At 41.2% G+C, this 57,671-nt stretch carries 51 protein-coding genes (2 of these 51 cut by a window edge); 12 read left to right on the top strand and 39 right to left on the bottom strand.

The annotated features are described in order from the left end of the window. From H3V00_RS02835 to lpxK, 5 genes are all read right to left on the bottom strand, one after another. Window positions 1–112, bottom strand: the start of a protein-coding gene (locus tag H3V00_RS02835) for a CNP1-like family protein (RefSeq protein ID WP_198206485.1). Its footprint begins 419 nt before the window's first position; only the first 112 of its 531 coding nucleotides appear in the window; it begins with the start codon at window positions 110–112; its stop codon lies off the left edge, out of view. A 116-nt stretch (window positions 113–228) separates the two neighbouring features. Further along, on the bottom strand, window positions 229–876 hold the full coding sequence (gene adk / locus H3V00_RS02840; RefSeq protein ID WP_037394928.1) for an adenylate kinase: 648 nt from the start codon (window positions 874–876) through the stop codon (window positions 229–231). Between the two features lie 49 nt (window positions 877–925). Further along, window positions 926–1,693 (bottom strand): 3-deoxy-manno-octulosonate cytidylyltransferase, encoded by a 768-nt coding sequence (gene kdsB, locus H3V00_RS02845; RefSeq protein WP_037476341.1) that lies wholly within the window; start codon window positions 1,691–1,693, stop codon window positions 926–928. After that, a complete protein-coding gene (locus tag H3V00_RS02850) occupies window positions 1,686–1,877 on the bottom strand; it encodes a Trm112 family protein (RefSeq protein WP_025330730.1) in 192 nt (63 codons plus the stop codon). Before H3V00_RS02850 ends, kdsB begins: the two co-directional genes overlap by 8 nt. A gap of 273 nt (window positions 1,878–2,150) precedes the next feature. After that, window positions 2,151–3,188: a tetraacyldisaccharide 4'-kinase gene (gene lpxK, locus H3V00_RS02855; protein ID WP_198206484.1), complete on the bottom strand. Its 1,038-nt coding sequence runs from the start codon at window positions 3,186–3,188 to the stop codon at window positions 2,151–2,153. Between the two features lie 120 nt (window positions 3,189–3,308). Between lpxK and xseA the strand changes: the two genes are divergently transcribed. Then, entirely contained in the window at window positions 3,309–4,661 is a 1,353-nt protein-coding gene (gene xseA / locus H3V00_RS02860; protein WP_198206483.1) for an exodeoxyribonuclease VII large subunit, read from the top strand. 179 nt (window positions 4,662–4,840) lie between these two features. After that, a complete protein-coding gene (locus tag H3V00_RS02865) occupies window positions 4,841–5,710 on the top strand; it encodes a DUF4261 domain-containing protein (protein ID WP_084551945.1) in 870 nt (289 codons plus the stop codon). 205 nt (window positions 5,711–5,915) lie between these two features. Here the strand turns inward: H3V00_RS02865 and H3V00_RS02870 are convergent, their stop codons facing one another. The 8 genes from H3V00_RS02870 to lepA all read right to left on the bottom strand — a co-directional run bounded on the left by H3V00_RS02870 (window position 5,916) and on the right by lepA (window position 13,790). Next, window positions 5,916–6,746, bottom strand: a complete 831-nt coding sequence (locus H3V00_RS02870) for a murein L,D-transpeptidase family protein (protein WP_144363230.1) — start codon at window positions 6,744–6,746, stop codon at window positions 5,916–5,918. Window positions 6,747–6,820: 74 nt separating this feature from the next. Then, a complete protein-coding gene (locus H3V00_RS02875) occupies window positions 6,821–7,684 on the bottom strand; it encodes an ATP-binding protein (protein WP_084551946.1) in 864 nt (287 codons plus the stop codon). A 30-nt stretch (window positions 7,685–7,714) separates the two neighbouring features. After that, a complete protein-coding gene (locus tag H3V00_RS02880; protein ID WP_084551947.1) occupies window positions 7,715–8,275 on the bottom strand; it encodes a class I SAM-dependent methyltransferase in 561 nt (186 codons plus the stop codon). 191 nt (window positions 8,276–8,466) lie between these two features. Further along, window positions 8,467–9,390 carry a GTPase Era gene (gene era / locus H3V00_RS02885; protein ID WP_084551948.1) on the bottom strand — a complete coding sequence of 308 codons (924 nt, stop codon included), beginning with the start codon at window positions 9,388–9,390 and terminating at the stop codon, window positions 8,467–8,469. 228 nt (window positions 9,391–9,618) lie between these two features. Continuing rightward, window positions 9,619–10,137, bottom strand: coding sequence for a DUF2867 domain-containing protein (locus tag H3V00_RS02890; protein WP_084551949.1), 519 nt, complete (start codon window positions 10,135–10,137; stop codon window positions 9,619–9,621). Window positions 10,138–10,199: 62 nt separating this feature from the next. Continuing rightward, entirely contained in the window at window positions 10,200–10,928 is a 729-nt protein-coding gene (rnc, locus tag H3V00_RS02895; protein ID WP_084551950.1) for a ribonuclease III, read from the bottom strand. 78 nt (window positions 10,929–11,006) lie between these two features. Next, complete coding sequence (gene lepB / locus H3V00_RS02900) at window positions 11,007–11,996, bottom strand: signal peptidase I (RefSeq protein ID WP_084551951.1); 990 nt, start codon at window positions 11,994–11,996, stop codon at window positions 11,007–11,009. A 3-nt stretch (window positions 11,997–11,999) separates the two neighbouring features. Next, window positions 12,000–13,790, bottom strand: coding sequence for a translation elongation factor 4 (lepA, locus tag H3V00_RS02905; protein WP_084551952.1), 1,791 nt, complete (start codon window positions 13,788–13,790; stop codon window positions 12,000–12,002). 421 nt (window positions 13,791–14,211) lie between these two features. On the opposite strand from lepA, the gene H3V00_RS02910 reads away from it, so the two are divergent. The 5 genes from H3V00_RS02910 (at window position 14,212) to H3V00_RS11625 (ending at window position 19,532) form a co-directional block, all read left to right on the top strand. Then, on the top strand, window positions 14,212–15,342 hold the full coding sequence (locus tag H3V00_RS02910) for a M14-type cytosolic carboxypeptidase (protein WP_084554133.1): 1,131 nt from the start codon (window positions 14,212–14,214) through the stop codon (window positions 15,340–15,342). A 154-nt stretch (window positions 15,343–15,496) separates the two neighbouring features. Next, window positions 15,497–16,543: a lysozyme inhibitor LprI family protein gene (locus H3V00_RS02915; RefSeq protein WP_198206482.1), complete on the top strand. Its 1,047-nt coding sequence runs from the start codon at window positions 15,497–15,499 to the stop codon at window positions 16,541–16,543. 85 nt (window positions 16,544–16,628) lie between these two features. Further along, window positions 16,629–17,699 carry a DNA polymerase IV gene (gene dinB / locus H3V00_RS02920; RefSeq protein WP_198206481.1) on the top strand — a complete coding sequence of 357 codons (1,071 nt, stop codon included), beginning with the start codon at window positions 16,629–16,631 and terminating at the stop codon, window positions 17,697–17,699. 143 nt (window positions 17,700–17,842) lie between these two features. Beyond that, a complete protein-coding gene (gene icd / locus H3V00_RS02925) occupies window positions 17,843–19,081 on the top strand; it encodes an NADP-dependent isocitrate dehydrogenase (protein WP_084565686.1) in 1,239 nt (412 codons plus the stop codon). 154 nt (window positions 19,082–19,235) lie between these two features. Continuing rightward, window positions 19,236–19,532 carry a CHY zinc finger protein gene (locus H3V00_RS11625; protein ID WP_038648860.1) on the top strand — a complete coding sequence of 99 codons (297 nt, stop codon included), beginning with the start codon at window positions 19,236–19,238 and terminating at the stop codon, window positions 19,530–19,532. 9 nt (window positions 19,533–19,541) lie between these two features. On the opposite strand, the gene H3V00_RS02935 is transcribed toward H3V00_RS11625, so the two are convergent. The 6 genes from H3V00_RS02935 to ettA all read right to left on the bottom strand — a co-directional run bounded on the left by H3V00_RS02935 (window position 19,542) and on the right by ettA (window position 28,346). Then, window positions 19,542–20,315, bottom strand: a complete 774-nt coding sequence (locus H3V00_RS02935; RefSeq protein ID WP_198190088.1) for a toxin-antitoxin system YwqK family antitoxin — start codon at window positions 20,313–20,315, stop codon at window positions 19,542–19,544. 110 nt (window positions 20,316–20,425) lie between these two features. Then, window positions 20,426–21,772, bottom strand: coding sequence for an aldehyde dehydrogenase family protein (locus H3V00_RS02940; RefSeq protein ID WP_198190087.1), 1,347 nt, complete (start codon window positions 21,770–21,772; stop codon window positions 20,426–20,428). A gap of 112 nt (window positions 21,773–21,884) precedes the next feature. Next, window positions 21,885–23,417, bottom strand: a complete 1,533-nt coding sequence (locus tag H3V00_RS02945; RefSeq protein WP_198206473.1) for a peptidylprolyl isomerase — start codon at window positions 23,415–23,417, stop codon at window positions 21,885–21,887. Window positions 23,418–23,570: 153 nt separating this feature from the next. Next, on the bottom strand, window positions 23,571–23,840 hold the full coding sequence (locus H3V00_RS02950) for an HU family DNA-binding protein (RefSeq protein ID WP_025330749.1): 270 nt from the start codon (window positions 23,838–23,840) through the stop codon (window positions 23,571–23,573). A gap of 200 nt (window positions 23,841–24,040) precedes the next feature. Beyond that, window positions 24,041–26,485 carry an endopeptidase La gene (gene lon, locus H3V00_RS02955; protein WP_370570095.1) on the bottom strand — a complete coding sequence of 815 codons (2,445 nt, stop codon included), beginning with the start codon at window positions 26,483–26,485 and terminating at the stop codon, window positions 24,041–24,043. A gap of 193 nt (window positions 26,486–26,678) precedes the next feature. Then, window positions 26,679–28,346, bottom strand: coding sequence for an energy-dependent translational throttle protein EttA (ettA, locus tag H3V00_RS02960; RefSeq protein ID WP_198206471.1), 1,668 nt, complete (start codon window positions 28,344–28,346; stop codon window positions 26,679–26,681). Between the two features lie 148 nt (window positions 28,347–28,494). On the opposite strand from ettA, the gene H3V00_RS02965 reads away from it, so the two are divergent. Then, window positions 28,495–29,139 carry a DedA family protein gene (locus H3V00_RS02965; protein WP_100126367.1) on the top strand — a complete coding sequence of 215 codons (645 nt, stop codon included), beginning with the start codon at window positions 28,495–28,497 and terminating at the stop codon, window positions 29,137–29,139. 40 nt (window positions 29,140–29,179) lie between these two features. After that, window positions 29,180–31,102, top strand: a complete 1,923-nt coding sequence (mutL, locus tag H3V00_RS02970; protein WP_198206469.1) for a DNA mismatch repair endonuclease MutL — start codon at window positions 29,180–29,182, stop codon at window positions 31,100–31,102. Window positions 31,103–31,183: 81 nt separating this feature from the next. Here mutL and H3V00_RS02975 read toward each other — a convergent pair whose 3' ends face one another. The 12 genes from H3V00_RS02975 to ubiA form a co-directional block, all read right to left on the bottom strand. Then, window positions 31,184–32,773, bottom strand: a complete 1,590-nt coding sequence (locus H3V00_RS02975) for a YdgA family protein (RefSeq protein WP_198206467.1) — start codon at window positions 32,771–32,773, stop codon at window positions 31,184–31,186. A 140-nt stretch (window positions 32,774–32,913) separates the two neighbouring features. Continuing rightward, window positions 32,914–33,720, bottom strand: coding sequence for an RNA methyltransferase (locus H3V00_RS02980; protein WP_198206465.1), 807 nt, complete (start codon window positions 33,718–33,720; stop codon window positions 32,914–32,916). Further along, the gene (locus H3V00_RS02985) at window positions 33,717–34,670 is read right to left on the bottom strand and encodes a tRNA-dihydrouridine synthase (protein ID WP_198206463.1); all 954 of its coding nucleotides are present in this window, start codon (window positions 34,668–34,670) and stop codon (window positions 33,717–33,719) included. The genes H3V00_RS02980 and H3V00_RS02985 overlap by 4 nt, the downstream gene beginning before the upstream one ends. A gap of 150 nt (window positions 34,671–34,820) precedes the next feature. Beyond that, window positions 34,821–35,570, bottom strand: coding sequence for a phosphate/phosphite/phosphonate ABC transporter substrate-binding protein (locus H3V00_RS02990; RefSeq protein ID WP_025330757.1), 750 nt, complete (start codon window positions 35,568–35,570; stop codon window positions 34,821–34,823). Next, a complete protein-coding gene (locus H3V00_RS02995) occupies window positions 35,567–36,058 on the bottom strand; it encodes a PAS domain-containing protein (RefSeq protein ID WP_232332590.1) in 492 nt (163 codons plus the stop codon). Before H3V00_RS02995 ends, H3V00_RS02990 begins: the two co-directional genes overlap by 4 nt. A 238-nt stretch (window positions 36,059–36,296) precedes the next feature. Then, window positions 36,297–37,334: a pseudouridine synthase gene (locus H3V00_RS03000; RefSeq protein WP_198206461.1), complete on the bottom strand. Its 1,038-nt coding sequence runs from the start codon at window positions 37,332–37,334 to the stop codon at window positions 36,297–36,299. A 10-nt stretch (window positions 37,335–37,344) separates the two neighbouring features. Beyond that, window positions 37,345–37,935: an SMC-Scp complex subunit ScpB gene (locus H3V00_RS03005; protein ID WP_084585901.1), complete on the bottom strand. Its 591-nt coding sequence runs from the start codon at window positions 37,933–37,935 to the stop codon at window positions 37,345–37,347. Between the two features lie 53 nt (window positions 37,936–37,988). Then, the gene (gene ylqF / locus H3V00_RS03010) at window positions 37,989–38,912 is read right to left on the bottom strand and encodes a ribosome biogenesis GTPase YlqF (RefSeq protein ID WP_174830170.1); all 924 of its coding nucleotides are present in this window, start codon (window positions 38,910–38,912) and stop codon (window positions 37,989–37,991) included. A gap of 90 nt (window positions 38,913–39,002) precedes the next feature. Next, window positions 39,003–39,863, bottom strand: coding sequence for an RNase adapter RapZ (gene rapZ, locus H3V00_RS03015; RefSeq protein WP_198206459.1), 861 nt, complete (start codon window positions 39,861–39,863; stop codon window positions 39,003–39,005). Beyond that, window positions 39,844–40,806, bottom strand: coding sequence for an HPr(Ser) kinase/phosphatase (gene hprK / locus H3V00_RS03020; protein WP_025330762.1), 963 nt, complete (start codon window positions 40,804–40,806; stop codon window positions 39,844–39,846). Before hprK ends, rapZ begins: the two co-directional genes overlap by 20 nt. A 12-nt stretch (window positions 40,807–40,818) precedes the next feature. Next, on the bottom strand, window positions 40,819–41,274 hold the full coding sequence (gene ptsN, locus H3V00_RS03025) for a PTS IIA-like nitrogen regulatory protein PtsN (RefSeq protein ID WP_025330763.1): 456 nt from the start codon (window positions 41,272–41,274) through the stop codon (window positions 40,819–40,821). A 149-nt stretch (window positions 41,275–41,423) separates the two neighbouring features. Continuing rightward, the gene (gene ubiA, locus H3V00_RS03030; protein WP_198206741.1) at window positions 41,424–42,254 is read right to left on the bottom strand and encodes a 4-hydroxybenzoate octaprenyltransferase; all 831 of its coding nucleotides are present in this window, start codon (window positions 42,252–42,254) and stop codon (window positions 41,424–41,426) included. Between the two features lie 255 nt (window positions 42,255–42,509). Between ubiA and H3V00_RS03035 the strand changes: the two genes are divergently transcribed. Both H3V00_RS03035 and H3V00_RS03040 read left to right on the top strand, forming a co-directional pair. After that, window positions 42,510–42,977: a histidine phosphatase family protein gene (locus H3V00_RS03035; protein ID WP_084548413.1), complete on the top strand. Its 468-nt coding sequence runs from the start codon at window positions 42,510–42,512 to the stop codon at window positions 42,975–42,977. A gap of 38 nt (window positions 42,978–43,015) precedes the next feature. Further along, a complete protein-coding gene (locus tag H3V00_RS03040) occupies window positions 43,016–43,372 on the top strand; it encodes a YkvA family protein (protein ID WP_084548412.1) in 357 nt (118 codons plus the stop codon). A gap of 19 nt (window positions 43,373–43,391) precedes the next feature. On the opposite strand, the gene H3V00_RS03045 is transcribed toward H3V00_RS03040, so the two are convergent. The 8 genes from H3V00_RS03045 to H3V00_RS03080 all read right to left on the bottom strand — a co-directional run bounded on the left by H3V00_RS03045 (window position 43,392) and on the right by H3V00_RS03080 (window position 56,675). Further along, entirely contained in the window at window positions 43,392–44,117 is a 726-nt protein-coding gene (locus H3V00_RS03045; protein WP_198206457.1) for a homoserine O-succinyltransferase, read from the bottom strand. A gap of 183 nt (window positions 44,118–44,300) precedes the next feature. Next, window positions 44,301–45,893: a bifunctional aspartate transaminase/aspartate 4-decarboxylase gene (locus H3V00_RS03050; protein ID WP_025330768.1), complete on the bottom strand. Its 1,593-nt coding sequence runs from the start codon at window positions 45,891–45,893 to the stop codon at window positions 44,301–44,303. 30 nt (window positions 45,894–45,923) lie between these two features. Then, window positions 45,924–47,624, bottom strand: a complete 1,701-nt coding sequence (gene aspT / locus H3V00_RS03055) for an aspartate-alanine antiporter (RefSeq protein ID WP_037394997.1) — start codon at window positions 47,622–47,624, stop codon at window positions 45,924–45,926. A gap of 894 nt (window positions 47,625–48,518) precedes the next feature. After that, window positions 48,519–50,075 (bottom strand): patatin-like phospholipase family protein, encoded by a 1,557-nt coding sequence (locus tag H3V00_RS03060; RefSeq protein ID WP_198206455.1) that lies wholly within the window; start codon window positions 50,073–50,075, stop codon window positions 48,519–48,521. 157 nt (window positions 50,076–50,232) lie between these two features. Continuing rightward, on the bottom strand, window positions 50,233–51,711 hold the full coding sequence (locus H3V00_RS03065; RefSeq protein WP_198206453.1) for an efflux transporter outer membrane subunit: 1,479 nt from the start codon (window positions 51,709–51,711) through the stop codon (window positions 50,233–50,235). 31 nt (window positions 51,712–51,742) lie between these two features. Then, window positions 51,743–52,870 (bottom strand): ABC transporter permease, encoded by a 1,128-nt coding sequence (locus H3V00_RS03070; protein WP_084565149.1) that lies wholly within the window; start codon window positions 52,868–52,870, stop codon window positions 51,743–51,745. Beyond that, window positions 52,871–55,675 carry a ribosome-associated ATPase/putative transporter RbbA gene (gene rbbA, locus H3V00_RS03075; protein WP_198206445.1) on the bottom strand — a complete coding sequence of 935 codons (2,805 nt, stop codon included), beginning with the start codon at window positions 55,673–55,675 and terminating at the stop codon, window positions 52,871–52,873. Window position 55,676: 1 nt separating this feature from the next. Next, entirely contained in the window at window positions 55,677–56,675 is a 999-nt protein-coding gene (locus tag H3V00_RS03080) for an HlyD family secretion protein (protein ID WP_198206443.1), read from the bottom strand. A 240-nt stretch (window positions 56,676–56,915) separates the two neighbouring features. Between H3V00_RS03080 and H3V00_RS03085 the strand changes: the two genes are divergently transcribed. Beyond that, on the top strand, window positions 56,916–57,671 hold the 5' portion of the coding sequence (locus H3V00_RS03085; protein WP_084547321.1) for a chorismate mutase. The gene runs 102 nt beyond the window's last position; only the first 756 of its 858 coding nucleotides appear in the window; the start codon lies at window positions 56,916–56,918; the stop codon falls past the right edge of the window.

Below are 57,671 nucleotides of genomic sequence, written 5' to 3' on the forward strand. Positions count from 1 at the left end.
GATTTTCATCAGGCCCAATATAATGCTCGTTATATAAAGTTTCCCTGCGTGCCAGTGCATAAGCACAAACACCAAGAAGTAATACAGTCAATACGGTTTTGGTAACTTTCATACCATGCTCCGAAACCGGATATACAATCCGGCTTTATTCTGAAAAACTGTTTATCATTTGTCATGCAACAAAAAGCTGTCTGTAATCTCATGAGAACAGACAGCCGGATTCTGCCATCAAAGTTTTAAGGCGGCCAGAACCTGAGTTTTTACTGCTTCTACCGGTTGAGTTCCGTCTACACGGATATAGTCCGGTGCATTGGCATCATTCTGTTTACCATAGAAATCAATCAGTACTTCTGTTTGCTCGTGATACACCTGTAAACGTTTTTTAATGGTTTCTTCCTGATCATCATCACGCTGAATCAGTGGTTCACCAGTTTCATCATCAATATTGTTGACTCTTGGCGGATTGTAAACCAGATGATAAGTTCTGCCTGAAGCAAGATGGACACGGCGACCGGACAAGCGTTCAATAATGACATCATCGGGTACGGCAATCTCTACTACAGCATCCAGATGTACACCCGCTTTTTCCATTGCTTCAGCCTGAGCCAGTGTACGCGGGAAACCATCAAATAAGAAACCATTAGCACAATCCGGCTGGGCAATACGCTCTTTTACCAGACCTATAATAATATCGTCACGAACCAGCCCGCCCGCATCCATAATTTTTTTGGCTTCAATGCCCAAAGGTGTGCCGGCTTTTACTGCTGCACGCAGCATGTCTCCGGTAGAAATCTGCGGTATGTTAAACGCAGCAGTAATAAACTGTGCCTGTGTGCCTTTTCCGGCACCCGGTGCACCTAATAATAAAACTTTCATTTCAACTCCTGAATATATCTGTGATTTGATTTAATATTATTACTAATATTTATTTTTTTACTTCTGTCCAGTTCGTGCGTACACGCTCCAGATCGGCAGCTGTATCCACACCCGCAGCCGGAGCATGCGGTGTAATTTGTACCGCAATATTGTAACCATGCCACAGTACGCGCAGCTGCTCAAGTGATTCAGCCTGTTCTAATGGTGATGGAGTCAAATCTGCATATTGGTGCAAAAACTGTACCCGATAACCATAAATGCCAATATGACGATATACCGGAATATCTGCCGGCATGACCTCAGCACCGCTGCGCATTAATTCACGCGGCCATGGAATGGCCGCACGGCTAAAGTACAAGGCATTATTTTTGTTGTTTAACACAACTTTAACACAATTGGCATCTGTAAAATCTGTGTAATCAGTTAATAGATGTGCTGCTGTGGCCATTGGTGCTGAACTTTGCTGTAATTGTTCAGCTACAGCATTAATCAGTTCAGGTTCAATCAAAGGTTCATCACCCTGAACATTTACAACACAGTCTTCTCCAGCGAGATTCAGAATGCCGGCTGCTTCAGCCAGACGAGTTGTACCGCTCTCATGCTCCGGAGCTGTTAAAACAGCTTCAATTCCATGAACCTGACATGCAGTCTGAATATCAGCATGATCTGTTGCCACAACTACTCTTCCGGCTTTGCTGGCAAGTGCACGCTCAGCTACCCTCACTACCATCGGTTTACCATGTATATCAGCTAAAGCCTTATTGGGTAAACGACTGGAGGATAGCCGTGCCGGAATCAGAACAACAAAATTACTCATGTGTCGCCGTACATTCTTCATCAGTTAAATTACGAGCTTCATTTACCAGCATATAGGGAATACCATCTTTTACCGGATAAGCCAGCCGTGATGCTTTACACCACAGTTCCTGCTGCTGTGCATGCCATTGCAGTTTTCCTTTACACTCGGGGCATACCAGTATATCCAGATATTTTTGATTCATTTTTAATCCTTAGTTTCGCAAAGGTGGCAAGCGAAGTTTATGGTTGTTGATTTAGCAGGTTTCCTGAATGCAGTAATACCAGTTAATAATTTATAAATATCGTCTTTGAATGACTTTACCATATATTAAAATGGCAATATAGAGGCTGCTTAATACAGAACCTGAAATCGTAGTCAGTTTGTATCGTCTACCAACGATATACTGACAATTTATTGAAATTCTACCAGCAGCCGGAGTCCATGGCATCTTTTTCATTGCAGAAACGTATTTATTTTATTTAAAACGGTGTAAGTCTAATTTTAACTGAATCAATTCAGCTAACTCCGGGCAGATTTGTGCTGAAAGTGGTAAGACCCAAATATTATATTGCAAAGGTTTTTTCAGTTTGACTGCATCTTTTTCTGTAATAAATATTATTTCTGCATCAGGCCAGTCTTCGGGTTGAATGGTTGCATGATCATTCAGCGCAATGGTTTCTTTCAGATGAATACCCAGTATCTGTAATGCCTGAAAAAAACGTTGCGGTTGTCCGATGGCCGCAATTGCCGCGCATTTTTTTTCTGAAAACTCATGGGCTTTTGCAGTCTGTTGGGGCTGATTTAAACAATAGAAATCGCCATAGTTCAATTGACTGAAACCACACCATTGTGTTTTTATTAAATTTAGTTGCTGTGCCTGCTGAACAGAATTTGTATCACCCTGACTGAATACTACTGCATCTGCTCTCCGTAAGCGCTCAATGGGTTCGCGTAATGGGCCATTAGGTAATATATCCAGTTTTTTTCCGATATCTGCGGCCGGAAATACTATAACTTCCATATCCCGGCAAAGTGCATAATGTTGTAAACCATCATCACTTAATAAAAGCTGCAAATCCGGATATGCATTTAACAATGCTCTGCCGGCAGCTTCACGAGTAGAAGCAACTGCAACCGGTGCCTGAGTTTGCTGAAACAGCATTAATGGTTCATCTCCGGCTTCTGCCGCGGTAGATTGGGCATTCAGAATAACTGTTTCTTTACTTAAACGCCCATAGCCGCGGCTTATGATACCTACCCTTATCTGCCGCTGCTGTAAGGTCTGTACCAGCGCAGCGACTAAAGGTGTTTTACCAACACCGCCAACATGAATGTTACCGATTACCACTACCGGACAAGGCAGTTTTTTAGTCGGCAAAATGCCCGATTTGTACAGCCAGCGCCGTAACAAAGCAATACTTTGAAATAATCGTGCAAGCGGCCACAGTAACAATACCAGCGCTATACGCGGATGCTGCCAGTGCTTTTGTATTAAACCGGCTAACCAACCCATAACTCTGCCTATTAATTACAAAGCTGCACTATACCACGCTGTATGTGCAGAACTGAACTATGATAAAAAAACGCCGTATAATATCTACAGAATAAAACCGCTCTGAATATGGTATCCATTATGTCTGATTTCTTTGCTCCGGCTGCTTTAAGTGTATCTGAACTCAATGCTTATGCCCGTCAATTGCTTGAAGACAATCTGATTGATTTATGGGTTGGCGGTGAAGTTTCTAATCTTACCCGTGCAGCCAGTGGTCATTTCTATTTTTCTTTAAAAGATGCCCGTGCACAAGTCAGATGTGTACTGTTTAAAGGTGTGGCACAGCAGCTAAGCCAGCCCTTACAGGAAGGTGATCATATAGAAGTAGCCGGAAAAATCAGCATTTATGAAGCACGGGGTGAGTTTCAGATTACCATTAATGCAGTGCGCCACAAAGGGTTGGGACAATTATATGAAGCTTATGAGCGGCTGAAACAGCAGTTAACTGCCGAAGGTTTATTTTCAAAGGAACGCAAACGTCCGCTACCTGTTCATCCTAAAGTGGTCGGTGTAGTGACCAGTCTGGCCGCAGCAGCTTTACGCGATGTTGTGACAACCCTGCGCCGGCGCCATAGCGGTATCAGTGTGATTGTTTACCCGACAGCCGTACAGGGTGCAGGGAGTGAACGTCAGATTGCTGCTGCTATTATCAGTGCCAATCAGCAGGCACTGGCTGATGTACTGATAATTTGCCGTGGAGGCGGCAGCATTGAGGATTTGTGGTCTTATAATGAAGAAATCGTCGTACGAACGGTAGCCGACAGCGCAATTCCCACTGTAAGCGGTGTTGGTCATGAAACTGACTTTACCCTGACCGATTTTGCCGCAGATGTTCGCGCCCCGACACCGACAGCAGCTGCCGAACTGGTCAGCCCTGATATGGCGCAATTAAGACATAGTGTTACTCAATGGCAAAAGCGTATACATCAATTACTGGAACAACGTTATTATGATGCTTCACAAAAACTAGACTGGCTTGCTCGTCAGTTAAAGCACCCGCAGCAAAACTGGCAGCAACAGCAGCAGCAACTAAGGGATTTAGCACGTCTGTTACAAATTGATATGCAGCGTCAGATCAGGCAGCATCGGCAAAATCTGATACAGCAACAACGCAGTCTGGAAAATACACGACCGCAAACTATTCATGCACTACAGGCACTTGAATATCGGAAACAACAATTACATCAAATCTGGAAAAATATTTTTATGCGCGCACAACAACGGCTGCAACAGCAGACATCTGTGTTACAGGCAGTCTCTCCTCTACAGATTCTCGCCAGAGGTTATAGCGTGGTCACTAATCAGCGCGGGCAGGTAATACGTGATGCCAACAAATTAAAAACCGGCCAGTATCTTAATATTCGCTTTGCTTGCGGTGAACGAAGCGTACAGGTTGCTCCGCCGAAAATTCAGTCTGATTTATTTGATAATTAAGATATATATTTTCAAATGTATTTCTATTCTATTGCGTAAATTGCTATCACTAAGAATTCGGTGATTAATTGTTTGTTGATTTAAATTCAGATTTTTAATCTAAAAATAAATTATTCTTTGAAATGTTATGTTAAATAAATTTTTGACAGGCAATTAACTTAATAAGAATAGGAATTTAAATGTCACTGTTTGCTCGTTTATTTGGGAAAAAATCTAAAGATACAGTTACTACAGTAGCAGAAAATACAAATAATAAACAATCAATAGGATTAAGTGTTATATTTAAAGGCTCTCTTAATTTTGATAAAGATAAATTATTAGATAAATTAAAATATCTGGATTCTTCAATAACAAATGTCAAATACGAAACCCCTGCAGGAGAGCTTGAACAAGGCGTTTTTGCTTTGATAAGCTGGGGAAAACACGTAGTTAAACTGATCGGATTCAATGCGCCTTTTCCTGCTGATGCATTGGAAACGTGTGTTGCGCCAGCACATTATAGTGAAGATATCAAAAATCAAGTTCGTAAAAATGATAGTCATGTAATTTTGTACTATACAGGACATGATGAAGATGTAATACAACAATACCTGGCTTTATCCCGTCTGGCTGCGTGTTTTGAAGAATTTAATGCATTAGCAGTTATTAATGAAAACGCCCATTCTTCACTCCCTGCAAATGTTTTAAGTAACTTACTTAGTGATGAAGACAGTGCACAGAGTTTATGCGATTGTTTACCGCTATTTTTCTGCGGATTTGTTAAATATATTTTAGAAGACGTTAAAGGTGTCTGGATGCGCACTTACGGTGCTAATGTATTTGGATTGCCTGATTTTGCTGTATTAGCAAATAACCATGATGAAGGTTCTGACTATTTCGATATGTTTGGTAATATTTTATCGTATCTGCGTCAGAGCGGAGCAACTATGAATCCAGGGGATACAATGGAAATTGGTGATAATAAAATGATGTCTTTACGAGTTCCACAGGAGGATGAATACTTTCTGAAAGATACAGGTAATGTTTTGGTTGTAGAGATCGGTAAATAGTTAAATAAGCCTATACATCATTATTGAGCAGAAATTGTCTGTTACTAAACAATAAAAATGACTTCTGATATTAAAAATTTGATATCGGAAGTCATTTTACATTTGGGTAAATTAAAAAATAACTGTTTGTTCAATAAAATATGCAAACACAATCAATATTTATTTTAAATATCAAGATATCAGATAGTTACCTTACTGCTTCTGTTTATTTAATAACATAATGCTTATTGTGCACAGTAATATTAGCTACTCTCCGCTCAGACTGAAAAATATCATAAGCAGGCTTCAATTCGCTCCAGAAAGGCATATAAGCTGACTTTTGAAATTTTTGCATATTTGATGCTGTCATTCTGAATGGAAAAATATGAATGGGTATTCGCTTCTGTCCGCTGTTTATAGCCTGATTAACAACAGCGTAGATTTGTTCTATTCCCTTGTCAGTCATAGCATAGCAACCGATGGACACGCAGTTTCCATGAATCATGATAAAGCTTCCTGTGTATCCATTGGCACGGTCATAGGCATTCGGGTAGCCGATGTTAAAAGCAAGATGATAATTACTATTTGGTTTTAATAGATTTTTCTCAGTTGCGTAAAATCCTTCCGGACTTTTGCCATCCCCTTCGGCTTTTTTAGGTCCCAGACCGCCTGAGTATGTACAGATATCCCATGTCCTGTATAGCTGATAATTGTTATTTTTATGTTTATACCATATTTCCAATATTCCCTCTTGTTTGAATATTCGCAGATAAATTTTATCACCACTAACAGGAGGAGAAACTGCTATAGCCGTATTTTTTACATCTATAGTTTTAATTTTCTGGTCAATAGTATAATTTCTAAAAAATAATGATACACCTGCAACTACGCCCGCGAATCCGATAACAATCATACAGATAGTCATTAATCTTCGAGATAGTGTCTTTACTTGATTTTTTTTATTAGCGAAAAAAGGATAAATAATTAAACCGATGCTTCCGATAAATATCAATATGGGAAGTAATATCATTAATTGTTCGCTAAATAATACAGACATGATTTGCTTCCGTTGAAACTAAGTTACCCAGCAGTTAATCAGAAAACTGAATACAGAACAAACAACTGATTTAGCTATACAATTCTATCCTGTGGGTTTCTTCCTGCCCAGTCGCATACGAACTGCCATGCTACTCTTCCTGAACGGCTGCCACGGCTCTGACTCCAATTTAATGCTGCGCGTCTTGCTGTTTCATCCAGATTCAGACCAGCTTCTTCCAGCCAGTTCTGTACAGCCTGTAAATATGCGTTCTGATCAAATGGGTAAAAGCTTAGCCATAAACCAAAACGATCCGATAAAGATACTTTTTCTTCAACGGCTTCCTGAGGATGAACTTCTCCGCCATTGCCTGTATGAGCCACATTGTCTGCCATATACTCAGGCATTAAATGCCGGCGGTTAGATGTAGCATATACCAGTACATTGTCACATCGCTGGGATAATCCGCCATCAAGGGTAGTTTTTAATGCTTTGTAAGCATCATCACCGTCTTCAAAAGATAAATCATCACAGAACAGAATGTATTTTTCCGGTCTGGCGGTTAGTAAAGAAAGTAAAGCAGGTAATGTTAACAAGTCACTTTTATCAACCTCAACCAGACGCAACCCCTGATCTGCATACTGATGCAGTAACGCCTTAACCAATGATGATTTTCCGGTACCACGTGCTCCTGTCATTAATACATTATTTGCCGGTCTGCCAGCAAGAAACTGTTCTGTATTACGTACCAGTTGTCGGCGCTGCTCATCAACAGCTGCCAGACAGTCCAGAGAAAAGGTATGCGGATTTGGTAAACTTTCCAGAATACCCTTGTTACCTAATTTATGCCAGCGGTAAGCAACTGCCGTCCAATCAGGTTCCTGAGCCAATGGTGGCAAAATGGCATCCAGCCGCTGTAAAACAGTTGCAGCCAGATTGATAAATTCCTTACGTTTCATCTATTTCCCTTCAATTTCTATAGCTATGAATTATGAATGTTTTTGCAATATTAATGCAAAGGGTGCATCATTTATCCGGTTAATAAAAGCATATTTCAACACTGCTATCTGTTGTTGCGGTAAGCTTTGCGCCCATGTTTGTATTGTTTCCGCTTCAATTCTTCCCTCTTCATGACCCGGATATAAAACCGCAGCCAATACACCATTATCGGTAAGAAGGTTTAATCCGCTTTGCATCGCCTTAAGGGTTGTATTGACTTGGGTTGTACAGTTTTTATCTCCGCCAGGTAAGTATCCAAGGTTAAATATGATGGCACTAACCTTACTCTGAATATACTCACTCAGATGTTCATGTCCGGCTTGAATTAACTGTACCCGCTCACTATAACCGGCTTTTACCAGTCTGTTACTGGTAACGTCTAATGCACTAGCCTGTATATCAAAAGCGACTACTTTACCATGGGCACCGACGCATGAGGCCAGAAACAAAGTATCATGCCCGTTACCAGCAGTAGCATCAATGACTGTATCGCCAGCCTGTACAGTCTGCTGAATGTTTTTATGTACAAAATCCAGAATATTGAGAAGCATAAATTAATTTGTGCTGTCTGATACTTAGATAGTCGCCAAAGCTATCCTTAAGATAAATAAGCATTAAGCATATCAGATTATATATTACCAAAATGAACAGGCATACTATGAATAGTAATTTTATTTATCTGTAATGCTGATACTAGGATAAATATGATACATATTAAGTTTAGAAGTGCCAGACTCTTACCTCACATCCCTAATTCACGCAAAAAGCGAATGTCATCAGCCCAGCCGGATTTTACTTTTACCCAAACCTTTAAAAAAACTTTTGTTTCAAACAATTTTTCCATATCCAGTCTGGCTTCAGTAGATATCTTTTTCAGTTTTTCCCCGCCTTTACCAATTAAAATGCCCTTTTGGCTTTCCTTATCCACCAGAACTGCAATATAAATCCGGTAAAGTTCGTCTTCCTCAGTAAACTGTTCTACTTCAACGTTCATGGCGTAGGGTAATTCTTCACCAAGATAACGAAACAGTTTCTCCCGCACAATTTCCATAGCTAGAAATCTTGCCGATTTGTCTGTCACCATATCTTCAGGATAGAGCGGAATACCTATTGGCAGCATGGGCTTGAGAATATGCACAAGCTGAGCCACGCCCAGTCCGTGCTTTGCACTCACCAGAGCAACCTGAGTGAATTTATATGCCTGCTGTACTTCATCAATAAAGTTCTGCAGTACACTTTGGTCTTTTGCCTTAGCCTTATCGACCTTATTAATTACCAGCACTACCGGAATATGTGCAGGTAATTGTTGCAGTACTTCTCTGTCTGCATCCGAAAAGCGCAATGCTTCAATCACAAATACAATAACATCCACACCGGCAACTGCCTCAGTAACATTCTGATTGAGACGGTCATTAAGTGCATTGCGGTGATAAGTCTGAAAACCGGGAGTATCTACAAATATCAGCTGTGCTTCATTATCGGTATAAATACCATTAACTTTATGGCGAGTAGTCTGAGCTTTTTTACTGGTGATACTGATTTTCTGACCAATAAGGTGGTTCATTAATGTGGATTTTCCCACATTAGGCCGGCCAACAATTGCAACAAAACCGCAGCGAAAATTTTCTGACTGAGGAGGATAATTGTAACTGGATACTTCAGACATACATTCTTTCTTAAATGATACAAATAACCATAAAATGGCTGATAATAAGCTGAATTATTTCAAAACAAGTAAAATGAATTCAGCTAAATAACACATTGCAAATACCAATTATAAACTACTAAATTACCTGAATATATACAGTTTTATTCGAACGATTTTAGAGAAATGGAGTCATTCTTACTGAACAAATACTTTATGAATACTAAGTAACGAAAGACCTCAGAGTGATTAAACAATATTTTCAAAAAGTTTATTTACAATAAACGGATGAAGTTTACTAACTGGCATCATATATAACCGTCCCCAGAAATTATGATTTTTTACTGAAGCGATCAGATAAAGCATTTTTTTATCCGGCTGCTGGGTATTATCAGTAATACGCAGGCAAAGACAAACATCTAAATGAGAATCTTTAATCTCTAAAGTAAGTTTATCTGCAGTATTTTCAGTAATAGTAAAGAAATGTGCTGAATTTGTTTCACCGGATTGAATCCTCTCCTCATCAAGATAAGTAAATCCCTCTATAGTACGTATGCCAGCAGGTCTAACTATATTATCTCTGATTTTAAATAATATCCTTAGCCATTCAGGCTGACGTGAAGTCATCATTTTATATGCTTCAAAAGCTGTAATATTTTTATCGATTTCTTTTTTCTGACAATCAAGATAGTCCGGTTTATCCGCAATCAGGCTAACACACTCGGGTAATTCATTCAGTATTTTAGAAATTGACTTTGTTTTTCCCATTATTTCCCCTTTATTGTAAGACAATAAGTAATAACAATATGCCACCTTCAATATATTGTAACTTATTTATTTTTTCTAGGTTTAGCTGCCGGAAACTGCTTTTCTAACCAAACAAGAGCTGTTTGTGCGGTTTGTTGTTCTGCTTCACGCCGGCTGTGTCCGGCTGCTTCAGTCTGAAAGCCGGTTTCTCCTAAATCACATTGCACTACAAATTGTAAATCATGGACATCACCAATCTGATCTACAATCCGATATTTTGGCAATGGCATATGTCGTGCCTGCAAGGCTTCCTGAAGACGTGTTTTTGCATCTTTTCCACTGTTCTGAGGATTAATATTACGGATGCGGTCTGCGTATAAATGTCTTACGACAGTCTCAGCAGTATTAAAATCTGCATCAAAGCTTACTGCGGCAAATAATGCTTCCATTGCATCAGCCAGTATAGATGGCCGCCGGAAGCCACCGCTTTTTAACTCACCAGTACCCAGCAATAAAGCATCTCCGATTTTTAGTTCAGTTGCAATCTGAGCCAGTGTTTCCTGATTAACCAGATTCGCCCTCATTCGTGAAAGCTCACCCTCTGTCAGGCGCGGAAATGCATTAAACAGCATTTTAGCTACAGAATAATTTAAAATTGAATCACCAACAAATTCAAAACGTTCATTATGTAATGCACTGTAACTGCGGTGAGTTAAAGCCTGCAGTAATAAATCAGATTGCTTAAATTGATAGCCAAGCTTTTGTTGTACATATTTCAAAGCATTTTCATGGCGTACATCAGTTTTTCTCATTTAACCGTCTTTGATAATGAATAACCATAATTATATAAACAAAGCGCAAGAAAAAAATCTTGCACCTGATATCAGATATTACTGAATCTTCGTACCGATTCGTTTCAAATCACCCATATTCAGCCATATCAGAAAGGCTTTGCCTACAACAAGCTTATCGTCTACAAATCCCCAGTACCGGCTATCTTCACTATTGTCACGATTGTCACCCATCATAAAATATTTTCCTGCAGGAACGGTACAACTAAACCCACTGCCATCAGCATCATAGTTACACAATTCCCGATCTGGAAAATCAGTATGTACTGCTTGCAGAATAACTGGGGGTTGCTGAGGCATTTTCAGTATCTGAATCGATTTATTACCAAGCTGTTCGGTTACCTGCTGAGCCTGCATATTGATATTTCCATACTGAGGAACCTGTTCGGAATAATTATAAATTTTCTGCTCATCAGTATCAGTGATTACTTTACCGTTGATTGACAGGATTTTATCCTTGTATGTAATAACATCACCCGGCAGACCGATTACCCGTTTAATATAATTTATACGTGTATCTCGGGGGTAATTGAATACAATTACATCACCACGCTCTACTTTGTTTACCGGAATAAGTACATTATTCAGAATTGGCAAACGGATACCGTAAGTAAATTTATTCACCAGAATAAAATCACCGGTAATCAGACCCGGACGCATAGAGCTGGATGGAATCTGAAAAGGCTCAGCTAAAAAAGTGCGCAGAATAAATACCACCAGAATAATCGGAAAAAAACCACTCATGTAATCAGTAAAATGATTGTTATCTACATGCCCCGGATTTTTTTTCTTCAGACTACGATGGATAATCCAGGCTATTCCTGTTAACAATACAAAAATCAGCAGAACTGCGGTAAAACTCATTTTGTACGACAATACACCAAACGCACCAACCAGAATCAGCAAATACCCCCATTGTAATGCTCCGCTCCATTCCCCGTTTTCTTCACGCTTTTTCGAGCTTTTCAAAAATAGAACTATCCCCAGCACCAGAAGGATTGCTGCGCCTATAATCATCGTGTTTGACATTTATTAATCTCCAACCTGTAAAATCGCCAGAAAGGCAGATTGTGGAATTTCTACATTACCTACCTGTTTCATACGTTTTTTACCGGCTTTTTGTTTTTCCAATAATTTTTTCTTACGGGTAATATCGCCGCCATAACATTTGGCCAGCACATTTTTGCGCAGAGCTTTTACGTTTTCACGCGCAATAATTTTACCGCCGATTGCCGCCTGAACAGCAATATCAAACATTTGTCTCGGAATCAGCTCACGCATTTTAGCTACCAGCTCTCTGCCGCGATGAACTGAATTACTGCGATGAACAATCAAACTGAGCGCATCGACTTTTTCACTGTTAACCAGAATATCCAGTTTAACCAGATCTGCAGCCCTGAATTCGAGAAACTCATAATCAAGCGATGCATAGCCGCGTGAAGTTGATTTCAGCTTATCAAAGAAATCCATCACGACTTCATTCATTGGCATTTCATAAGTCAGCATTACCTGCCGGCCCATGTATTGCATATTTCTCTGAACACCGCGTTTCTGATTACACAATGTCATTACCGCACCGACATATTCCTGCGGCAATAATATAGTTGCCGTGATAATAGGTTCATAAATTGCTTCAAGTGTACCGATATCAGGTAATTTAGACGGGTTTTCAATCTCTAAGCGTTCACCGCTTTTCATCAGTATTTCATATACCACTGTTGGTGCAGTGGTAATCAGATCCATATTAAATTCTCGCTCAAGCCTTTCCTGGACAATTTCCAGATGCAGCAGACCAAGAAAACCACAGCGAAAACCGAATCCCAGTGCCTGTGAAACTTCCGGTTCAAATTTCAGTGCAGCATCATTGAGCTGTAATTTTTCCAGAGCTTCACGTAATGCATCGTAATCGTGACTCTCAACAGGGTATAAACCGGCAAACACCTGTGGCTGCACTTCTTTAAAACCGGGTAAAGGTTCGCTGGCCGGCTCCCGCGCCAGGGTAATCGTATCACCTACTTTAGCCGAACCAAGCTCTTTGACACCGGTAATTAAAAAGCCTACATCACCAGCTTTTAATTCCTGCTTCTGCACAGATTTAGGCGTAAATATACCTAATTGTTCTACCTGTGTTTCGGCTCCTGTGGCCATGAAACGAACTTTATCTTTCAGACGTACCGTTCCGTCGACCATGCGTATCAGCATTACTACGCCAACGTAATTATCGAACCATGAATCAATGATTAACGCTTTTAACGGTGCATCATTTTTACCAGTAGGTGCCGGTACTTTTTTTACAATCTCTTCCAGTACATCCTCAATACCGATGCCGCTTTTAGCAGAACAGCGTACAGCATCAATGGCCTCAATTCCGATAATATCTTCTATTTCTTCTATGACCCGTTCAGGTTCTGCTGAAGGTAAATCAATCTTATTCAGAACGGGCAAAACCTCTACCCCCAGGTCAATAGCTGTATAGCAATTGGCTACGGTCTGAGCTTCTACACCCTGTGATGCATCTACCACCAGTAATGCACCTTCACAGGCAGAAAGAGAACGGGATACCTCATAGGAAAAGTCCACATGTCCCGGGGTGTCAATCAGATTAAGCTGATAAATCTGCCCGTCACGGGCTTTATACTGTAAAGCTGCAGTTTGAGCTTTAATTGTAATACCGCGCTCTTTTTCAATATCCATGGAATCGAGTACCTGTGCACTCATTTCCCGATTTTCAAGACCGCCACAATACTGAATAAAACGATCAGCCAGTGTCGACTTCCCATGGTCAATATGGGCGATAATAGAGAAATTGCGTATATTGTTCATGTAAGCCAATAATTCAAATTAATTCAGACAGCAACATTCTGATAAATCAATACCAGAAAACCAGAAAATAACTGCTTATTTTAGCGGAATGTACTGTAGTGCGCCCAAGAATTTATAATAATTCAGAAAAGCTTTTAATTTTCAAACATTAGAGCTTAAAAGCTTTCATTAAATTTATCACTCCGGGCAAAGTGCTAATAAATTAACAGATTTTTAAATATTCACACCTTAAGCAGATATTTTAATGTTCAAATTAAATTTTAAACTCATAAAATAAATTTTAAGCGGTACAGAAATTATTTATTAGCAAAGCGATACTATATTATCCTGCCATAAATTTTGTCTGACAAACATAGAAAGTCACTGCCAGAAAGACTACAATATCTTTAACTCAGTTGTTTATTTCAATGAAAGTAGTTGTATGCTAAAAATCAGCACACAGTTTGATGGTGGTAATATTGAGATTGTCGATGCCAGTGATCCGGCTAATATCCAGCTCAAATTACCTAAAGACAATGCGGCCGAATTTCGGCAATGGTTTTATTTCCGTGTACAGGGTGTTGCCTATCAGAATATTCGCCTGAACTTCATTAATACAACTGAATCCGCTTATCCGGAGGGTTGGGAAGATTATCAGGCAATGTGCTCTTATGATCGCATCAACTGGTTTCGTGTTCCTACAACTTTCGAAAACGACATATTAACTATTTCTCATACTCCGTTATCCAATAGTGTGTACTATGCCTACTTCGAACCTTATTCATATGAACAACATCTGAATTTACTAGGTGACAGCCAGAGCAGCGGTTTATGTCAGATAGAAGATTTAGGCAGCACTATTCAGGGGCGTGATATTAATCTGCTGACAATTGGCAATCAGGTTGCCAGCGATTTGAAAATCTGGGTGATTGCGCGTCAGCATCCTGGCGAAACTATGGCTGAATGGTTTATTGAAGGTTTGTTAGGCCGATTATTAGATCATCAGGATCCGACAGCACGTGCTTTACTGGATCAGGCTACATTTTATATTGTTCCGAATATGAACCCTGATGGATCAGTACTCGGTAATCTGCGTACTAATGCTGCCGGAGCAAATCTCAATCGCGAATGGTTACAGCCCAGCATGCAAAACAGTCCGGAAGTTTATCTGGTACGTGAAAAAATGCATGAAACAGGGGTGGATTTATTCCTGGATATTCATGGCGATGAATCTATTCCTTATGTATTTCTTTCAGGTAATGAGGGAATTCCTTCCTTCGATGACAGGCTGCATTCGTTACAGGAAATGTTCAAACAGGCCTTTCTGGTAGCAAGCCCGGATTTTCAGGATAAATATGGTTATGAAAAAGATGAACCGGGTAAAGCCAATCTGAATATTGCTACTGCATACATTGGTGAAACCTTTAAATGTTTAGCTTATACACTTGAAATGCCATTTAAAGATAATAATCAATGGCCGGATGACGATTTTGGCTGGAACGGCCAGCGTTCTCTGCGTTTGGGGGAGGCAATTTTAAGCCCGATTTACTCTATACTGGATAGTTTGCGTTAAATCAGTCATATTGTTTCCAAAGCCTGAGAGATATTTCAGGCTTTTTGTATTTTTTAGTAAAATCAAATGATTAATAATTACATACGCAGCATAATAAAGATGCATTATTTGTAATCAAGTTGTCTTTTATCCATCATCAATATAGGAAACAATCATGAAAAGAAGCATACTTGTATACAGCATCATCAGCATTATTTCTCTGGCAGCCTGTTCAAGGGATGATTCAGAAGCATCTAAAGCAAAGCTAAGCTGCAATAGTGAGCAGCTTCGCAGTCAGATTCAGCAAACCCTGCAGACAGGTATCAATAATAATGTTCATCAGTTCGCTCAAAATGACAGCCGTCAGTTTGTAGATGCAGATAAAGTAATCAATGCCAGCCATGAATTATCTGTAGCCGTATCTGATGGCAAGCTGGATAAAGACAATAATGGTAATCCAGTTTGCAGCAGTGAGCTAAAAATTACCGTTCCCACTAATATTTGGCAGCAAATTCAGACAAATGCTCCGTTATTATTTGGTAAAACCGATTTTATTGCCCATCTGAATCAGCAGTTGCAAGGTAATGAAGTTACTCTGCATGATAATGTTTTTACTAAACCTATCCAATATGCACCTGTTTCAGACAGAACAAATGCTAATGCGGCATCTGTAACCAATTCCGCCAGCAAATTTGATCAGACTGGTATTCAGACTTTAAGTACTGTTTTAGGTAATGCACTATTACCCTATGGTATCAAGGATACGGTCATGATTGCCGGGCATATGTACAATCGAGCAGATGCTATCAAGCTGATCACTAATCCCAATGCCCAGGTTTTACCATTAGATCGCCTCAGCCCGGAAGCTCAGAAAGCAAGTGATATTCTTAACGGTCATTCTTTAGCAACAGAGAATAATAATCAGACTGATAACAATCATGTTATCCAAAATGATATAACTGCTGATCAGTTGCAGCAGGCACGGGATAATAACCGCAATGCCAATAGTGTTATCAATGCAAAATGGCATAATCTGAACGATACTGTTCGTAATACCTTGCAGCAGGAAGAACAGAAATGGATAGCCCAGAAAACCAGTCAGTGTCAGGCAAAAGCGGCTAAAGCCGGTTCGCCCGCTCAGGCGGAACTAATACGGCTGGAATGTGATACACTAATGATTAATGAACGTATTAAGTATCTTAACGGTTATAGCCTGCATTAATTCGTCATTATTAGTCTGGACATCAGTATTATTTTTTTATATTACTGGTGTCTGATCCTACATATTTAATAAATAAAGTATAAACATGTCGGATCGGAAAATTATTCATATTGATATGGACGCTTTTTATGCGTCAGTAGAATTACGCGATCGTCCCGAACTTCAGAATAAACCTGTTGTTGTAGCATGGGATGGACCAAGATCAGTAATTTGTGCTGCCTCGTATGCGGCTCGCAAATATGGATTACATTCTGCTATGGCTGTATCTATAGCTAAGCGATTATGCCCTCAGGCAATTTATATTACTCCGGATTTCAATAAATACCGTGCAGTATCCCAGCATATTCACAGTATCTTTAGCCGCTATACACATCAAATTGAACCCTTATCTTTGGATGAGGCTTATCTCGACGTAACCAATTATCAGGGCAAACTGCCTTATGCCCGGGATATTGCCAGTGAAATACGCGCATCAATTTTGTCAGAAACCGGTTTGACTGCCTCCGCCGGTATTGCTCCTAACAAATTTCTGGCTAAAATTGCTTCTGACTGGCGCAAGCCAAACGGTCAGTTTGTTATTGCCCCTTCGCAAGTAATAAATTTTTTGCAGAAATTACCATTAGGTAAAATTCCCGGAGTCGGTAAAGTAACAGAACAGAAAATGCATGCCTTAGGCTGGAAAACAGTCGGAGATTTAAGTCAGGTAAGCTTATCTGTTTTAGTGCATCATTTTGGTCGCTGGGGATACCGGCTGTTTGATCTAGCTCAGGGGCGTGATGACCGCGAAGTTACTCCTGAACGTAACCGCCAGCAGATATCTACGGAAATTACACTTATCGAAAATGAAAATCTGATTGAAATCGCCCGCCATCTGCCCGACCTGGCACAAACATTGGTAGAAACAATGCAGCAGAAACAGTTGCAGGGAAATTGTGTAACTTTAAAATTAAAAACTGCCGATTTTCAGATTCATACACGTTCGCAGACCTACTCTTCTCCTTTACCTGATGCTGCAGCTTTGATTGCTGCCGGGCAGGATTTACTCAAGCGGTTACCGGACAATGGCGAACAATTCCGTCTGATTGGTCTGGGTATCAGCCATTTCTATCAGCATGAATATCAGCCTGATTTATGGGCTTCTGAAAATGCATTCTGATGATATCTCCTTGAAACAATTTCGACTACATCGCACTACATTTTTCTGGCTTAAGTTAACAAAATAAAGGATAATGAGGCTGTCAGGCTGCAAGCGGGAGTAAGTAGCCCTTTATCAGAAAAAGTAACATCACAGGAGTTACCATGAGTCACATTAAAGTGCCGACAGAAGGTCATAAAATCATTTCTGGCCAAGCTATTCCGAATGATCCAATCATTCCTTTTATTGAAGGGGATGGTATTGGTGTTGATATTACGCCAGTGATGAAAGACGTTATTGATGCAGCAGTAGCGAAAGCCTATAACGGTTCCAGAAAAATTGTCTGGATGGAAGTTTATGCCGGTGAAAAAGCCACTAAGGTTTATGGTGAAAATGTATGGTTACCGGAAGAAACACTGGAAGCCATTAAAGAATATAAAGTAGCAATTAAAGGACCGATGACTACACCGGTAGGCGGCGGTATTCGCTCACTGAATGTTGCCATTCGTCAGCAACTGGATTTATATCAGTGTGTGCGTCCTGTACAGTATTTCAAAGGCGTACCTTCTCCGCTTAAAGATCCTAGTAAAGTTAACATGGTTATTTTCCGTGAGAACACTGAAGATATTTACGCAGGTATTGAATGGTTTGCAGAAACAGCAGATGCTAAAAAAATTATCAATTTCCTGCAAGGTGAAATGGGTGTTACCAAAATCCGCTTCCCTGAAACATCCAGTATTGGTATCAAGCCTGTTTCTAAAGAGGGTTCACAACGCCTGACCCGCGCAGCTATACGTTATGCTATTGATAATGACCGAGACAGTGTTACCATTGTTCATAAAGGTAACATCATGAAATTCACCGAAGGCGGATTCCGTGACTGGTCTTATGAAGTAGCTAAAAATGAATTTGGCGCAACCTTGATTGGTGATGGACCATGGTGCGAATTTAAAAATCCGAAAACCGGTAAAAATATCGTCATTAAAGATTGTATTGCTGATGCATTCCTGCAGCAGATTTTGCTGCGTCCGGCTGAATATGATGTGATTACGACACTTAATCTGAATGGTGACTACATTTCAGATGCTCTGGCTGCTCAGGTTGGTGGTATCGGTATTGCCCCGGGAGCCAATATCTCTGATGAATATGCCGTATTTGAAGCAACACATGGTACTGCACCTAAATATGCCGGTCAGGATAAAGTTAATCCGGGATCTATCATTCTGTCTGCCGAAATGATGTTACGTCATTTAGGCTGGAAAGAAGCTGCAGATTTGGTTATTACCTCAATTGAAAAAGCCATTGCCGACAAAATTGTCACCTATGATTTTGCCCGTATGATGGAAGGTGCAAAAGAAGTCTCCTGCTCAGATTTCGGTAAAGCTCTGATTGAACGTATGTAACTCTTCATATTATGTATTCACGAAACCGAATCCTGAAATGGGATTCGGTTTTTTTATAAAATAAAATTTTTAATTCGTTCGATAAATAAAAACAATTATCTTTAAAAACATTTATGTTCAGCTATAATGAATATTATCTGAAAAGTTGAAAACAATGATTTTAGGAATTCAAACCGATTCTTGCGGTCGCTGTGTACACTATCATAATGAAAATGATATCGCTGCCCTTCAATGTGCCCAGTGTAAACAATACTATGCCTGCTTTAAATGCCATGATTTGATGTGTGATCATACATTTGTAGCCATGACAACTGAAAATAGCCAACCGGTTATGTGTGGAAATTGCAAAACCCTCTTAACCTATAAACAGTATCAGCAATATCAGTGTCCGTTTTGTCAGGCTTCTTTTAATCCACGCTGCGCATTACATAAAGATATTTATTTTAAATAATATATATTATTAGTTATCATCAAGGTCAACAATTAGTCCGTCTTCATCCCATTCGGTTTTACGTACTAGTTCGTTCTTTTCAAATACAGATTCACTTTTTTTGGCACCTGAATCATACCAGGTTAGAACAACTCCGCTAACTTTATTATCTATAATTGCAACATCAGAGATTAGATGTCCGCTGTTATCCCACGTGGTCATCGTTTTTACCACGCCTTGATGAACAGTCATGTCCTGTTTTATCTGCCCGTTAGCGTACCAGCGCTGCCAGCGCCCTTCTGCTTTTCCGTTAACGAAATAAATTTCTCCGCGTTTATGGCCATTTTCATACCAGCTGCGTGTTTTGCCATTCGGTAAACCGTTTTTCCAGCTTATTTCAATCGCAAGCCGACCATTTGGATACCAGCTATGCCATTGTCCGACAGGTTTACCATTTTTATAGTTGCCTTGTAGTTTCTTTTTACCATCCGGATACGATAGCTGTAATACGCCTTCTTTCATAGCCGGAATTAATTGTTGTAACTGATCTATAGGCAAAGCATATTCAGCATCATATTTGTTTTTTTCAGGTTCGGGAAGAATCTGTTCATTAACCTGATCGTTTTTTGATTGGTGAGAATTCTGATGATATTGAACCTTTGGCTGCTTATTCACAACATGCTGGTTTATATCTGTATTGACAGTTTTATGCGCTTGGGACTTTATCTGCCATACAACTGTTATTACAATCAAAAAAAGTATTATGGCGAGTACGAACCAGTAAAAGCGTCTGGCTACATACATAGTTTCTGTCCCTTTTTACTAAGTAGAATCATTATTTTATGCAATAAAAATTATATCTATAGATATTACATTCTTTTTCAAATAAATTATTGATTATATGAATGTATCAATTATTTTTGCCAGTAGGTTTTCACATTAACAAACTCATAAATACCAAATTCTGACAATTCGCGTCCGAATCCGGAATCTTTTACTCCGCCAAAAGGCAGGCGTAAATCACTACTCGTATGTCGGTTAATAAATACACTACCCACATTTAAATTTTCTGCGAATTTCCATGCCTGTGAAGTGTTCTGCGTATAAATACTGGCTCCCAGACCAAAAGGATTATCATTAGCCAGCGTTAATGCATGATGATTATCACTGGCTCGCAGAATAATCGCTACTGGTCCAAATACTTCTTCATGATATACACGACAATCCGGATTGACTTTATCCAGAATAGTAGCTGGATAAAACCAGCCTTGTACATTTTCCGGGATTTTACCGCCAAGTAAGCATTGTGCACCCTGGGTTAGTGCATCCTGAACCTGCGCATGAACCAATGTACGTAAATCATTGCGATGCAGTGGTGCCAAAGTTGTGGATGGCAGCCATGGCTCCCCCATTTGCAGTTTCCGGCAGTGTTGCATAAAAACAGCCAGAAATTCATCAGCAATGTCATTATTTATAATCAGCCGTTTGGCCGCATTACATGACTGACCGGCATCGCGAAAGCGTGAATAACAAGCATCTGCCGCAGCCTGCTTAATATCCGCATCATTTAATACAATGAAGGCATTGCTTCCGCCCAGCTCCATAACACATTTGCGTAAATGGCTGCCGGCCAGTGCAGCCAGATATCGCCCGGTTTGGGTTGAACCGGTGAAAGCCAGTGCCTGTGTTTGAGCAATAGCATATTCAATATCATCATTACTGAGCCAGACAAGTTGTAAAGGTAAATCATCCCCTATCAATTCAAACAGCATCTGGCTGATTTTGCCTACAGAAGGTGCCGGTTTCACCAGACAGGCATTTCCGGCACATAAAGCAGGAATAGCAAAGCGCAAAATCTGCCATACCGGATAATTCCATGGCATTACTGCCAATACTGTTCCTAGAGGCTCAAAACGTACCTGACTCAGGCTTGCCTGCGTGGCAATAGTTTTATGAGCAAGCAGCTCGGGCGCTAAATGTGCATAATAACGAATCAGAGCAATAGATTTACTGATTTCTGCTTCACATTCACGCAAACAGCGCCCTACTTCAATACAAATCTGATAGGCCAGTTCGGCTTGTGCTTGTTCCAGTCGCTGAGCAAACTCTAAAAGATAATGAGTGCGTGTTTGCACATTTTCACAGGCAAAATTACGTTGTTTACTGGACAGCTGCTGATACTGTAAATCGAATTCAGCTCTGGTCAGATTTTCACGGGTAAATAGAACTTCACCTGTAATGGCATGATAACTGGTATACAACTCAAAAATCCTTCAACTGCAAACGGTAAATCCATACGTATTGAATACAAGACAATATATGTCTGCAAAAAATATTGACCTTATAAAACTTATAAGGTCAATAATAATTTTATTATTCGTCAGCCGTATCCAGCTTTTGTACACCCTGCTTCACTTTATAGCGATTTTTTAACCATTGCAGATTAGCAACAGCAAGGTTTTGTGCCAGATTTTCGCTGATAATTTGCTTAGCCTGTGGCAAAACATTACCCATATCCTGAGGTGGTTTAATTGCATTAATTTTAACCAATACTGGATTTTGCTGATCAGTAAGTAAAATATATGCCGGTTTATTGTTTGCAGGTTTGGCTTTAATCCAAAGCTGGAAATCACCCTTAGACATCATCGCTACAGCTTGTTGTGGTGTAAGATCTGTACTTGGTGACCATGGCAGACTGGAAACGTCACCTTTATTTAAATTTTCCAGAGCCTGCTTAGCTGATGCTGTCGCCAGCTTTTTGGCTTCCTCGGCAATGTAGTCCTGTTGTATCTGAGGTTTAATCTCTGCAAAAGATGCCTGATGTTCTTTACGTACATCCAGTGCACGTACCACCCAATATGTTCCGTTACCCAAATCAACTGGTTCAGAATTATATCGTTTTATCAGTACATCATTTCCAAATAAAACATCTTGTAGCGCTTTTGGCATCCCACTGGCATTGGCCATATCGCGTGTTACCCAGCCCTGATCTACCTTGTAGATTTGTAAACCAAGCTTATCATTAATCGGCTGTAATGTTTTTGGGTTATTAAATGCCAGATCACTGACAGTTTCTTTCATTTTCGCAACAACAGCCGCACCCTTACGAATCTGAATCTCTTGAGTTAATCGTGGTTTTACACTTTCCAAAGAAGGTTTCGGAGCTGATGCGGAAGTCGGAATCTGATTATATGCTTCCTGCAGCTCAGCTTCACTGACTGTTTCCTTAGCGCCCAGCTCCGCAGCAGACAATTGTACAAATTCATATTTAACAGCCTGCGGAAGATAATAACGTTTTTTATTCGCTTCGTAATAAGCTTTCAGCTTACTATCATCAACAGCTACCTGACTGACAAAATTTGCTGCAGGAAAGGTAATTGTTTGTACCTGACGTGCAGATTGCAACAGATTAATCATTTGTCTGGCCTGTACGTCACTTACCAGATTACCGGCTTTCATAAGATTCAGCATAGTCTGCATAGCGTACTGTTTACGCATACCGTTTATCAGAGCTTCTTCTGTCATTCCTGACTGTTGTAAAAATGCGCGATATTTGGCTTCTACAAATTTTCCGTTTTCCTGAAAACTCGGGTCAGATGCAATCACCTGTTTTATCTGGCTGATAGAAACATTAATATTCATATCATTAGCAGCCTGCTGAATATAAGCCTGATCACGCAGTGTTTCATAAGCAAGCTGTTTACTTACCGGATTACCGGAAGCGTTCTGTAAACGCCGCTGAAAATCATTGACATCGTTTATTTTAATTTTTATGTCGCCTACTTTGCTGACATAATCAGAACCGGGAACAGCCAGTGAATAGCCGCCTGCAAATACAAAACTTAGACAAATCGCGCCTAGAATAATCTGAGCCGGGGTTTTATATTTTTCTACAATGTGAAACATGAGATTCAGTTAACTTTATTCAAAACAGACAGAACGATATTGTAACTTTTTTTATTAAGCTAAACCATGTTGATTAAAGAATTAATGCACAAAAGCGACAAACAATAAAAAAGGCGGGAAAATATCCCGCCCAGCCTGATTACAGAATTTAAATCAAAGAGCATCTTTCAGTGCTTTACCTGCACGGAACTTAGGAGTTTTGGCTGCTTTGATTTGCAATGGCTCGCCAGTTTTCGGGTTACGTCCGGCACGTGCAGCACGTTCACCAACATAAAATGTACCGAAACCCACTAAAGTTACAGTATCACCACTTTTCAGTGCTTTAGTAACAGAGCTAATCATACCGTCCAGAGCCTTTGCTGCAGAAGCTTTAGGTAAATCGGCTTCCTGAGCAATAGCTTCAATCAATTCAGACTTATTCACAATAAAGTCCCTTTCTGTTGTTATGTTCATATGATTTTCAGTTTCCGACCATTTCCTTTATGGCAAAAACTGAACAATACATTACGATTACTTTATAACAAGCCCAAATTCTTTATGTCAAGCGCCGACACATCTACATTGAGTTAAATCATGCCAAAAACAATGCCATTCACCATTAGTGTTGGTGAATGGCTGCATACTCAGTGTTTTACGGTTTTTGTTGTTGACTTAGGCGCTGAATTAGCTATTACATTTTCTTCCGGTGCACTTTGCCATGGGCTGGGTGGATAAGCCAGTCCAAGATTAAGTACTTCATCTATCCACTGTACCGGATGAATAGTCAGCTGTTCACAGATGTTAGCCGGAATTTCTTCCAGATCTTTAACATTATCTTTCGGAATCAGCACATGCTTTATTCCGCCACGTAAAGCAGCCAGCAGCTTTTCTTTCAGCCCGCCAATTGGCAGAATTTCTCCTCGCAGAGTAATTTCGCCAGTCATAGCTACATCCGCACGTACCGGTATACCGGTAAAAGCAGAAACCAAAGCTAGAGTTATGGCACTACCAGCACTCGGACCATCTTTCGGCGTAGCACCTTCTGGAACATGTACGTGAATATCATTTTTTTCATAAAAATCAGGCTCGATACCCAGACTTTCAGCCCGTGAACGAACAACACTCCACGCAGCGCTGACAGATTCCTGCATCACATCACCAAGCTTACCGGTACGCAGAATATTGCCTTTACCACGAAATTTGCTGGCTTCAATAGTTAAAAGCTCACCACCCACTTCTGTCCAGGCTAGTCCTGTTACCTGACCAATACGGTTTTCATTTTCCGCTACTCCATAATCAAAGCGGCGGACACCAAGATAGTCATGTAAATTATCTGCATTAATGACAATAGTTTCTGGTTTTGCTTTAGTTTTTTTACCTTTACTGGTATTTTCTGCTGCAACCGCTTGCTTCATTACTACTTTACGGCAAATTTTGGCTATTTCACGATCAAGTGAACGTACACCGGCTTCACGGGTGTAATAACGGATAATATCGCGTACAGCTGATTCCTCAATGCAGATTTCACCGTCGCGTACACCATTTTGCTTGATCTGTTTAGCTACCAGATATTTCATGGCAATATTAATTTTTTCATCTTCGGTATAACCGGAAAGACGAATAATTTCCATACGGTCAAGTAGCGGAGACGGAATGTTCATACTATTAGATGTAGCAATAAACATTACATCTGATAAATCAAATTCAACCTCTGCATAATGGTCAGAAAAAGAATGGTTTTGTTCAGGATCAAGCACTTCAAGTAAAGCACTGGCAGGATCACCCCTGAAATCATTACCTAATTTATCAATTTCATCGAGTAAAAATAGTGGGTTTTTAACACCAACCTTGGCCATGTTTTGCAGAATTTTACCAGGCATTGAGCCGATATAAGTTCGCCGGTGGCCGCGGATTTCACTCTCATCATGCACACCACCTAACGCCATACGAACATATTTTCGTCCGGTTGCTTTAGCAATGGATTCACCCAGTGATGTTTTACCTACACCCGGAGGGCCGACCAGACATAAAATAGGCCCCTTAAGCTGATTCATGCGTTTTTGCACTGCAAGATATTCAAGAATGCGTTCTTTAACTTTTTCGAGACCATAGTGGTCGGCATTCAGAATCATATCGGCTTTGCCAATATCTTTGCTTACCTTGGATTTCTTTTTCCACGGTAATTCAAGCAGCGTATCTATATAATTACGAACAACAGTTGATTCAGCTGACATCGGAGGCATCATGCGCAATTTTTTGAATTCAGACAGACATTTTTCTTCTGCCTCTTTGCTCATACCTGCCTGGCGAATCTGCGCTTCAAGATTAGTCAGATCATCATCTTCTTCACCCAGCTCTTTCTGAATCGCTTTTACCTGCTCATTCAGATAATATTCGCGCTGCGATTTTTCCATTTGCCGCTTTACTCGCCCGCGAATACGTTTTTCTACCTGAAGGATATCCAGCTCAGACTCAAGCAAATGAAGTAAATGTTCCAGACGCGCAGTCACATTGGTCATAGCAAGGATTTGCTGACGCTGATCAAGTTTCAGCTGCAAGTGGGCAGCAATAGTATCAGCCAGACGGCTAAGAGTATCGATACCGTTAATAGTAGTAATGACTTCTGCCGGAATTTTTTTATTTAATTTTGCCAGCTGTTCAAACTGGGATAATAATGTACGACGTAATGCCTCATCATCGTGTTTATCCTCTTCAATGGCATCCGTACATTTTTCTATATGAGCCTCAACATACGGCCCGCTTTCATCAATATACTGTACCTTAGCCCGGTACAGACCTTCCACAAGTACTTTAACCGTACCATCAGGTAATTTAAGCACTTGCAGAATACTGGCTACTGTGCCCATGTCATACATGTCTTCAGCATGTGGCTCATCAGTATCTGCGTTTTTCTGTGCCAGCAAAAATACCGGTTCATCATGCTCCATGGCAGCATCCAGAGCCGCTATGGATTTTTCACGTCCTACAAAAAGGGGCAATACCATATGCGGGTAAACGACAACATCACGCAAAGGCAACATTGCCATCGTGGTTGGCTGTAACGGAGCAGAATCATAAACTTCAGCCATGTAATGCCTCAATCTTTCCTGGAAATATGCAATTAAATTGGATGTTAAAATGGTGCTAAACCAGTTTTTTTCAAGTATTTCAAATATTGAATAATTATTGAAAAATTCTGTATCAAGAAGATTTATTTTAAAAAGAGAAATATTAGCCGGACAAATATATGGCATCTGAAATTAATCTGTCCGGCCAGATAAACTAGCGAATTACCGGTTTATAGCGAATACGTTTAGGTTTTGCACCTTCTTCTCCCAGACGACGTTTTTTATCAGCTTCATACTCCTGATAATTGCCATCAAAAAATACCCATTTTGATTCACCTTCAGCAGCCAGAATATGTGTGGCAATCCGGTCAAGAAACCAGCGGTCATGTGAAACGACGAGTACGCTGCCGGCAAATTCCAGTAAGGCCTCTTCAAGAGCACGCAGAGTTTCCACATCCAGATCATTCGATGGTTCATCCAGCAACAATACATTACCACCGGAAATTAAAGTTTTGGCCAGATGCAGACGTCCGCGCTCACCTCCGGATAGTTTTCCTACAATTTTACTCTGGTCACTGCCTTTAAAGTTGAATCTGCCCAGATAGGCTCGGGCAGGAATTTCAAATTGTCCTACCTGTAAAATATCACGCCCTTCTGCTATTTCATCAAATACGTTTTTATCATCATGCAGACCGTTACGGCTTTGATCAACAATTGATAATTTTACTGTCTGACCAATCTTTACCTCACCCGTATCCGGCTTTTCCTGTCCGGTAATCAGTTTGAATAATGTAGATTTACCGGCTCCGTTTGGTCCGATAATCCCAACAATGGCACCAGGCGGAATTTTAAAACTTAAATCATCAATGAGTAATTTGTCACCAAAACTTTTGCTGACATGCTCAAACTCAATCACCTCATTACCCAGACGCTCGGCTACTGGAATAAATATTTCCTGAGTTTCATTACGTTTCTGATATTCGTAATTACTCATTTCTTCAAAACGCGCCAGACGGGCTTTAGATTTAGCCTGACGCCCGCGTGCATTCTGTCTTACCCACTCAAGCTCTTGCTTCATGGCTTTAATTCTTGCGGCCTCGGTTTTAGCTTCGTGCTCCAGTCGGGCTTCTTTTTGTTCCAGCCATGAACTATAGTTACCTTTCCATGGAATACCATGTCCTCGGTCTAATTCCAGAATCCACTCTGCAGCATTATCCAGAAAATAGCGGTCATGCGTAACAGCTACAACTGTACCCGGAAAACGAACCAGAAACTGTTCCAGCCATTCTACTGATTCTGCATCAAGGTGATTAGTCGGTTCATCCAGTAACAGCATATCCGGCTTACTTAATAGCAATTTACATAATGCAACTCTGCGTTTTTCCCCGCCGGACAAATTACCAATCCGTGCATCCCATTCTGGTAACCGCAGTGCATCAGCAGCAATTTCAAGCTGATGTTCTAAATTATCTCCGGCCCCTGCCGCGATAATAGCTTCCAGCCGTGCCTGCTCTTCAGCCAGCGCATCAAAATCAGCATCCGGTTCTGCATAAGCAGCATATACTTCTTCCAGTTTTTTCTGTGCACCGGCTACATCCCCCAAACCGGATTCCACTTCTTCTCTCACCGTTTTATCAGCATCAAGCTGGGGCTCCTGTGGTAAATAGCCGATTTTAATACCACTCATTGGAATGGCTTCACCTTCAAATTCGGTATCTACTCCGGCCATAATTTTTAAAACAGTGGATTTCCCAGCACCATTAAGTCCCAGCAAACCAATTTTGGCACCGGGAAAAAAAGATAAAGAAATATCCTTGATAATCTGTTTTTGAGGCGGCACGGTTTTACTTACGCGCAGCATTGAGTATACATATTGGCTCATAGCATATTCATCAGTGTAAATTAGTCAGAATCAGCCTGAAAGGAAGGGCTGATGATTATGATTTTAATTTTAGCATGCATATACCTGCTGTTAGCGAATGCTTTGCGTTAAAATACCACCATTTATTTCCTTGCTATCCTTCATGAATATAATCTCAACCCTGATAGATTTCATTTTACATATTGATCAGCACCTGCAATTTATTGTGACTCAATATGGAATATGGATTTATGTAATTCTGTTTGCTTTGATTTTTTGTGAAACCGGATTAGTAGTTACTCCGTTTCTGCCTGGGGATTCCTTGTTGTTTGCAGCCGGTGGAATCGCTGCTATAGGCGAGATGAATGTGCATTTTATGGTTGTGTTGTTACTGGCTGCCGCTATCATCGGTGATGCCGTAAATTTTTCAATCGGAAAAAAATTCGGTGCCCATCTGTTTGCAAATCCGCATTCGAAAATATTCAAACAAATTTATTTACACAAAACACAGGAATTTTATGCAAAGCATGGCGGAAAGACGATTATCATTGCCCGTTTTGTGCCAATAGTGCGTACATTTGCACCGTTTGTAGCCGGAATGGGACATATGCATTATGGTCATTTTATACGCTATAACTGTATTGGTGCTATCCTCTGGGTTGTGCTGTTTTCTTATGCCGGGTATTTTTTTGGTAATCTGCCATTCATTAAACAGAATCTTTCTCTGGCATTGATTATTATCATTGCTGTTTCTCTATTGCCGGCTGTTATAGAAATACTGCGTCACAAATTTGCAGCTTCAAAGCAAAATTAAATATTCTTTTTGCTGTTAATAACGATATTACAGGCATGTTATGAATCAGATACATGTATTACCCGATCATTTAATTAACCAGATAGCTGCCGGAGAAGTGATTGAACGTCCGGCCAATGCACTGAAAGAAATAATTGAAAACAGTCTGGATGCGGGAGCCAGCCATATTGATATTCAGCTGGAAGCCGGTGGTATCAAACGTTTGTCGGTTACTGATGATGGCCAGGGCATAGATAAGACAGATATTCCGCTAGCTTTACATCGCCATGCAACAAGTAAAATCAGTTCTCTGGAAGATCTGGAAAAAGTAGTAAGCATGGGTTTTCGTGGTGAAGGTCTGGCCAGCATTGCCTCAGTCAGCCGCCTGACTCTGACCAGCCGTACAGACATGGATAATCACGCAACTCAGATTTATGCAGAAGACGGCAAACTCAGTGATATTAAACCAGCTGCACATTCCACTGGAACGACTGTTGATGTAGTTGAACTTTTTTTCAATACACCGGCAAGGCGTCAGTTTCTTAAATCACCTGCAACTGAGTTTGCTCATTGCCGTACCATGGTAGAACGTCTGGCACTGGCTCATCCTGAAGTAGCATTCAGTTTACAGCATAATAATAAAAATATACTTTCATTGCCTGCACAATCCCTGCAAGAGCGCTGCTCAGCCATTATGGGAGCAGATTTTACCGCTGCCAGCCTGAGTGTTGACGAAAAACTCAATGAAATGCGTTTACACGGACTCATTAGTAAACCCACTTTTACACATGGCAAAACCAGCCAGCAATATATTTTTGTCAATCAACGATTTGTACGGGATAAAATTATTCTGCATGCAGTTAAACAGGCATATAACGATGTTTTACATCAGGCTTTAACACCTGCATTTATCCTGTTTCTTACCTTGCCGCCTACCGAAGTTGATGCAAATGTCCACCCAACCAAAACTGAAGTGCGTTTCCGCCAAGGTCAGGCTGTACATCAGCTTGTATTTCATACTTTGAATAAATGTCTGGCTTCTACTAATGCCAGCCATACCACCTCTGTATCCCAGCCGGAAACAGCACTCAAAGATATTATGCAAAAACAGCCGGCTGAAGCTCAACAAGTATTTGGTTCTAATAAAATCAATACTGCAATACACTCTCCGGCACCATATCAGCGAAGCCATACACCAGTTCAGCGCAATCTGAGTTTAAAAGAATCACAGAGTGCTCTGAATACTTATGCTGAATTATATAAATCAGAACCAGTACTTGAAAACAATACAATCAGTATCCCACAATCAGTAGAAGTTGATAATGAACTGGCCAACTTGGAGCAAGTACGCGGTATAAATTCTACTTATCAATCATTACAAGCAAATGAAACGATAATTCCCCCACTGGGATATGCTATTGCCCAGCTACTTGATATATATATTCTGGCACAAGCAGAAGACGCACTTATTCTGGTCGACATGCATGCTAGTGCCGAACGGGTGAATTATGAAAAAATGAAGCAACAGCGTGATGCAACGGGTAAAGTAAGCAGTCAGAAATTACTGATTCCAATCCGCTTTAATGCCAGCCATGAAGAAATTGCCCTGGCAAATGAATATGCCGCTACTTTACAAGATTATGGTCTGGATATTTCGGTTGAAAATCATCAGCAATTGGTGGTGCATACCGTACCGGCTATGTTGGTAAAAAGCGATATTAAGCTGCTGGTACAGGAAGTTTTGGATGATTTAATGAAAATTGGCAATAGCGAAGTCATCAGGGAACGGGAAAACCGCATTCTTTCCGCTTTAGCCTGTCACGGTTCAGTACGTGCAGGACGTAAATTAACTTTACCGGAGATGAATGCATTACTGCGCGATATGGAAAATACTGAACGTGCTAATCAGTGTAATCATGGTCGCCCGACATGGGTAAAACTTCGCTTGCAGGATTTAGATGCTTTATTTTTGAGAGGTCAATAATTATCTATACTAAGATTAGATATATAAATTAATAAAAACCTCTTAATCAGCAAGATTAAGAGGTTTTTATACTAATGATAGTTAGTGATTAGTGGCAGCCTGAGGTATAGAAGCAGTTTCAGACGCTGCCGGTAATTCAGCATAATCCGGCTCAGGTTCTGATTCGTTATTCCACATTTTACCATTCAGATAAAGCTTACCACCCATTAATTTCAGATGAGTTTTAATAACTCCATTGTCGACCTGTATATAGCCTTTGGTCTGCATGGATTTAACGGCACTATCAATCATCAAGCGGATTGTCTGGTCAATATCTTCAAGAGCTTCCGGACCACCAGCACTGGCATCTACTGTAAAAAAGGCACGTGCCTGACTGATAGCAAAATTCTCCATTACTGCCTGAGGAATGGCAAAGTCCATCTCTGATTCAGTTTTGTTCAGCATTAATCCAAACTGCTGCATATCAGAGGCAAGCAGGTTTTTGAAACCAAGGCTGCCATGTATATCTATTAAGCCCTGCGGCATTTGCAATTTAAAACTGTTCAATTTAATAAGCGGGTCATGAGTAAACAGTCCCTGCCCCTCATTACGCACAGCAGATACAATTGCAGCACGAAGTTGCTCATTATTCAGATTCTGAGTTGATAACTGAGTAATTTTGTTGTTGATCGCCACCAGACTGGCTGCATCCAGATGTTCTGCAGATGCATCAATATCCAGCGGACCATAAACATCATTGCCATACTCTAATTTAGCAAAACCAAATTTACCATTACTATTAATCCACTGATCTTTTTCCTGAGTAGAAGTAGCCAGTTTCAGATCCTGAATGTTAATTTTGGCAGGAATACTGCTACCAGCCGGACTAATAAATGCACCTATCTGCAAATTTGTTACCAGATTAACCAATTGATCTAAACGGATACTGTTATCTGATACATCATTCCAGATAAAGGTAATGTTTTTGATACTCAGATCACTATTACCTAAAGCCAGTGATGTTTTACCATGTTCTGTATGGCTGTTCAGCTTTAAATCCTGATAAGACGCATGTCCTTTAGTCGCCAGAATCACATCCAGACCGGGACTGACGGTATGGCTATCATAACTATTAAAATCTTTAGCATAATCAATTGTTGAATCCAGCCCCTGCCAATTGATTTTAATTCCGGATAACTCTTCATAATTGAATTTCGGAATTACAACGTGTATTTGTCCGCTTCCACTTAGATTAATAGTATTTTCAAGCTGTAGTGGCGCGTTCTGACCAAAAAAACGATCAAGAATCTGTTTTGCCTGAGGCGTGAACTGCAGCTCAGTTTCTACATGAGCCCGTACAGGTCGAATACTGCCGGCAAATAATCCATGATGTACATGATTAACCAAAGTAATCGGTTGTTGCAGTACCGTGCGTACATTATCCGGTAACTGTTGCTGTACACCGGCAAAAAAACTGGGTTTAAAGCGAATCTGCATAGTCTCTGTTGAGCTAAACCAGCCTCGTTCATAGTTCTGCTTTTCAATCAGCAGAAAAGAATTTTTGGCTAGTAAAGCACGCTGTTCGTCCAGACTTTGCTGGGCTTTAATACCCAGATAGTATGGCAAACCCAGTAAAATCAGTAATACAACCGCCATTAAGGCAGCAACAATCGTTACAATACGTTTATTCATGCTTGAAATATCTTATATATCTACATTCTGCAAGATTAGCAGGATAACATCAAACAGAGCATTTGTCCGCCGGGTTTGCTGCTGATAACTGCTCTGGTTTCATTCCGGTATCTGCAAATCAGACCCGAAAAATAAAAATATTAATTGTTTGGTAGGGTGTTTACCAAAAGCCGCTGCCGCTGTTGTTCAAATAAACAAATAGTTGCAGCCATAGCCACGTTAAGTGATTCAGTCTGACCGGTCATGGGAATAATTACGTGTCTGGAAGCAGCTTGTAGCATTTTTGCACTCAGTCCGCTTCCTTCATTGCCGAATATCCAGCCGGCAGGTTCGTTCAGATTTAATGTATAAAGACTATGAGACTCAGGACTCAATGCCGTAGCATACAACGGATAGGCATAATCAGTACACCAGGCTGTTAAATCGGAAACAGTCTGTATATTCAGATAGGCATGCGCGCCCATTGCCGCACGTAAGACTTTGGGCGACCAGACATCGACACAATCTTTGCTCAGTACAATATTATGAACACCGGCAGCCAGAGCACTGCGTAAAATGGTGCCGGTATTACCGGGATCCTGTACTCTTTCTAAAAGAATAACATCCTGAATGTCTGATGCAGATACAACCACCGGTAACTTCACTATTGCTACAGGTTCTCTTGAATTAACTAAATCACTGATTTTATCCAGCAGATTGTTGGCAACCAGTACAACCTGATGCGCCGGAATTGCTGCGAGCAAATCAGAAATTTCCGAGTCATGAATACGCTGTTGCGGTAAATATAATGTCTGAATTAAATATCCTGCCTGAATGAATGTTTCAATCAGATGAACACCTTCCAGTACAGCAAGCTGATGCTGACGACGGTAATGAGACTGAGCAATTAATCTGGACAAATGCTTCAGTTCATTATTACTGGCAGATTGTATAATTTTATAACTCATACAATATTCTGGCTTTCTTCTAATTGCTGATTAAGAACCTGACTGATTTGATTAACGGCTGTTAAAATACGCAGCTGGGTAAATAACTTTCCTGCTTCAGGGTAATTTAATTTAAGCATGCCCAGCCATTGCTTTAGTCTGGATACCGGATAAGCAGAACCCTCAGCGGCTTTATCACAACAACTATTAAAAAAATCATTAATCCACGGCAGAATTTCTTGCCATGATAGAGCAGATATTATTTGCCCATGATTATAGGCAGCAATTTGCCGCGCCAGATCCGGACATTGAATTGCCCCGCGTCCCAGCATAACATCTGTACAATTACTAACAGCACGGATTTTCTGATAATCAGCCAGTGTAAATACATCACCATTAGCAATAACCGGAATACAAACTGTCTGATTAATACGTCCTATCCATTCCCAATGAGCGGGAGGCCGGTAACCTTCGATTTTTGTACGTGCATGTACTGTTAGCTGCTCTGCACCACCCTGTTCTATGGCCTGTGCACAATCTAGAGCCAGATCTTTATTTTCATAACCCAGACGCATTTTGGCACTCAGCATAATTTTATCTGGCAGGCTTTTGCGTACTTTGGCTACTATTTGTTCAATTTTATCTGGATACTGCAGGAGAACTGCACCACCCTGATGCTGGTTAACTGTAGGAGCTGGGCAACCAAAATTTAAATCAATATGTGTAGCCCCCAGTTCAACTACCTTTTGAGCATTCAGTGCCATATTTTCTGCATCGCTTCCTAATATCTGTACGGCTACAGCAGTACCAGCCTGAGTTTGATTATTATTTGTCAGTTCAGGCATATATTTCAGCCAGATAGAGCGACCATGAATGGTATGAGTTATGCGCACAAATTCAGTAACACAAACATCAAATCCGCCAATGCGTGTTAACAGATCGCGCATTGGCGCATCTATTAAACCCTGCATAGGCGCCAAAAATAATTTTGGTACAGTACTTTTAGTTTGCAAAATAATACAGCCCACACAAATTACAATTACTTAAATCAAAAAACAACGCAACTCGTTTTATAAACAAGTTGCGTCGACAATTATAAAATAAAATTGCTTTTAAAAGCTTTAATCGCGTAATGTTTCAATCAGATCGATTAATAATTCCACATCTTCTTTTTTCAATACTTCAAAGCCGTCATTTAAACCCAAGTCCTCCAACAGCATTTCACCAGCCGGAGTATCATGCATAGTACTAAATGCATTCTGTAAGTTTTCCAGCATTTCTGCATTACGCGGATGCAATAAAATCAAATGATATAAATCATTGATTTTACTTTCAATTAAAAGATTTAAGCGACTTCGTGTAATAGCAGTCAATTTATGATAGGCAGAGGACATAAATAAACCAATATTACCCTGATTCTGTATCAGTCCGCGGGCAACAGCTGCGAAAGATTCACTTTTAATCCATGTTAAATCTTTTTCTTCTATATCTACGGCTTCCAACAGTCGCAAAGCAATTAGTTTAACATCGTAATTCTCGGTACACAGAATTGACATACCGGGCTTGATATCGGCAAGTGATTTGATCTCACTGTCTGCACTACTGGCAATAACCATCTCATCAAAACAATTGACAGGCTTTACTACCGGCAAATAACCAAGTTCGCGAATGAGCTTGGAAGCATTGAACGGATTAGCATAGATAATATCAACATTATCCTTATCAATTTCCTGCTGTTCTTCTTCAGCATTGCTGGCCATTGATAAATGCACCGGTGCATCAATCAGCCGTTGCAGGCGAGTATTAAGAAAATGCCATCCGGCATAGTATTCAGGAGGAAAATCTGGGGCAATTAAAAAATTGATAGTCATGAGTTACCCCGCTCTTCTTTCATGAGGCCTTCATATAATGCCTGCATTTCTAATACTTTACTACGGGAAGGTTTTCGTCGTACAGAGGTATAACCTTCAATAACACCATCGCGAATATTGGGTACTATCGTAGCGTAAACCCAGTAAAAACCACCGTCTTTACGCAGGTTTTTTACATAGCCATGCCATTTCTTTCCTTGCTCTACAGTATCCCACAAATCTTTATAAGCTACTTTGGGCATATCAGGATGGCGTAATATATAGTGCTCGGCACCCATCAGTTCATCGCGCGACCAGCCACTCATGTGTACAAATACTTCATTTGCATGAGTGATAATTCCCTTCAGATCAGTTCTGGAAGTAATCAGACAGCCATCAGGAAACTCTGTTTCTACATCAGTACAATATACCGTGCGTTTTACACCATCGTAATGTGTCAATTCAAATGTGCGGTGTTCGATTTCTGGCACTTTCATTGGTGAAATCATTATGACTCCATTTTCTTGAATGTGGACAACCAAGCAAATAATGCAAAAATTAATTTGCAATATATATTGCGCCGATTAGCAAAAGAACACAAAGCATTTAATCAGGTTGTGTAAAAAAAGACACTATTTATTGACACAAATCAATCAATATTCAACTTAATGTAAAAAAAAATATACACTGATTAATTAGATATAACATAAAGTGGAGCCATTTATCACCTCCAAAAAAGCTCTATATTTACCGTTTTTTTGAAGACTCAGACTGATATAAACCAGCCCATTTCATAATATTGGCTACTTCAAATTCATTTAGTTCGTAATACTGACCACGTTTCAGCCTATTTGGTAAAACAATCGGTCCAAATCGCACACGAACCAGCCGGCTTACGGTCAGCCCCTGACTTTCAAATAAACGCCTTACCTCTCGGTTGCGACCCTCTTTAATGATGATGTTGTACCATTTATTCGCTCCCTCACCACCCTGTTCCCACAGATGCTGAGCCTGAGCAATACCATCTTCTAGTTCGACACCATTGAGCAAACTCTGTTTCTGTTCTTCACTCAGTTCACCCAGAACACGAACAGCATATTCGCGTTCTACTTCAAAACTCGGATGAGCAAACCGGTTAACCAGTTCGCCGGAAGTGGTTAATATCAATAACCCGCATGTATTGATATCTAGACGACCAATGGCTACCCAGCGACTGCTGGCTGTCTGAGGCAAGCGGTCAAATACACTGACTCTTCCCTGCGGATCATCACGGCTGACAATTTCACCTTCCTGTTTGTAATAAACCATAATGCGCGGCAAACGATCCGGCCATTTGATATTAATAGCAGAACCGCGCACACTGACTTCATCATCCGGCGTGATTTTGTCTCCCAATTGAGCCACTTTACCGTTAATACGTACCAGCCCCTGACTAATCCACTGCTCCATTTCCCGTCTTGAACCTGCGCCAGAAGCGGCAAGAGCTTTTTGTAGTCTTACAGGTTCCATTTTTTCCAGACTGATACGCTGTTCTTTCAACATCCGTGCCCGTTGCTGAATTTCTTGATTAGGCGTACGCTGCACCAGTTTTTTGGCACGCTGCACTTTCGTTTTTGTATTAGCTGTAATTACAGAACTATCCGCTTTACCACCAGTATTATTTTGCTGTCTGAGAGCTGATTTGGTCTTATTGCCGGAGTACCGCCCGGAGACATGTTTATTGCTTTTACTGGCTACTCCGTCACGTATCTGACGTTTAGTTAATTTTTTCTTGGCTTGATTCATTCATATACTCCTATCTGTCTTCAGACAGTTCTTCTGCGGTAGACTGATCTACGGCAGGTTCATTTAAATCAGGTAAGACAAGTTCACCCAATTCTGTTAATGGTGGTAACTGGCTTAAATCTTCCAGCTGCAAATCACTCAGAAAGCTAGCTGTGGTAGCCCATAAATTTGGCCTTCCCAGGCTATCACGCTGTCCGATAATTTCTATCCAGCCTCGATCCTGTAATGTTTGTAAAACATTACTTGAGACAGCAACACCACGGATAGCCTCAATATCACTTCGCGTTACCGGCTGCTGGTAGGCAATGATGGCCAGTGTTTCCAGTACAGCCCGGGAATAACGGGGGGTGCGCTGAACATCCAGACTGGCCAAACGGGGATAAGCAGCATGAGTAACCTGAAAGCGCCAGCCCTCAGCACTATGCACCAGATTAAGTGCCCTTTCCTGCCAGCGTATTTGCAGTGCTTGCAGTATGCTGGTTAACTCATCTGATGATAAAGGTGGTTCAGTAAGCGCAGACAAAATTTTTTCACTTAATGCCTCACTTTGGGTCAGCAATGCAGCTTCAATTAATGCTTCGATAGAAACAGATTGATTCATAGTCATATATTTCTATACTTAAATTGAAATCCGTTTTAAATAATCTATAAAGATTAACCTTTGCGCGCAGCTTTTCTGGCTGCCCGTTCTGCCTTAAGCTGTGCTTCATGCTGCTGACCTTTTTTCAACCAAACTGCCCACTGATTGGGCGTTTCCAATGTAATACGACCGATTAGTCCGTCACGAAAATCGGTCAGCAGACGTTCAGCAGCTTTCTGGTAATCAATGCGCCCGCCACTTAATAATGCACCACGCTTTTTACCTACCCATTCTAACCATTGATCATCAAGCCAGTGCGGGCTTTCGCTCAGGTCAGCCTGATAGCGTTGCTGTAGTAATGGCAAATAATGCCGGCGCAGATAATCCAGTAATTCCAGTGCTACCACCTCTTCATCCAGGGCATTACGACCCACAGCACCACTGGCAGCTAAATTATAACCGGCCTCCTCAACTATAATTTTCGGCCATAACATTCCGGGCGTGTCGTATAACCAGAAATCATCAGCCAGTATCAGCCGCTGTTCAGCCTTAGTAATACCCGGTTCATTACCGGTTTTGGCACTGCGTTTACCCAGCATGCCATTAATCAGGGTAGATTTACCTACATTGGGAATACCGCAAATAAGCACTCTCAGTGGTCTGTCCAAACCGTAGCGGTTAGGAACCAGTGCGCGGCTGGCCGCAATAATTCTGTTTGCAGCCTGCTTTTCTGATGCATCCAGTGCCAACACATTAGTATTAGGCTGGGAACGGTAATCAGCCAGCCACAACTCTGTGCGCTCGGGATCAGCTAAGTCCTGCTTGTTCAGAATTTTTAATTTTGGTTTATTCCCGGACAGTTTTGCCAGCAAAGGATTAGCACTGGAAGCAGGCAGGCGGGCATCCAGTACTTCAATTACCATATCCACGCTCTTTATCCGTTCGGCAATGACTTTTTTGGCTTTGTTCATATGCCCGGGATACCACTGAATAGCCATAAACTGTCCTTGTCTGAAATCAGAAAATATCAAAACTGAAAACATTCAGGCAGCCTGACATCAGGCTGCCTGAATAACGCATAATGCGTATTATACCGTTTTTTCAGAATGATTACTTAATTCTAACTGTCTGTGCCGAATCAATACTGAATATGCATTTAACCTGTTTGCCAGTGCTTCTACAATATAGACAGAACGATGCTGACCACCAGTACAGCCGATGCCAATATTAACATAACTGCGACTTTCTTTTTCCATGTGCGGTAACCAGCGCAATAGAAAACCGGATAAATCATCTATCATTTCTGCCATAACCGGCTGTCCGGAAAAAAATGTCTTTACAGATTCATCCAGACCACTATACGGACGTAAGTGGAAATCGTAATAGGGATTAGGTAAAAAACGCACATCAAAAACGAAATCAAGACCGACAGGTACACCAAATTTATAACCAAAAGACTCCAGAACAACACGCATTGGCGCTACCGGCAAGTGCAACCATTGCTGAATCTGACGGCGCAATTGCGGTACATTCAGTAATGAGGTGTCTATTACATAAGCATGGCTTTGCAAAGTGGACATGTATTGCTGTTCAGCAGAAACACTCTCACTTAATGTTTTATGTTCCCGTGCCAATGGATGGCTGCGGCGTGTTTCTGAAAACCGGCGCAATAAAACGGCTACAGAAGAAGTTAAAAACAGCAAATCTACCTGATGTCCCAGAGTACGTAACTGTGTGACCAGTTCCAATACATCTGCAGGGTTAAAGCGTGAACGGATATCTACGCTTACGCCAAGTTGCGCTACATGACTGGCTGCATAGTGTTCAATCAGACCTGGCAACAGCTTTACCGGTAAATTATCAACACAGACAAAGCCGACATCTTCCAGTAAACGTAAAGCAATGGATTTTCCGGAACCGGATAATCCGCTAATCAATACTATCCTCATGATTCACCGCATCCTCTTTCAGCATTGAATTATGACGATCCAGAAATTGCTTGGTACTGTCCTGACCACGCATTTGTAAAATAAAGTTACTCACAGCGGCTTCTACCAGTACCGCCAGATTTCGACCCACTGCTACCGGCAGAGTAACACTGCGAATAGATACATTGAGAATGCTTTCAGTTTCACTTTTTATACTCAGACGGTCAATTCTTTGCATATGGGTATCATCGGCCAGTACCAGATTGATTATCAGCTGTAACTGCTTTTTGGGTCGTACAGCAGTTTCACCGAAAATTGCCCGTATATTCAAAACACCAAGACCGCGCACTTCAAGAAAATCTTTCAGCATAGCCGGACAGCGGCCTTCAAGTGTTTCCGGCCCGATACGGTATAACTCCACCGCATCATCTGCCACCAAGCCATGTCCGCGTGATATCAATTCCAGCGCCAGTTCGCTTTTACCCAGACCTGACTGACCGGTTATCAGCACACCAACTTCAAATACATCCAGAAATACGCCGTATTTAACTGTAGAAGCTGCCAGCACTCTCTGCAGATAAATTCGCAAAACATCCATCAGAAAAGGGCTTTCTGTTTTGGATGTCAGCAAAGGTACATTATGCGTATGACAATAATCACGCAGCATATAGGGCACAGGTAAATCATTTGCGACTATGATCAGTGACATAGTCAAATCGAACAATTCATTAAGCGTAGTTTTAATTTCACCGGCTTCAATTTTATTCAGATACTCGACTTCTGCAATCCCGATTACCTGTACTTGATTGGGATGAATAAAATTCAAATGTCCTACCAGCGCCAGTACCGGCTTATCGGCGTCAATACTGATACGGTTATCCGCACCGGCTGTGCCGGCAGACCATGCAAGTTTCAGTTTTGTCTGATTGTCATGATATAAGCGCCGTACCGAAATACTGGGCATAGTAACGTTTCCTTATACCTGTTCTGCTATCAGTATTTCACGCACACTTTCGGCACTGGTAGCAGACAATAATGCATTGCGTACAGATTTTTGTGAAAATTTTCCGGCCAATTCCGATAAAACATTCAAATGCTTGGTCGATGCATTTTCCGGTACCAATAGTATAAATACCAGACTGACGGGTTGCTCATCCGGAGCGTCAAATGCGATGGGTGTTTGCAGGCGGAAAAACGCACCTACCGTATCTTTTACTGCACCGGTACGCCCGTGCGGAATGGCTACACCCTTACCTAGTGCGGTTGAGCCCAGCTTTTCGCGTGCAAACAAACAATTAAATACATCTTCCTGCGACAAACCTGCCTCTTCGGATAATAATTGACCGGCTTCTTCAAACAGACGTTTCTTACTACTTACATTTAAATCAAGAACCACATGTGAAACCGGTAAAATATCCCCAATTAAACTCATGCTCATATTCAATTCCTATCAAACTGCACTGTACAGCCGGCTAATCCGGAAAGGGGACTAATTTACTTTGCTGATTCAGATGCAATTTATTTCAATACAATCAAATTACAAAATTATCTGTTATTTCTACCTGATAATGCTTTCATCGTTCATGATTTGCCTATCCAGTAATGCAGAAGTAATCCAATAAACAGGATAAGACCAATCCGGTTATTACGAACAAACATGGTAAAGCATATTTTGCGGTCTCTCGTACGAATATTGAGCCACTGACAATACTGCAAAACAGATACAATTACCAGTGCCAGCCAGTACCAGATAGTGGCGTGAATCTGCCAGCCAGCCAGAATCATCAGCAGATCAAACCCTGCATGACACAACATAACAGCAGTAATATCGTGATTACCAAAAGTAATTGCAGATGTATGAATGCCGATTTTTAAATCATCTTCCTTATCTGCCATGGCGTATATAGTGTCATAAGCTAAAGTCCACAATGTATTGGCGGCCAGCAAAATCCACGCAATCATCGGCACATGATTAGTTATCGCTGCAAACGCCATAGGTATCCCAAACGAAAATGCCAGACCAAGATATAACTGCGGTAATGGAAAAAAACGTTTAGTAAACGGATATGTCATGGCTAGAAATAGTGCGGGAATACTCATCAGCCAGGTAAGCCGATTCATAGGCAGCAAACAGAATGCAGATAAAATACACAATAGTAATGTCAGTATGAGCGCTTCTTTTTTACTTACCTTTTTTAAAGCAAAAGGTCGCTGACAGGTACGATCAACAGCACTGTCAAAATCGCGGTCTGCATAATCATTAATCACGCAACCGGCACTACGCATTAAAAAAGTGCCGATTGTAAACAGCAGCACGATTAACCAGTCCGGATATCCGTCTGCAGCAATCCATAAAGCCCACCAGGTTGGCCATAACAGCAATAACGTACCAATCGGCCGGTCTATACGCATTAACTGTGTATAGACTTGAAAGCGCTCAGCCAACTGCCCGTTTTTTTTATCTTGCAGTTTCCTTTCTACAAAAAATCGATTCACACCTGTCTTTCAATGTTAATGCATGATTAAAAAATACAAAGATAGCCTCTGCCACATTGCCAGAACACTACTGATGCTACTACTATCAGAAAGAAGTCGGCAAACCAAATAATTGTAGCATAAGCATAACAGCTAACTGCACTCTGAAACCATAATCCAAAGGAGTAAGATATGGATTTAATTTTATGGCGTCATGCCGAGGCTGAAGACAGCCGCAATGATATGGCACGAAGATTAACAATTAAAGGTCAGCAGCAGGCAAAGTCCAGTGCTCAATGGTTGCATCAGCATTTACCGGATAACTTTCAAGTTTTCTGCTCAGAAGCAGTAAGAGCACAGCAAACTGCAGAATTTCTTAAACAGCCTTTGACTATTAATAAATTACTGAATCCTAACAGCCATCCGCTTAATCTCGCTACTTTTCTGCAACAACAGAACGCTGCTTCTTCTACACAGATATGGGTAGGTCATCAACCCTGGATAGGTCAGTTCTGCGCTTATTTGCTCAACGGCATCTGGTTACCGCAGCAATTCTGGTCAGTGAAAAAATCAGCTTTTTGGTGGTTTGATGTCCGTTTTTATCAACAGCGCCATCAGGCACGGCTAAAAGTCGTTCTTTCACCCGCTGCTTTAAAATAAACCATACAGATATAATCTGCAAATGAAAGCATATAGCGATGAGTTGGTTACATAAAAATGTCAATATCGGACATAATCAGTTCAATGAAAAAAGCTTTTTCACAAAGCTTAGTAAAAATGCCTTAATTCTGGGTAAACCCGTAATGGTGCAGCTATACACCTTATATTTGCTTTTTAAATCAGCAGAAACACCGCTACGCAGTAAAATGCTGATATTGGGTGCCCTGCTCTATTTTCTCAGTCCTGTAGATCTGATTCCGGATTTACTCGGACCAATAGGATTTACTGATGATATTGCGGTTATTACCATGGTATGCAGACAACTGCAAAAAGCCATCACACCGGCACTTAAAGCTCAGGCTGAAACAGCTGTTTCCCGATTCTTTCACCGTTAAATCATACCTTCCTGCTAAGCTATTCAATATTATTTTGATATAGCCGCATCAGTTTATCCATAAAAATAAAAAGCTGCTGGTTCATAACAGAATAATCAAAATATCTGATTTCCTCTGCTGACTGAATAAAAGGATAATCAGCTGCTTTCTCTAATTCAGATGCAGAAGCTGCAATTAATTTATCAATAGCTTTTGCATTCAGCTCCAGATGACACTGAAAACCGTATACCAACGGTGCATAACGGATAATCTGACGCGGACAACCTTTACTATAGGCAAGCACTTGTGCCTGTTCGGTCAGACCCGGCATATCACCATGCCAATGTGCCACTAGCATTTCTTTATCAAAATGAGAGATAAGTTCATCCGCCATACCTGCATGAGTTAGATAAATTGGAAAATAACCAATTTCTTTATTAGGACTGTGTTCATACATTCCGTTTAAAGCCTGCCCGATTAATTGGGCACCTAAACAAATACCAAGCACAGCCTTACAATTATTAATGGCACTGAGAATCAGACTTTGCTCTGCATTAGTATCAAAATAAGGGCATTCCTCAATTGTCGTAACTGGTGATTGCGGCCCCCCCATAATAATCAGCATATCGAAACCAGCTGCAGCTTCGGGTAATTTGTCGCCAAGATAAACGCGTGAATGCGAAATCTGATAATCTCTACTGATTGCCCATTCTTCACAAGCTGCAGCTTCTTCATAATCCTGATGAATAATAAAATGTACCCGCAATTTTATTCTCCTCCATATACAATAAAATCAGAATGAACCGGTTAAACTATACGGTTTTTCCGGTAGATATCCAATTATAAAAGGATCTCCATTTATCAGATTTTTGATTTACGATATAGCCAAAGCAAATATAATAGCGCCGCACAAACAGTGCGGCGCTGATTTAAGCTAGGGTAAAATTAATTACTTGCTGGCTTTAAATTCTTCATGATATTCACAAGCCAGTTTATGCAGAGATGCACCAATAGCTTTGTACTGATATTCATTCAGATTGGCTAATGAAACACGACCGGATGGGTGACGTACGGCAAAACCTTTACCCGGTAACAATACTACGCCGGATTCATCCGCAATTCTGAACAGCAGTTCATTCGGGTTTTTGGTTTTAACAACCCATTCAGCAAACTCATCACCATACAGCTGACGTGCAGTATCTTCCATATCAACCAGAGTGTAGTAATCCACACTGTTTTCATTAAACTCATGTTTAATACCCAGCTGTTTGTACATGGCAGCACTGCGGTTGCGAATCAGAGCCATCAGAGCATCTTTATACTGTTTCTTGGTATCCATCATTTCGGCCAGAGAGAACAGCACCATCTGCACCTGTTGTGGTGTAGACAAACCAGCTGTATGGTTCAGAGCAACAGCACGGCTGTCAGCAACCATACGGTCGATCAGTTTCAGTTTTTCCGGTTCCGGAGTAATAGACAGATAACGTTTGTGCAATACCTGACGTTCTTCTTCAGGCAGCTCAGCAATTTTCTTGTCCAGTACATTTTCTTTGGCCATGGCAATCACACCCAAGCGCCAACCGGTAGCACCGAAGTATTTAGAGAAAGAGTACACTAAAATAGTGTTGTACGGGCACAGAGTAAACAGAGATTCAAAGTTCTCAGCAAATGTACCGTATACGTCATCAGTCAGAATAATCAGATCAGGACGTTTTTTCACAATGTCAGCAATAATCTGCAGACTGCGGTCGTCCATTTTCACTGAAGGCGGATTGGATGGGTTAACCAGATAGAATGCTTTGATTGAAGGATCTTCCAGTTTGCGCAATTCGCTTTCAGGATACTGCCAGTCCAGTTTCGGATCAGCATTGATTAGAACTTCTTCCAGTTCATAATCGTTCAGTTCAGGAATTTCCAGATAGGGTGTGAAAATTGGTGCGCCCAGAGCAATTTTATCGCCATGACGAATCAGACCATTCTGTTTCAGAGAACTGAAAATGTATGCCATAGCAGCAGTACCACCTTCAGTTGCAAACAGATCGATATCGTCATTAGACATCGTTTTAGCACCCATTTCTTCCAGAATATAGGTTTTAACGATTTCTTCAGACAAGCGCAGCATACGGTCAGGTACAGGATAATTGCAACCCAGAATACCTTCGGTCATTTCCAGCAGGAACTGATGCTGATTGTAGCCAAGCTGGTCACGTACATAGGACATGGCTTTGCTCAGAAAATCAACACCTGGTTTGTGGCGGTTACGACGGATAAAGTCGTCAAAGCGTGCCATCAGATCATCTTTAAACGGCATACCACCGATATTCTGATCCAGGAAAGAGAAAGAAATTTCAGACTCTTCCGCAGCAAACAAACCTAATTCAAAAAAGGCATTGCGTGGTAAAGTAGCCAGAAAATTAGGGTTACCACGGCCGGCATTCAGCATCATCCGATCGTTGCGGCTCTGTGCCAGATCAATCAAGTGATTTTTCAACTCAAACGGGCTTAAATTAGCATATTTTTCAAAATCATGTTTTGAAGTCATAATAGTTTCCTCAAGAAGTTAAAGCACATATCAAACAAGAGCCACAATCAACGGACCTAACAATGTCAGGAACACATTGGCTAATGCATATGTAACGGCAAATGGAGTAGTCGGAATTGCATTGCCTGCTTTATCCAGAACTTCACCAAATGCAGGATTGGCACTACGTGAACCAGCCAAGGCACCTGCAAATACAGCTGCATTGTCATAACGAAGCACATAGCGACCAAAGAAAATAGCCAGAATCATCGGAACCAGAGTAACCACCACACCGATCAGGAACAGAGTCAGACCATGTTCTTTAATAGTGGTAATTGCCTGTAAACCTGATTGCAGACCCACAACAGATACGAAGCCGGCCAGACCGAAGTCCTTCATAAACTGAGAAGCCGCAGCAGGCATATTGCCGAATGTCTGTTTACGGGCACGCAGCCAGCCAAAGAAAAGACCGGATAACAATGCACCACCACCGGCACCAAGCGTAATCGGAATATTGCCGATACGAATTACTACCCAGCCGATAATCAGACCAAGTACTACGCCCAGACCGTGATAAGCCCAGTCGGTTTTACTATTAACCGTAATAGGTGCGCCGATAATGTGTACAACACGGTTAATATCACTGGTAGAACCGTAAATGGTCATTACATCGCCCAGTTTGAACTCTGTATCAGGTGTCAGATCCAGTTTTTCACCATTGCGATGCAGTTCAATCAGATAGATACCATGCTGAATTTCAAAATCTTTATCGCTCATATGAACTTTGGAACGAATTTCAGCCATGGTTTTATTCGCATACTCAGGGTTGCGGAAAACCACATTTTTAGTATCAACAATGACTTCCAGACCCGGCTCGGCATCTAGTTCGCGGCCGAATAAAGTGCTGACAGAAGTAACAGCTTCACGACGACCAACAATCAGGATGATGTCTTCCGGTTTCAGAATCGTAGACGGAGTGCAGTCAATCAGATTACCGTGACGTTTAATGCGTTCGATCGTAATACCCAGATTTTCTAATTCAATATCTTTAATAGATTTCTGAATATCATGTTCAACCACATAGATACGTCCCACCATCTGCGTAATTGCCATCCCCTGATTACCTTCCAGTGCCATAGCACCTTTCAGTTGTTCAGCTTCTGCAGCTACCGCGTCATCGCGAATATCCCGACCCATGATTTTCGGTAACACATTCATACAAATTATGATTGCGCCCAGAGAACCAAAGATATATGTCACCGCATAACCAATAGCTACATTAGCCTGTAACTGCTGTAACTGATCGGCAGGCAGACCCATATGTGTCAGAGCATCAGCAGCCGTACCCAGAATTGCTGACTGGGTTAAACCACCGGCAGCTAGACCAGCGGCCAGACCTTTATCCAAATGGAACAGGCGTGCCATAATCATTACCGTAATAAAGCCGGTAATGGCGATAAACAATGCCAGAAAGATTTCACGCAGAGTTTTTACACCCAGTGAACGGAAAAACTGAGGACCACTTTCATAACCCACAGCGTAAATAAATAAAGTAAACAGCAATGCCTTAAGGCCAGAATCAATGTGAACATTGAGCAGGCTTAAGACCACTGCCACCAGCAGGGAACCGGCAACCCCGCCGAGCTGGAACTTACCGAAGCGTATATTGCCCAGCAAATAACCCAGACTTAACGACAGAAACATCAGAATAACCGGTGATTCCTGAATATTAGTCAATACCCAATTCAACATATGTCTACCTTCTCCTGAAAGAACGTAGGCTAGTGTGCGCTCGTGCGCTTTTAATTTTTGTCTAAATATTCATATGTACGAAAATTAATGATAATTTTGGTATTTTGTTAACAACATTGGCATTTAATTAATCCAATTAATCGCGTTTAATTACTATGTAAGAATAATTTCACATTCATGCACCAATACTGTTTTTTGCTTTTTTCAACTGATTTTAAAGAGAAAAGTTAAGATTTTGTTCAGAATTTTTTATTAATATATTAATATAATTTAGAACTATAATATCTATATTAAATAAAATTTATTAAATAATCTGTTATTCTTATATCTTACTAGCCAATAAAATAATTTATTTCTAATTGAATATATTTAATCAGAATGCATATTTAATTATTAAACTATATAAACTATTTTTCAATACGATTGATAATCTATAACATATTGAAATGATAATAAGAATCCTGTTTAACAACTACGCTGAACAGTCAGATTTCTGTTGCCATTTCACAACAAATCATCTATTTTTTCTAAAAAAAATGATATTAAAATTAACACAAATTGCTAATTAAAATATCCATTCCAAATTATAACTAATTAAAACCATTTAACTACATAAAGTTTACATAATTATTTTTTGATTTCTCAAATTTGAATTTTGGCAGATGGTTTTATTGATAAGGGTTTACTTCATTGACATTTATACCAATAACTCTTTAATACTTAAAATAAATCAATTCAGACAAGAATTTTAGCCTGACATATACACGCTATATCTGATAAGAGCCTGAGTATTTCCGGAAATGAATATAAAAAAAGCCTGAATAATTTTCTTTCAGGCTCTTTTCAAACAATCAAACAGATAAAAGTATCTGCTTCACTATACAATAAAATTTTTCAGCGTAATAAAGGTAATGATTCAGTATTGATAAAATTAACCACATTACTCAAATTATTTTGAGGATTATCTTCTGCATTCGGTTGATCTGTAGCATCTGCTGAATCATCACCATCATCAGATTCTTCATCATATAAACTAAATGCCTTTGTATCAGTATCGGATGAATCTACACCAATATCTTTAATCAGCCGATGATATTCGGCAGACTGGGCTAATAGCTCTTTCGCAGCTTTACGCAAATTATTCACTTCACTGCGTGCCAGATAAAACGTTGTTGGTATATGAATTACTTTATCCCTTAAAGGGGAAGAAGGTAAATCCAGTAAATTCACACTTATATAATATACCCGCGGTGTACCCTCACTACGATTTTCATTCCACCAGTCTACATATTTCTGAAATTGATGCTGAGTATCTTCTGAATACTTCTCAATCGGAATACTGGTTAAAGCTCTCACTACTTCAGTAGTTCCGGGAACACTGGCGCTACTGTCAATTTCATTTTTGCGCTGTGTCTGGGCGTTGACATTAATAATGATAATTTTATGAATATTCGCTGATTCCAGCTGGTCATACAAAGTTTCATTACTATATAACTCAGTTGTGTCCAGCAAACTGCGTAATCCGAGATTATCCGTTAATCCACCATCCAGTAAATGAATATAAGGTCTTTTCTGACTATCCTGATATTGCTTGAGATTATTACGATAAGCTGTGCGTGTCTGAGCACGGAAAGCTGTCGTGCCGGTAGCATCAGCATTATTACTATCAACCAGATTATCTGGTAACTGATAATGGCAATTACCGCCATTGTTATTCAGAGTTACCGGTGCAAAAACCAGTGGCACAGCACTGGATGCCGCTACGGCACGGGAAATGGGTAATTTAGTTAAATCAATGCAGAGTAAATCAAAATACTCCTGCGTAAAATCCAGCCGGCTGCCCAAACTCATATCAGTAGCACTAATTACCACAAACGGCCCCTTACGTTTATTATTTAAATCCGCATACGTAGCGCCATGATATAAATGTAAATCCAGCTGTTCCTGTAACAAATCACCGCGGCCAAATTCCGGTGAAGCCAGCCGCGACCAGTTAGCCATCGAAAAAACCTGACCAACTAACATTTTCTGCAAATTTAAATTGAGAAAATTTTGCTCAAATTTCGGTATTGTATCGGCTCCGTGTAATCCAAAATAAGTAGCTAAAACTGAGCCTCCGGATATACCATAAACCACATCAACCGTATCAAGCAGACTTACCTGTTTACCGTCTATTTTTACTTGCTGCTTTTTCAGAGATTCCAGAACCCCATAACCAAACGCAGCTGCACGGGTTCCGCCACCGGAAAGCATCACAATACCGATTACATCGTCTATTTTCTTCTCATCATTGTTTAACAATGCATGTTGTAAACGATAACCTTCCTGTTCATCAATATGATCAATTGTGTCTATAGGCTGATATTGCAGTGTAGAACAGGCACTCAGACTCAATACGGCAATCAGTATCAGCAGGTACCATCTAACAGATATCGTAATACTTAGCGGCATTACAGCTCCCGGAGCAGAAAATATCAGGATACCTGATATATTTTGATTAATTAATAATTGCTATTATCATGTAATCTATCAGTGTACCATTACTGCCACTTATTCATACAAACAGAAAATTAAACGATAACATAATTTTCAGCTTAATTATCTTAAATCAGTTTTCATCAGTAATTTGCCAGCCTCCGCCTAATGCCTTATACAGATTAACCAGATTACGTGCCTCTTCCAGTTTGCCCTGAATTTGCTGATCATCCAAATCTTCTGCATTCAGGCGTGCCCGTAAACTGCGGTCCAGGGTCATATCGCCATAGCGAAACAGTTTTTCAGCCGCACCGGCCTGACTGGCAGCCTGCATTTGAGCCTGATGCATTAACCGGTTTTGTTTATTCAGACTAAACTGCATCTGATATGCGCTATCTACTTCAGCCAGAGCCTGTAAAATCATCTGGTCATATCCGGCAATAGCTGCCTGTAACTGAGCATCAGCCCGCTCAATATTATGTCTGATTCTGCCTGCAGTAAACACAGGAATAGTCATACTTGCATTCAGCAAACCGGCCGTATTTTTTAAATATGAAGTACTGCTGTCTAAATGTATTTGTCCGGTCTGCCATAAAAAATTAAGCGAAAATCTTGGCAGACGGTCAGCTTTAGCACTAGCTAAACCGGCACTCATCGCTTTCACCAGATTTTCCTGGGTGCGGATATCCGGTCTCCGGGTAATGAGATCCAGTGGAACCTGTCCCGCCGGAGCAGAAGGTAAATGCTGAAAAATATCCAAAGACGCAGGCGCAACCACAAATCCTTGCGAAGACTGACCGGTCAATACTGCTATATTGCGCTGATAAACATCAGCCTGTGCCTGATAAGTAGCAATTTTTGCCTGCATAGCTGAAAGTTTTGCCGCAACTTCTCTGACATCATAAGCCGATGCCTGACCTGCACGAAAACGCCCTTCCGTATATCGCTGCAATTGCTTAAGAGTAGCAACACTGTGCTCACCTACTTTTACCCGTTGCTGCATTGCACGCATTTTCAGATAATTATCGGCAATTTCACTGCCAAGCATCATCTGCGCACCATGCCAGCGTTCTGTTTCGCTCAGGCTCAGATAATGCATTTCATCAGCATCACTGCGTTTTTGTCCGAATACATCCGGCTCCCAGCTGGCTGTAAAACCTGCCTGAACCGTATTACCATGAACATGCCGGCGATTATTACCCAGCGGCGAACCAGTTGCCTGCAAGTAATCCTTTGCATTACCAATTGCCGGTAAGTTTAAATCTTTAAGTGAATTATCACCATTGTAACGATGTAATCCTCCGCTACTTTCCACACCTGCTTGCGGTCCTAAATCAGACTCAGCCATAGCAGCACTGGCTCGTGCTGCAAGCATATTTGCTTTCATTTTGGCCAGATTCCGGTTATTTTTTAATCCGGTTTCAATTAACTCATTCAATACCGGATCCGGCCAGCTTTGCCACCAGCGGCTGATATCAGCTGAGCCGCGTGCTGCCGCATTCTGATCAAACTGCTGTGGCATACCGACAGTAGATTTCACCTGAATATCAGTTCTGCCGCAACCTGCCACCAATCCTAAAGCCAGTAATACAGACAACCATGTTTTATTCATCACCATACTTCCCTAAAATCCGGTGTAAGCATCAGGAATGCTGTGCCAGCATGCCACGAAATCGCGATAGCGCCAGAGCCAGAAACAACACACCCATTATGCTCATCATCAAAATTTTCGGCCAGACAATATCCAGACCGGCATTCCGAAAGAGCACATCCTGACTAAACTGAGTAAATTGAGTTTCCGGTGAAAACCAAGTTATATACTGAAAAACTGCCGGCATACTTTCCAATGGCGATTCAGAGCCTGAAAGTAAACGCATTACCACATAAATCGGCAAACATAACAAACCAAACTGCGGCATGGTAGGAGCCAGCGTTGCAAACCAGATACCCAGAGACGCCACAGAAAACAAATAAATAAACATGCCCATACTAAATAAAAATATTGAGCCGTTTATCGGTATATGCAGCCAGCCCTGAATAACCAGCCATAAAGACAGCAGAGAAGCTACTGAGATAACCGCACCATTAGCAAAAATCTTGGCCATCACAATTTCACTGGGTCGTACCGGCATAACCAGCAACTGTTCTATCGTACCGTGCTCTTTCTCACGGATTACCGCGGCACCGACCAGAATAATCGCCAGTAAAGTCAGATTGGATACTACATTCATCGTAGCGATAAACCATGAGGATTCACCATTAGGATTAAACTGAATATTTAACACCGGCGTAATCGGAGATAACTTCACTGCAGAGTGCTGATGTAAAAAAGAACGTGTCTGTGCATCAATAATCTGGCTTAAATAATTAAAACCTATACCAGCCTGAGTTACTGACGTTGCATCAGCCAGCACCTGAATGGTAGGAGACCGTCCTGCGACCACATCGCGTTCAAAATTGGCCGGAATATCCAGTACAAAGACATAATCACCTTTATCCATAGCCGCATCAATTTCTTCACGCTTTACTTCTACCGGCTGTTTAAAATAAGGTTCCAGCAAAGAATCACGAATTTGGTAAGACAAAACACTGTGATCAGCATCCATAATGGCAACTGAAGCATGGCGCACTTCGGTAGTAATACTGGTTGCAACTGAGTAAATGGCTAAAGACAGCACGACTACCATTAATGCAATTAAAACCACATCACTCAGCAGGCTTTTCAGCTCCTTTACACTCAGCACCCATACATTTTTAAACCATTGCAGCATCTATACCTCCTGCTTCTTCAGTAAGCAGCCGGCCAGAAAAACGTATACCAGACAAAATACCATTAATATCAAGTAATAATTAATAAAGTCCAGAAAGCCTAAGCCTTTAGTAAAACCGCCTAAACTGATTAACTGATACCATGCAGTCGGGAAGCTCCAGCCAAACCAATAATTAACCCCGCTGAGTGTAGACAGCGGATACAGCAGACCGGAAAAATTCAGCGCTGGAATTAATGATAAGATTGCCGAACCGAAAATGGCAGCCACCTGCGACTTTACAAAGCTGGAAATCAATAAACCGAAAGCTGTCGCTGCAAATATCAATGCCAGAGCACCCAGACTCATCGCCAGAAAACTGCCACGCACAGGCACACCCAATGCCACTACGGCCAGCCATACGAGAATCAGATAGCTGAGAAAAGAAACAAAAACATATGGAAGCTGTTTACCAATCAGAAACTGTCTAACCGATGCGGGGGAAGTATACAAATTAGTAATTGAACCGATTTCCCGTTCTCTCACTACTCCGAGAGCCGTCATCATTACCGGTATCAGCATCATTGCCATCATAATCATACCGGGGGTGATTGCAAAAATACTTTTAAAATCCTGATTATAAACATAGCGTGGCGCAATCTGCGCAGCCGGCTTAAGAGAGATTGGCAAACCTGTTTCAGTCCATTTCATCGCTGTATAGTTATTTAGTGTCGATAAAATAAAACTTTTAATATTTTCTGCCATAAACGGCATCGTACCATCAACATAAAAGCCCACTTCCGGCTTATTGCCACGCAGCAGATCACGACCAAAATGTGGCGGGATATCAATCACCATTCTGGTATTGGAAACCTTAAGCGTATTATCAATCTCAGCAGCACTGTGAAGATTGCCAGTGAAAGTAAAATAACGTGAACCTTGAAATTGCTCAATCAAAGCGCGGCTTTCTACCGTCTGGTCACGGTCTATTACCGCAAATTTAACATGCTCAACATCAAAAGATACTGACCATGCAGCCATCATCATTAACACCACCGGTCCGAACAAAGCAAAGAATAAACGAATTTTATCGCGCAGTAATTCCTTGCCTTCGCGTACAGCAAATGTCCATATAGTCTGTAGCCAGTAAGCCAGGCTATCAACATCCGTTGTTTTACCCGAAGATTGAGTAAATCCGTTTTCATGCGCGGTGTTTTGGGTTTCTTTTGCATCAGAAGCAGATACCTGAGATTTAGGCTGATTTTTATCTACAGCCTCTTGCAAATAATCAATAAATGCGGTTTCAAGATCATCTGTATCTTTACTTTCACACAGTTCTTCTGGTGTCCCGATAGCCAGAACCCGTCCCTGATGCATGAATGATATCCGGTCACAGCGCTCCGCTTCATTCATGAAATGCGTAGAGACAAAAATAGTAGTGCGATGATTTCTCGACAAATTTAGCAGATGATGCCAGAACATATCTCTGGCCACCGGATCAACCCCGGATGTAGGCTCATCCAGAATCAATACCTGAGGATGATGCAGACAGGCTGCTGCCAGCTGCAAACGCTGCCTGATACCCAGCGGCATTTCACTGGGCTGAATATCTGCAAATTCAAGCAGATCAAATTCCTGCAAAGACTGCTGAACAGCAGAATCAATCTGGGCAGCATCCATACGGTATAATCGGGCTGAAAGTACCAGATTCTGTCGTACCGTTAACTCTTCATATAAAGAAAACGACTGCGACATATAACCGATTTTCATCCGTGTCGTCATATCATTGGCATTAACCGTATGACCTAACAGCTCAGCAGAACCGGAGCTGGCATCCAACAGCCCCGTCAGCATTTTCATGGTTGTTGATTTACCACAGCCATTCGAACCAAGAAAACCAAAAATTTCGCCTCGCTCAATCCTGAAACTAACATTATTAACGGCAATAAAATCACCAAACCGTTTGGTTAAATCTTTTGCCTCAATCGCCGGAGGAGAGTCTTTATCCGGAACAAACGGCGTTAGTTGCAGACTGCCCGATTTATTCTGTTTATTTTCGGGCAAAAGTTTTACATAAGCCTGTTCCAGCGTATCCGTATGGGTATCATCTAAAACCTGCTGAGTGGGCGCATTGACAATTAGACGACCATTATCCATTGCCAGCAGATATTCAAAGCGCTTTGCTTCATCAAAATACGCCGTGGCCACAATCACCGTCATATCTGGATTTTCTGCCCGCAATTCATCAATCAACTGCCAGAACTGCCGGCGCGATAACGGATCCACCCCAGTAGTTGGTTCATCCAGAATCAGTAATTCCGGGTTATGCACTAGTGCACAGCATAAACTTAATTTCTGTTTCATGCCTCCGGAAAGCTTACCGGCCGGCCGGTCAGCAAAAGGTGATAATCCTGTTGCCCGCAACAAACGCGCAATGCGTTCGTGACGCATACGTCCGCGCAAACCGAATAAACGAGCATGAAAATCTACGTTTTCATTAACCGACAATGTTGGATAAAGATTCTGACCAAGCCCTTGCGGCATGAACGCAATCCGGTGGCTTAGCGACTGCCGGCTATGCTTGTCCGCCATACTGTCGCCAAATACCAGTACCTCGCCCTGCTGAATAATTTTTACACCGGCAATCAAAGACAGTAAAGTAGACTTACCTACACCGTCCGGACCAATCAGACCCACCGTTGCACAGCGCCGAATTTGCAATGATACATCCTGCAATGCCTTCGTCTGACGGTACTGATGAAAAACATGGCGTAAATCTACAGCCCATTCTTCTCCTGTTACAGCCTGCTCTCTGGCCGTACTATCCATATCAGGCACCTTTGGCAGATTGTTTTATACTGGGTAAATTTACCTGCCATTGCTGCGGCCATGCTTTATTGTTATCAAAACGGATATATCCGTTACCTGTCAGCCCGCCCTTAAGCAATCCACTGTATTTCAATGCAATCTCAGGGGGAATTTTCAGCTTAACCTTATACATCAGCTTTTGCCGTTCATTCTGAGTTTCCACAAACTTAGGCGTAAACTGAGCATTGGAATCAATAAAATCCACCTTTGCCGGCCAGACTGCACTCATTCCGTCCAGAATAATCCTTGCTTCATCCCCAAGCTTTAATTTACCAATAGTATCTGTGGGTAAATACACTGACAGCGTTACATCAGACGGATCAAGTAATGACACAACCTTATTACCTTCACCCAGTACATTACCGGCCTCGGCAATACGATACTCTACACGCCCGGCTTTAGGCGCACGTATCAGCATGTCGTTATTAGCAGAAGAAGTAGCATTAATCTGAGCCTGCGCCTGTTGTACTGCCGCCAGAGCCTCAGCGCGGGCTGCCTGAGCAGATTTAACTCTGGCTATTGCAGCATCACGTTCAGCCTGTCTCCGGCGTAATTCAGGTGAAGATACCAGCTCATCTGATTTAAGCTGACGCGCATTATCCAAATCCATCTGAGCAACCTTATGTATCTGCTGCTGAGCGGCAATTTCTGCTTCTGCTTTAGAGACATTTTCCTGTGCACGCTTTTTATCAGCACGGGCAGCATCCAGTTTGCTACTGGTCTGATCAGATGAAAGCTCAGCCAGAACCTGATCTTTAGCGACTACATCACCTTCATCCACTTTCATCTCAATGACACGACCAGCATATAAAGTAGCCACATCCAGCCGTTTGAGTTCCATACGGCCATTACCGCCAGCAAAACCATCAGGTAAATCAGTATGGCTGCGCATATTAATCCACACTGCCAGTCCAGCTAATACCAATACCACCAACACAAACAACAGTTTTTTTGTTTTCATTTATTTTTCCCTGAACAAACTGTTTTATTGGTTCCGCATCACGAAACTCGCCATATCCTGCTCACACAATTTAACACATAAAATATCCATTCATTTCATCAATAACAATAGTTTACTATTACTGTTACATATTTGCGAAAATTACGCCAAGCAAATTCTGAGTGCTAAACAACTAATTGCCACTTGTCAGCATTCTGTTTTTTTCTGACAATCAGAATACTGTTTTCAAGGAATTCGGATATGATTATCGTAATGCAGCGTCAGGCAACCGAAACACAGATCAGCAATGTCATCAGTTTTATCCGTGGACGCGGATTGCACGAACATTTATCCCGTGGCGCAGAACGCACCATCATCGGAGCTGTTGGTGATGAAAGAGTCTTCGAACCACGCGAACTAGAAGCACTTGCCGGCGTTGAAAAAGCCATGCGCATACTACAGGACTGGCGCATCATCAGTCGTGAAAGTCAGCCCGAGGATACAGTTATCACCGTACGAGGACAGAACTTTGGCGGCAACCATTTTCATATAGTCGACAGCATGAGCGGCACCCGGCTTCCGGAAAGAGCTAATGTCTTTATCGATCCTTTTTATCAGGCATTTTCACCTTATTCGACAGTGCCGCAAACCAATATCAGCATGCAACAACAGATTAAGCAGGCACATGCAGCCAACAAGCCCGTCTGGCTGCGTATCAGGGATGTGCGCCAGCTAGAACCAGCTTTACAGGCAGAAGCAGATATTATTTATCTGGGCGGAGAATTAATGTCTAATCGCACCCTCCTTAACGAAGTAGGCTGTCTGAATATTCCGGTTGTACTCTGCAAAGACAAACATCATCAGGTAGATGAATGGCTGATTGCAGCTGAGCATATTGCCTTAAAGGGCAATCATCATCTGATGCTGGGTGAAGCAGGTACATTAAGTCTGGAGCGAAACGCTCCTTACCGGCTTGATGTAGAAGCCATTGTTAAAGCCAGACAGATTACTCATTTG

This window comes from Snodgrassella sp. W6238H11 (assembly GCF_016100525.1).
Taxonomy (GTDB): Bacteria; Pseudomonadota; Gammaproteobacteria; order Burkholderiales; family Neisseriaceae; genus Snodgrassella; species Snodgrassella alvi.

Coding starts and splice junctions, on each gene's coding strand:
- H3V00_RS02985 (WP_198206463.1), bottom strand. CDS start 34,670: ATGCAGGGTTTAATAGATGCGCCAATGCGCGATCTGTTAACACGCATT.
- ubiA (WP_198206741.1), bottom strand. CDS start 42,254: ATGCGTATAGACCGGCCGATTGGTACGTTATTGCTGTTATGGCCAACC.
- H3V00_RS02995 (WP_232332590.1), bottom strand. CDS start 36,058: ATGATTTCACCAATGAAAGTGCCAGAAATCGAACACCGCACATTTGAA.
- H3V00_RS02875 (WP_084551946.1), bottom strand. CDS start 7,684: ATGAAACGTAAGGAATTTATCAATCTGGCTGCAACTGTTTTACAGCGG.
- H3V00_RS02945 (WP_198206473.1), bottom strand. CDS start 23,417: ATGTTTCACATTGTAGAAAAATATAAAACCCCGGCTCAGATTATTCTA.
- H3V00_RS03050 (WP_025330768.1), bottom strand. CDS start 45,893: ATGACTTCAAAACATGATTTTGAAAAATATGCTAATTTAAGCCCGTTT.
- H3V00_RS02915 (WP_198206482.1), top strand. CDS start 15,497: ATGAAAAGAAGCATACTTGTATACAGCATCATCAGCATTATTTCTCTG.
- H3V00_RS02910 (WP_084554133.1), top strand. CDS start 14,212: ATGCTAAAAATCAGCACACAGTTTGATGGTGGTAATATTGAGATTGTC.
- H3V00_RS02935 (WP_198190088.1), bottom strand. CDS start 20,315: ATGTATGTAGCCAGACGCTTTTACTGGTTCGTACTCGCCATAATACTT.
- rapZ (WP_198206459.1), bottom strand. CDS start 39,863: ATGAGGATAGTATTGATTAGCGGATTATCCGGTTCCGGAAAATCCATT.
- aspT (WP_037394997.1), bottom strand. CDS start 47,624: ATGTTGAATTGGGTATTGACTAATATTCAGGAATCACCGGTTATTCTG.
- lepB (WP_084551951.1), bottom strand. CDS start 11,996: ATGTCAAACACGATGATTATAGGCGCAGCAATCCTTCTGGTGCTGGGG.
- mutL (WP_198206469.1), top strand. CDS start 29,180: ATGAATCAGATACATGTATTACCCGATCATTTAATTAACCAGATAGCT.
- H3V00_RS03070 (WP_084565149.1), bottom strand. CDS start 52,870: ATGCTGCAATGGTTTAAAAATGTATGGGTGCTGAGTGTAAAGGAGCTG.
- lepA (WP_084551952.1), bottom strand. CDS start 13,790: ATGAACAATATACGCAATTTCTCTATTATCGCCCATATTGACCATGGG.
- H3V00_RS02890 (WP_084551949.1), bottom strand. CDS start 10,137: ATGGGAAAAACAAAGTCAATTTCTAAAATACTGAATGAATTACCCGAG.
- dinB (WP_198206481.1), top strand. CDS start 16,629: ATGTCGGATCGGAAAATTATTCATATTGATATGGACGCTTTTTATGCG.
- H3V00_RS03000 (WP_198206461.1), bottom strand. CDS start 37,334: ATGAATCAAGCCAAGAAAAAATTAACTAAACGTCAGATACGTGACGGA.
- H3V00_RS02980 (WP_198206465.1), bottom strand. CDS start 33,720: ATGAGTTATAAAATTATACAATCTGCCAGTAATAATGAACTGAAGCAT.
- H3V00_RS02975 (WP_198206467.1), bottom strand. CDS start 32,773: ATGAATAAACGTATTGTAACGATTGTTGCTGCCTTAATGGCGGTTGTA.
- lpxK (WP_198206484.1), bottom strand. CDS start 3,188: ATGGGTTGGTTAGCCGGTTTAATACAAAAGCACTGGCAGCATCCGCGT.
- rbbA (WP_198206445.1), bottom strand. CDS start 55,675: ATGGATAGTACGGCCAGAGAGCAGGCTGTAACAGGAGAAGAATGGGCT.
- hprK (WP_025330762.1), bottom strand. CDS start 40,806: ATGCCCAGTATTTCGGTACGGCGCTTATATCATGACAATCAGACAAAA.
- H3V00_RS03060 (WP_198206455.1), bottom strand. CDS start 50,075: ATGCCGCTAAGTATTACGATATCTGTTAGATGGTACCTGCTGATACTG.
- kdsB (WP_037476341.1), bottom strand. CDS start 1,693: ATGAGTAATTTTGTTGTTCTGATTCCGGCACGGCTATCCTCCAGTCGT.
- H3V00_RS02850 (WP_025330730.1), bottom strand. CDS start 1,877: ATGAATCAAAAATATCTGGATATACTGGTATGCCCCGAGTGTAAAGGA.
- rnc (WP_084551950.1), bottom strand. CDS start 10,928: ATGAGAAAAACTGATGTACGCCATGAAAATGCTTTGAAATATGTACAA.
- H3V00_RS03035 (WP_084548413.1), top strand. CDS start 42,510: ATGGATTTAATTTTATGGCGTCATGCCGAGGCTGAAGACAGCCGCAAT.
- H3V00_RS03080 (WP_198206443.1), bottom strand. CDS start 56,675: ATGAAAACAAAAAAACTGTTGTTTGTGTTGGTGGTATTGGTATTAGCT.
- H3V00_RS02880 (WP_084551947.1), bottom strand. CDS start 8,275: ATGCTTCTCAATATTCTGGATTTTGTACATAAAAACATTCAGCAGACT.
- ptsN (WP_025330763.1), bottom strand. CDS start 41,274: ATGAGTTTAATTGGGGATATTTTACCGGTTTCACATGTGGTTCTTGAT.
- H3V00_RS02990 (WP_025330757.1), bottom strand. CDS start 35,570: ATGACTATCAATTTTTTAATTGCCCCAGATTTTCCTCCTGAATACTAT.
- H3V00_RS02870 (WP_144363230.1), bottom strand. CDS start 6,746: ATGTCTGTATTATTTAGCGAACAATTAATGATATTACTTCCCATATTG.
- adk (WP_037394928.1), bottom strand. CDS start 876: ATGAAAGTTTTATTATTAGGTGCACCGGGTGCCGGAAAAGGCACACAG.
- H3V00_RS03040 (WP_084548412.1), top strand. CDS start 43,016: ATGAGTTGGTTACATAAAAATGTCAATATCGGACATAATCAGTTCAAT.
- xseA (WP_198206483.1), top strand. CDS start 3,309: ATGTCTGATTTCTTTGCTCCGGCTGCTTTAAGTGTATCTGAACTCAAT.
- ettA (WP_198206471.1), bottom strand. CDS start 28,346: ATGAGCCAATATGTATACTCAATGCTGCGCGTAAGTAAAACCGTGCCG.
- H3V00_RS03005 (WP_084585901.1), bottom strand. CDS start 37,935: ATGAATCAATCTGTTTCTATCGAAGCATTAATTGAAGCTGCATTGCTG.
- H3V00_RS11625 (WP_038648860.1), top strand. CDS start 19,236: ATGATTTTAGGAATTCAAACCGATTCTTGCGGTCGCTGTGTACACTAT.
- H3V00_RS02865 (WP_084551945.1), top strand. CDS start 4,841: ATGTCACTGTTTGCTCGTTTATTTGGGAAAAAATCTAAAGATACAGTT.
- lon (WP_370570095.1), bottom strand. CDS start 26,485: ATGGCTGAAGTTTATGATTCTGCTCCGTTACAGCCAACCACGATGGCA.
- era (WP_084551948.1), bottom strand. CDS start 9,390: ATGTCTGAAGTATCCAGTTACAATTATCCTCCTCAGTCAGAAAATTTT.
- icd (WP_084565686.1), top strand. CDS start 17,843: ATGAGTCACATTAAAGTGCCGACAGAAGGTCATAAAATCATTTCTGGC.
- H3V00_RS03065 (WP_198206453.1), bottom strand. CDS start 51,711: ATGAATAAAACATGGTTGTCTGTATTACTGGCTTTAGGATTGGTGGCA.
- ylqF (WP_174830170.1), bottom strand. CDS start 38,912: ATGGCTATTCAGTGGTATCCCGGGCATATGAACAAAGCCAAAAAAGTC.